39 protein-coding genes (2 of these 39 only partly in view) are annotated in these 57,671 nt (G+C 44.6%); 19 read left to right on the forward strand and 20 right to left on the reverse strand.

The genetic code is table 11. From position 1 onward, the window contains the following. Nucleotides 1-352: the 3' portion of an FG-GAP repeat domain-containing protein gene (locus tag LDX50_RS28845; protein ID WP_225699774.1), read on the forward strand. The gene continues 1,154 nt to the left of window position 1, outside the view; only the last 352 of its 1,506 coding nucleotides appear in the window; its start codon lies beyond the left edge, outside the window; it ends in the stop codon at nucleotides 350-352. Here LDX50_RS28845 and LDX50_RS28850 read toward each other — a convergent pair. The 7 genes from LDX50_RS28850 to LDX50_RS28880 form a co-directional block, all read right to left on the reverse strand. Then, complete coding sequence (locus LDX50_RS28850; protein ID WP_225699775.1) at nucleotides 349-1,857, reverse strand: FG-GAP repeat domain-containing protein; 1,509 nt, start codon at nucleotides 1,855-1,857, stop codon at nucleotides 349-351. The two genes, LDX50_RS28845 and LDX50_RS28850, sit on opposite strands and share 4 nt — an antisense overlap. 2 nt (nucleotides 1,858-1,859) lie before the next feature. Next, on the reverse strand, nucleotides 1,860-5,360 hold the full coding sequence (locus LDX50_RS28855) for a VCBS repeat-containing protein (protein ID WP_225699776.1): 3,501 nt from the start codon (nucleotides 5,358-5,360) through the stop codon (nucleotides 1,860-1,862). A gap of 122 nt (nucleotides 5,361-5,482) precedes the next feature. Next, on the reverse strand, nucleotides 5,483-7,285 hold the full coding sequence (locus tag LDX50_RS28860; RefSeq protein ID WP_225699777.1) for a RagB/SusD family nutrient uptake outer membrane protein: 1,803 nt from the start codon (nucleotides 7,283-7,285) through the stop codon (nucleotides 5,483-5,485). Between the two features lie 19 nt (nucleotides 7,286-7,304). Beyond that, complete coding sequence (locus LDX50_RS28865; RefSeq protein ID WP_225699778.1) at nucleotides 7,305-10,523, reverse strand: SusC/RagA family TonB-linked outer membrane protein; 3,219 nt, start codon at nucleotides 10,521-10,523, stop codon at nucleotides 7,305-7,307. A 416-nt stretch (nucleotides 10,524-10,939) separates the two neighbouring features. Then, nucleotides 10,940-12,340, reverse strand: a complete 1,401-nt coding sequence (locus tag LDX50_RS28870; protein ID WP_225699779.1) for an ADP-ribosylglycohydrolase family protein — start codon at nucleotides 12,338-12,340, stop codon at nucleotides 10,940-10,942. A gap of 95 nt (nucleotides 12,341-12,435) precedes the next feature. Then, nucleotides 12,436-13,530: an acyltransferase family protein gene (locus LDX50_RS28875; protein WP_225699780.1), complete on the reverse strand. Its 1,095-nt coding sequence runs from the start codon at nucleotides 13,528-13,530 to the stop codon at nucleotides 12,436-12,438. 1 nt (nucleotide 13,531) lies between these two features. Further along, entirely contained in the window at nucleotides 13,532-14,116 is a 585-nt protein-coding gene (locus LDX50_RS28880; RefSeq protein ID WP_225699781.1) for an ankyrin repeat domain-containing protein, read from the reverse strand. A gap of 214 nt (nucleotides 14,117-14,330) precedes the next feature. On the opposite strand from LDX50_RS28880, the gene LDX50_RS28885 reads away from it, so the two are divergent. Beyond that, nucleotides 14,331-16,391 (forward strand): helix-turn-helix domain-containing protein, encoded by a 2,061-nt coding sequence (locus LDX50_RS28885; RefSeq protein ID WP_225699782.1) that lies wholly within the window; start codon nucleotides 14,331-14,333, stop codon nucleotides 16,389-16,391. Here LDX50_RS28885 and LDX50_RS28890 read toward each other — a convergent pair. Beyond that, nucleotides 16,388-17,032 carry an outer membrane beta-barrel protein gene (locus LDX50_RS28890; protein WP_225699783.1) on the reverse strand — a complete coding sequence of 215 codons (645 nt, stop codon included), beginning with the start codon at nucleotides 17,030-17,032 and terminating at the stop codon, nucleotides 16,388-16,390. The two genes, LDX50_RS28885 and LDX50_RS28890, sit on opposite strands and share 4 nt — an antisense overlap. Before the next feature lie 128 nt (nucleotides 17,033-17,160). Between LDX50_RS28890 and LDX50_RS28895 the strand changes: the two genes are divergently transcribed. Next, entirely contained in the window at nucleotides 17,161-19,524 is a 2,364-nt protein-coding gene (locus LDX50_RS28895) for a S9 family peptidase (RefSeq protein ID WP_225699784.1), read from the forward strand. A 164-nt stretch (nucleotides 19,525-19,688) separates the two neighbouring features. Continuing rightward, nucleotides 19,689-19,937, forward strand: a complete 249-nt coding sequence (locus LDX50_RS28900) for a hypothetical protein (RefSeq protein WP_225699785.1) — start codon at nucleotides 19,689-19,691, stop codon at nucleotides 19,935-19,937. Between the two features lie 10 nt (nucleotides 19,938-19,947). Here the strand turns inward: LDX50_RS28900 and LDX50_RS28905 are convergent, their stop codons facing one another. The 3 genes from LDX50_RS28905 to LDX50_RS28915 form a co-directional block, all read right to left on the reverse strand. After that, complete coding sequence (locus tag LDX50_RS28905; RefSeq protein ID WP_225699786.1) at nucleotides 19,948-23,127, reverse strand: AsmA family protein; 3,180 nt, start codon at nucleotides 23,125-23,127, stop codon at nucleotides 19,948-19,950. A 127-nt stretch (nucleotides 23,128-23,254) separates the two neighbouring features. Continuing rightward, complete coding sequence (locus tag LDX50_RS28910; protein WP_225699787.1) at nucleotides 23,255-24,004, reverse strand: CPBP family intramembrane glutamic endopeptidase; 750 nt, start codon at nucleotides 24,002-24,004, stop codon at nucleotides 23,255-23,257. A 160-nt stretch (nucleotides 24,005-24,164) separates the two neighbouring features. Beyond that, entirely contained in the window at nucleotides 24,165-25,304 is a 1,140-nt protein-coding gene (locus tag LDX50_RS28915; protein ID WP_225699788.1) for a hypothetical protein, read from the reverse strand. Nucleotides 25,305-25,492: 188 nt separating this feature from the next. On the opposite strand from LDX50_RS28915, the gene LDX50_RS28920 reads away from it, so the two are divergent. From LDX50_RS28920 to LDX50_RS28955, 8 genes are all read left to right on the forward strand, one after another. Continuing rightward, on the forward strand, nucleotides 25,493-28,732 hold the full coding sequence (locus LDX50_RS28920) for a SusC/RagA family TonB-linked outer membrane protein (protein ID WP_225699789.1): 3,240 nt from the start codon (nucleotides 25,493-25,495) through the stop codon (nucleotides 28,730-28,732). Nucleotides 28,733-28,752: 20 nt separating this feature from the next. Further along, nucleotides 28,753-30,174, forward strand: a complete 1,422-nt coding sequence (locus tag LDX50_RS28925; protein ID WP_225699790.1) for a SusD/RagB family nutrient-binding outer membrane lipoprotein — start codon at nucleotides 28,753-28,755, stop codon at nucleotides 30,172-30,174. Between the two features lie 11 nt (nucleotides 30,175-30,185). Beyond that, nucleotides 30,186-30,965, forward strand: a complete 780-nt coding sequence (locus tag LDX50_RS28930; RefSeq protein WP_225699791.1) for an SGNH/GDSL hydrolase family protein — start codon at nucleotides 30,186-30,188, stop codon at nucleotides 30,963-30,965. Then, a complete protein-coding gene (locus tag LDX50_RS28935) occupies nucleotides 30,958-32,436 on the forward strand; it encodes an SLC13 family permease (RefSeq protein ID WP_338030011.1) in 1,479 nt (492 codons plus the stop codon). The genes LDX50_RS28930 and LDX50_RS28935 overlap by 8 nt, the downstream gene beginning before the upstream one ends. A 38-nt stretch (nucleotides 32,437-32,474) precedes the next feature. After that, on the forward strand, nucleotides 32,475-34,256 hold the full coding sequence (locus tag LDX50_RS28940; protein ID WP_225699792.1) for an Ig-like domain-containing protein: 1,782 nt from the start codon (nucleotides 32,475-32,477) through the stop codon (nucleotides 34,254-34,256). A 42-nt stretch (nucleotides 34,257-34,298) separates the two neighbouring features. Continuing rightward, nucleotides 34,299-35,672, forward strand: coding sequence for an Ig-like domain-containing protein (locus LDX50_RS28945; RefSeq protein ID WP_225699793.1), 1,374 nt, complete (start codon nucleotides 34,299-34,301; stop codon nucleotides 35,670-35,672). 9 nt (nucleotides 35,673-35,681) lie between these two features. Further along, nucleotides 35,682-36,737, forward strand: coding sequence for a tartrate dehydrogenase (locus tag LDX50_RS28950; protein WP_225699794.1), 1,056 nt, complete (start codon nucleotides 35,682-35,684; stop codon nucleotides 36,735-36,737). A 109-nt stretch (nucleotides 36,738-36,846) separates the two neighbouring features. Beyond that, the gene (locus LDX50_RS28955; RefSeq protein WP_225699795.1) at nucleotides 36,847-38,307 is read left to right on the forward strand and encodes a flavin-containing monooxygenase; all 1,461 of its coding nucleotides are present in this window, start codon (nucleotides 36,847-36,849) and stop codon (nucleotides 38,305-38,307) included. A gap of 8 nt (nucleotides 38,308-38,315) precedes the next feature. Here the strand turns inward: LDX50_RS28955 and LDX50_RS28960 are convergent, their stop codons facing one another. Continuing rightward, nucleotides 38,316-38,801, reverse strand: coding sequence for a CIA30 family protein (locus LDX50_RS28960; protein ID WP_225699796.1), 486 nt, complete (start codon nucleotides 38,799-38,801; stop codon nucleotides 38,316-38,318). A 267-nt stretch (nucleotides 38,802-39,068) separates the two neighbouring features. On the opposite strand from LDX50_RS28960, the gene pta reads away from it, so the two are divergent. Both pta and LDX50_RS28970 read left to right on the forward strand, forming a co-directional pair. After that, complete coding sequence (pta, locus tag LDX50_RS28965) at nucleotides 39,069-41,168, forward strand: phosphate acetyltransferase (protein ID WP_225699797.1); 2,100 nt, start codon at nucleotides 39,069-39,071, stop codon at nucleotides 41,166-41,168. Between the two features lie 13 nt (nucleotides 41,169-41,181). Continuing rightward, nucleotides 41,182-42,390: an acetate/propionate family kinase gene (locus LDX50_RS28970; protein WP_225699798.1), complete on the forward strand. Its 1,209-nt coding sequence runs from the start codon at nucleotides 41,182-41,184 to the stop codon at nucleotides 42,388-42,390. A gap of 19 nt (nucleotides 42,391-42,409) precedes the next feature. Here the strand turns inward: LDX50_RS28970 and LDX50_RS28975 are convergent, their stop codons facing one another. The 5 genes from LDX50_RS28975 to LDX50_RS28995 form a co-directional block, all read right to left on the reverse strand. Further along, a complete protein-coding gene (locus LDX50_RS28975; protein ID WP_225699799.1) occupies nucleotides 42,410-44,629 on the reverse strand; it encodes a DUF5916 domain-containing protein in 2,220 nt (739 codons plus the stop codon). A 201-nt stretch (nucleotides 44,630-44,830) separates the two neighbouring features. Further along, nucleotides 44,831-45,589, reverse strand: a complete 759-nt coding sequence (locus LDX50_RS28980) for a LytR/AlgR family response regulator transcription factor (protein ID WP_225699800.1) — start codon at nucleotides 45,587-45,589, stop codon at nucleotides 44,831-44,833. Continuing rightward, entirely contained in the window at nucleotides 45,570-46,628 is a 1,059-nt protein-coding gene (locus tag LDX50_RS28985; protein WP_225699801.1) for a sensor histidine kinase, read from the reverse strand. Before LDX50_RS28985 ends, LDX50_RS28980 begins: the two co-directional genes overlap by 20 nt. 41 nt (nucleotides 46,629-46,669) lie before the next feature. After that, nucleotides 46,670-47,332: a CPBP family intramembrane glutamic endopeptidase gene (locus LDX50_RS28990; protein ID WP_225699802.1), complete on the reverse strand. Its 663-nt coding sequence runs from the start codon at nucleotides 47,330-47,332 to the stop codon at nucleotides 46,670-46,672. A gap of 1 nt (nucleotide 47,333) precedes the next feature. Continuing rightward, complete coding sequence (locus LDX50_RS28995) at nucleotides 47,334-48,203, reverse strand: CPBP family intramembrane glutamic endopeptidase (RefSeq protein WP_225699803.1); 870 nt, start codon at nucleotides 48,201-48,203, stop codon at nucleotides 47,334-47,336. 309 nt (nucleotides 48,204-48,512) lie between these two features. Between LDX50_RS28995 and LDX50_RS29000 the strand changes: the two genes are divergently transcribed. After that, nucleotides 48,513-48,893 carry a hypothetical protein gene (locus LDX50_RS29000; RefSeq protein ID WP_225699804.1) on the forward strand — a complete coding sequence of 127 codons (381 nt, stop codon included), beginning with the start codon at nucleotides 48,513-48,515 and terminating at the stop codon, nucleotides 48,891-48,893. A gap of 49 nt (nucleotides 48,894-48,942) precedes the next feature. On the opposite strand, the gene LDX50_RS29005 is transcribed toward LDX50_RS29000, so the two are convergent. Both LDX50_RS29005 and LDX50_RS29010 read right to left on the reverse strand, forming a co-directional pair. Further along, on the reverse strand, nucleotides 48,943-49,512 hold the full coding sequence (locus tag LDX50_RS29005) for a class I SAM-dependent methyltransferase (RefSeq protein WP_225699805.1): 570 nt from the start codon (nucleotides 49,510-49,512) through the stop codon (nucleotides 48,943-48,945). 94 nt (nucleotides 49,513-49,606) lie between these two features. Continuing rightward, nucleotides 49,607-50,089: a hypothetical protein gene (locus LDX50_RS29010; protein ID WP_225699806.1), complete on the reverse strand. Its 483-nt coding sequence runs from the start codon at nucleotides 50,087-50,089 to the stop codon at nucleotides 49,607-49,609. 290 nt (nucleotides 50,090-50,379) lie between these two features. Between LDX50_RS29010 and LDX50_RS29015 the strand changes: the two genes are divergently transcribed. Then, the gene (locus tag LDX50_RS29015) at nucleotides 50,380-52,254 is read left to right on the forward strand and encodes a hypothetical protein (protein ID WP_225699807.1); all 1,875 of its coding nucleotides are present in this window, start codon (nucleotides 50,380-50,382) and stop codon (nucleotides 52,252-52,254) included. On the opposite strand, the gene greB is transcribed toward LDX50_RS29015, so the two are convergent. Then, on the reverse strand, nucleotides 52,245-52,718 hold the full coding sequence (gene greB, locus LDX50_RS29020; RefSeq protein WP_225699808.1) for a transcription elongation factor GreB: 474 nt from the start codon (nucleotides 52,716-52,718) through the stop codon (nucleotides 52,245-52,247). The genes LDX50_RS29015 and greB overlap by 10 nt on opposite strands. 220 nt (nucleotides 52,719-52,938) lie before the next feature. On the opposite strand from greB, the gene LDX50_RS29025 reads away from it, so the two are divergent. The 3 genes from LDX50_RS29025 to LDX50_RS29035 all read left to right on the forward strand — a co-directional run. Then, nucleotides 52,939-55,557: a LuxR C-terminal-related transcriptional regulator gene (locus LDX50_RS29025; protein ID WP_225699809.1), complete on the forward strand. Its 2,619-nt coding sequence runs from the start codon at nucleotides 52,939-52,941 to the stop codon at nucleotides 55,555-55,557. Nucleotides 55,558-56,086: 529 nt separating this feature from the next. Further along, nucleotides 56,087-56,329, forward strand: coding sequence for a hypothetical protein (locus tag LDX50_RS29030; protein ID WP_225699810.1), 243 nt, complete (start codon nucleotides 56,087-56,089; stop codon nucleotides 56,327-56,329). Nucleotides 56,330-56,371: 42 nt separating this feature from the next. Further along, nucleotides 56,372-57,671, forward strand: the 5' portion of a protein-coding gene (locus LDX50_RS29035) for an amidohydrolase family protein (protein ID WP_225699811.1). Its footprint extends 374 nt past the window's final position; the window shows 1,300 of its 1,674 coding nt (coding positions 1-1,300); its start codon is at nucleotides 56,372-56,374; the stop codon falls past the right edge of the window.

Below are 57,671 nucleotides of genomic sequence, written 5' to 3' on the forward strand. Positions count from 1 at the left end.
TGTATTTCCAATTCACGGTCCGTTCAGCACTATGGCTGATGACTATGACGGGGATGGTGATATGGATCTTGCCGTGATATCCTATTTTCCGGATTATACCAATACACCCGACGAAAGTTTTTTAATTCTTGAGAACAAGGGTAATCTGTCTTTTGTAGCCTCATCGATATCGGTTTCAACTCAAGGCAAGTGGCTTACGGCAGACCGGGGTGATTTTGATCATGACGGTGATATCGATATTTTATTGGGTAATGGCCCCTTTATGCAATCGACCGTTCCGTCGGGTCTTGCACGAAGCTGGCAACAGGATCCGGCTGATGTAATGCTGCTGGAAAATCTTTTAATTGACTAGTGCCGGGCTGTCTGGTTTTCCAGCACCATGATATAGTTTTTGCTCTTTCGCCACTCCGTTAGCACTTCTTTATCGATGCCTTCATTTGTAAGTGTGAATGATCCGATCACTACATCGGTATCGCCATCCTGGTCAAAATCGCCAGAATCCATAACCATCCAACGTCCTTTATCGGCACCGGCTATCCGATAGGGCTCGAAGTTAAAATCTCCCGTATTATCCAGGTAGATTATACTCCGTTTCAACCCTTCACCATTCTCAGGGAAAAATGAAGCTGCGATCAAATCCATGTCACCATCCTGGTCAAAGTCGCTCGCCCGAACCTTGGAAGCGCCATACATGGGAAAGAAATAGGTTTCACTGAAGTTGAATGCGCCGTCATTGAGATAAATATGAATGCCATGATAGGGCTTCAGTGTGATGCTGTGATCACCGTTATCGCCATTACTAAGTACGATATCCAGATCGTTGTCGCCGTCCATGTCAAGGATCTCTATATCATTACTTCCAAAAAGCGGATGGAAACGGAGAATCCGCTTTTCCTCAAAAACACCGCCCTCGTTATAAAAAAGGCTAATCCCTTCATCACCTTGTGCAAAAAGTGCAATTATATCCAGATCCTGATCATTGTCAAGGTCCAACAGAAATGATCTTGTAGCACCCGGTGCATTTTTAATTAGCTGAGCTTCATAGCCTGTTCCCGCATTTTTATACCAGGACAGGTCACCTACATAATTCCCAAAGTTACAGATCAACAGATCCTCAAGTCCGTCGTTATCGATATCACCCACGTCGAAATGAACCGGTCTGGGCAGATCGGAGAACAGTAATTCAGGTGTACTGAGGGTAGATGGGTTTGTCCTGGCCACAGCCCCAATAGTTCTGTCATTCGGATAGAGATCGCCAATGCTCAGTGCCAGCAACGTCTCGTCTGAAATGGTATTTATATCTACCACCGGTCGCGGGAAGTTTGTGAATTGGTTTATTTCAAGAGATGAATTCAGTTGTATCAGATGACCTGACCAGTCGGCAAGGTACAGGATGCCGTTCTTATCGAATTTAGTCATAGAAATAAATGGCGAACCGCCGATGCTGATTTCCGGAAAGGTGGTTTTGAAAATCCTGGTGCTTTCGGGATAATTACGTTCAGGCAGATCAAATGAGTCCGGCGCATTTGATATAAAGAAATTCTCAATCTTAGCCCACAATGAATCAGTAATCACCGGTTCTTCCGGAAAAACACCCTCATATGTGATCCTGTGAATTTCGTCGAGCTTCATTTGCGCAAAGGGATCAATATCTGCTGCTTCTATCCCGAGCCTGAGACCCATATGAGGTAAGACGTTGGACCATTCCTTTTTCGGCAATAGTTCAGGGCCGGGATAAACATGGCATGTGCTACATTGTGCCTTTGCAAGCTGTTCTGCTGAAACAGCACGGCGTTCCGGTGGATTTCCACAGGAGATCATAAGACCAAGTCCAAGCAATAAAAGAGTTTCCCTCATCCTCATTTGAGATCGATCGTCCTCCGGTTCCCGGTAAAATCGACCAATTCAACGCTGCTTACGTTCTCGCTAACAGATAGTTTTCGGGTAGACTGCGAAAGGAATCCCTGGCCATACGTCAATTCCACCAATTGCTTGTGACCATCGGCATAGGTTAAGATAGCTTTGAAGTCAGCCGGCCCAACGTTTATATGTTTTATACGCTGGTTAGTCACAGAATATGCCTCTACAGGGCCTCTGTTCTGTGAAGCAAGGTAGACATCATATCCTTCAGCACCTGCCAGCCGAACTAGGGCCTTGGCGTCTCCGCGGACCATAAATCCGGAATTGAGAACAGACTGAGGGGCAAAGCCACCCTGACCATCGCCAAGCAGAACCAGTCCGATCATCGCATCATACTGCCCCATATTCACTTCGTTGCCATAGTCATTGCCGACCATCATGACATCCAGTTTGTCATCATTATTAAAATCGCCCACGCTTATGCCATTCACCGGGGCTACCTGTGCTTCAAGCGGCAATTGCTTCACCGAGAACCGACCATTGCCCAAGTTCTCTATGTAGCTGGTATGCAGATAATCCACAGACAATACAACAGCTCCATCCATTTCTTCGGGGGTGAGCAGTTGATCGATACGTGTTCTTCCATATTCCTGATAGGAGGAGAATCTTGATCGGAAGATCGGGCTTTGGCCACTCAGTTGCTGCCATGATTGAATAGGGAATGGCTGCATGGTGCCGTCCTCTGCCTTAAAGTAGCAGGACATGATGGCGTCAAGATCACCATTGGAATCGAAGTCTTTAGCAATAACTTTAAGGGGAGTTTCGGGCGTTGCGCAATAGAAATTGTTGATTCCAACATTTCCTGCGATGTAATCCGTATCTCCGTCACCGTCAAAGTCACCAGCAGCAATACTATTCCAAAGGCCGGTTTTATTGAGGTCAGGCGTAGCAACAAGGTTAAAAGTCCCGTTATTATTTTCAAAAATAGTTATAGGCATATATTCTCCGACTGCGATGAGATCAACGTCATCATCCCCGTCAAAGTCGCTCCAGATTGCGTCGGTAATCATTCCGGCTTCAGAAATTTCTTTGCCTATGCTGGCGGTGACATCTTTGAATGTGCCATTTCCCTGATTCTGGAGTATCGTACTATTAGGAGAAAGTGGAAATGATCCAACAATTACACGTCCGCCGACAAAAAGATCGATATCGCCATCGGCATCATAATCTGCGCCCCTTACACAGCTCGAGCTTATTCTGAGGTCTGGCAATGCTTCCGGCTTGTAGGCAAGGTTTCCCTTGCCATCATTAATATAGAGGCGATCACGCATTTGTACACTTCCCTCAGGAAATTCGAATCCGCCGCTCACTACATAGATGTCATTATCTCCATCACCATCGGCATCAAAAATGAGCGCACCCATATCTTCCTGATCCTTCTGTTCATTCAGTCCACCGGCAATCTGTTTGAATGTTCCGTCTTTTTGCTGAACGAAAATACTTCCGTCATAACCGGTTGAACCGCCGGTGAAATAGTCATCAAGGCCGTCTCCATTCAAATCTCCCACTGCCAGGGCAGGACCGAACTGACTGAATTTATGAGGTATACTGGGCTGTACGTTATAATCAATATAGTCAGACTCCTCATGAACATAGTCAATATTGAGGGAGCTGTTCACTCGGCTCAACAGTGTTTCTTTGTCGGTTCCAGGGGCTCCCTGCATGTTTTGCCCGGCATCTTCAATATTCAATTGAAGAACCTGATCAGCCGGTACATTGGTTAATGTGGTAATTCTTTGATTTGGCCAAATTACCGTAAGTGTTTCAATGACTGCGGTAGTACCAAGGCCAAAATGCAGTATATCTTCAACAGTTGAAATATAACCGCGATAGACATTCTGCTCGCTGTATTGCTGCTTGTTTCCATCATACGTTATGGTCACTTTAGCGCCGAATGCGGAAGGATTTTCCTTGCTTCCGTTGAGTTTAACCCTTAGGTAGTGATTATCAGAAGGCTCTCCATGGTATAGGGTATTCTCGTAAATGAAGGCCGGATCGTTAATGTTATTCACGATATAATCCAGGTCGCCATCATTATCAAGATCTGCGTACGCGGCTCCATTGGAGAATGACGGCTGGGTGAAGCCCCATTTTGCCGAAACATCTGAGAAGGTGAGGTCACCGTTATTCTGAAAAGCGTAATTCGGTATTTTTACCGAGGGTATTTCTTTCAGCAGGTCTTCGGTGCTGGTAAATCCACTCGTTTCCATTCTGAAGTTAATGAAATCCAGGTCAGTTATATCGCGTGGATATCCGTTGGTAACGACCAGATCTTTGAAGCCGTCGTTATCAAAATCGGCAAACAATGGAGACCAGCTCCATTCAGTCTGGTGCACACCGGCAATCTGGCCGATTTCGCTGAAAGTCATGTTGCCGTTATTAACCTGAAGCATATTTCGGACGTACTGATGGGTATATCCGTATTTGAAGTCGTTGATATAAACGATATATCCATTGGGGATGATTACTGTCTTTTTTCTGAGGTTTGATTCAGGAAGCATGTCCAGGGTGATGATATCGACATGTCCGTCGTTGTTAATGTCCGCCGCATCGTTACCCATTGAAAACCTGGACTGGTGATGAATGGCTGAGTCAATCATTTCGGTGAACTTGCCGTTTTTATTGACATACAGAAGGTCGTTCGTAATAAAATCGTTACCAACATATACATCCACGGTACCGTCTTTGTTGAAATCGACGGTTGAGATTCCCAGAGCGAATCCTTCACTTGTGATCCCGGCTTCTGTTGATACTTCGGTAAAAGTCCCATCACCGTTATTCCGGAAAAGCTGATCGTTGATAGGAGAGGACCCATCATTCACTTTTGTTTTATAGACTGAGGGAATACCCTCAATTTTGGAGTTAGATATAACCAGGACATCAAGGTCTCCATCCTGGTCATAATCAAAGAAAGATGCGTGTGTACTGTGATTGTCAACATCCAGTCCGAATGACCCGGCCTCATCCTTGAAAACGGGAATGCCGTCTTCATTTACGCCCTGGTTGATGAAGAACATATTCGTGCGTTCCTTCGGGTCTGCGGAAATCGATGAGCTCACATAAATGTCGAGGAGTCCGTCTCCATTAATATCCACTACGGATGACCCATAGCTCCATTTACCAGGGGCGCCAATTCCCGCTACTTCGGTAACATCCCGGAATTTCATATTGCCCTGATTCAGGTATAATCTGTTCTCAACCATATTTCCTGTAAAAAACAGGTCGGTGAATCCATTATTATCAAAATCACCTACGGATACCCCGCCACCATTATACAGGTAGTAAATATCGAGGATATTATAGTTGCGATCCTCTTTAATGAAATTGTTGAAGGTTACACCGGTGTCCTCTGGTTTCAGAAGTTCAAAAAGGTGTTCTTCCTTTTTCTGGCAGCTTAGAATCAGCTGTGCTGCCATCACTAAAATCAATACTCTTTTCATCCCACAAAATGCGCTTGTTAATACAATGATCGTAACCGGAACAAGTTACAAACTCATGCTGTAAAAATAGAAGAGACTGCCATAAAATGACAGTCTCTTCATTGTTAACATTTAAGATTTAATTAGTAACCAGGATTCTGGCTGATATTCTCTACGCCATTTACAGTGCTTTGCGCAATTACTGATTGTGGAATAGGATTATAGAGGTTACGAGCTTCAAACGTAGATCCGGCGATATGCGGACGTTTGGCACCTTCAGTTTGATAATAATTGTTCATATAAGATATGATATCAAAAGGAAGTGCACTATTGCTTGAATTCTCGTGCCATCTAACCAGGTCAAAGAAACGATGACCTTCCTGTGCAAGTTCTATTTTACGCTCAAATCGGATTGCTTTTAACGCGTCCGCCTGTGATGCGAATGAAGGATAGAGACCTACGCTGTAGTTCGCTGCAGGAGAATTTCCATTCATAACAAACCCATCAGGGTTAGCTGCTCTGGCGCGAACCTCGTTAACAAGGTCAAGTGCTTCGGAGAGCTTACCGAGTTCTGCTTTTACTTCAGCTGCCAATAGCAGTACGTCTGCATAACGCACGATTTGTACGTTCTTAGCAGTAGAGGTAAAGCCCCAGTCAATTACACCTGCCAGCTGTGCATCAAATTCCGCAAGGGTAGGTACGGTTTTAACCGGGTTGTAAGGTCCACCGTTGGTAAGCTGTCGAACGTATCCATTTGATCCACTTCCAGGGTTGATACCCCAGTCAAGGAAAGGAATTCCACGACGACCAATTGTCCAGTCGATACGTGCATCAAGCGGACCCTGCTCAGGAGTGAACGGATCAGTTGAAGCAACTCCTTCGTCGGTAACGATATCAGAGTCATTGTAAGTATCGAGAAGTGGTAAGCCACTGCCATCAACCTTGAAGCTGTTAGCAAGGTTTTGCGAAGGCTGGTAGAAACCACAGCAGTTGGTAGGAGCACTGGAGCCGTGAGGCTGGTTCAGTGTGTTCTCATAGTTACCGTTACTGATCGAACCATCTCCGAAAGCTGCTTCATATCCAAACATTGATTCGGTATTTCCGTTCTCCATATCGGCACGGAAGTTATCGTAGAAGCGAGGCATCAATGCAAGACGTTCACCAGTGGAAGTAGTTCCCGCACCGACAATATCGTCGAGAATAGGCTCAGCCTGTGACCACTTACCCTGAAACATATAAGCCTTGGCTAACAATGCACCAGCAGCATACTTATTAATACGACCGGGGTTCGGCATTGGACCATCCAGGTTGTTGTAAGCAAACAAAAGATCTGCTTCGATCTCAGCCCAGATAAATGGTTCGCCCGGTGCAGGGTTTTTAACTTCTGCATAAGCGACATCAATACCAACAGTCTCATCAACGTAAGGAACGCGACCGAAAACCTTCACACCTTCAAAATGGTAGAATCCACGAAGTGCGCGGGCTTCTGCCTCTACGCGAACCTTCTGTGCGTCGGTCATGTCACTTGCAAGACTGATGTTTCGAATTGCTGCATTTGCTTTACCAACACCATCATAAATAGCGCCCCATTTGTTATTCAAAACAGGGTTACTTGGTAAAACTTCAGAGCGTTCGATCGCATTAAGGTCAACACCATCATTTGGTTCCGTTCCTTTGTACGAATCTTCAGAACGGATACCGCCCCATACCCAGTTGGAAGCACCACCGTTTTGGTTAAAACGGTTATTGCCCCAACTTTCAAACCAGGAGCCATCCAGTGCGGAGTAGGCTGCAATCAGCATACCTTCAACACCTTTGGCATTCTGCAGCGAAGGCTCTGAATACGAACCAGGAGGTTCGGGCTCAAGGAATTCCTCGCTACACGAAATAATAATCAACATTAGCAATGATACCATGCTAACTATCAGAATTCTATATTCCTTCATAATATTCATATTTTATACTTTACAATGATATGTTTACCCCGATAAGATACTGAGCCAGTGACGGGAATCCACCTCGGTCAACACCCATCAGCAGGTCATCACCACCCTGGATATTGATATCCGGATCAGCTCCTGAGTAATCGGTGATTGTGAAGAAGTTCTGTGCCTGGAAGTAAATTCTGGCATTAGAAATTCCTGCTCTCGACAGTAACGAGTTACTGAAGTTATATCCCAACTGAACAGTTCGTCCGCGTAGGAATGAACCATCCTCAACGTAGAAGGAGTTAGATGTACTGGTTGTAAGCGGTGTGTAACCGTTTTCTGCACCAGGAGCGAGACGAGGGTGAGTTGCACCACTGTTGTCCTGACCTGGTCTCCAGTCATTATTGATTACTCGATCAGAAACTCCGCCTACGAATACGCGCATGTCAGTAAAGTACTTAACGTTGTTAAACAACTCGTTACCTTTGTTCCAGATGATAAAGATGTTGAAATCAAAGTTTCTCCATCTCATATCAAGGTTCAAACTAGTTACGAAATCAGGGTGAGGGCTACCTAACCAAGTCTGGTCGTTGCCATCAATGACTCCGTTGCCATCCTGATCAACATATTTCCAGCTACCGATAACGGCACCATCCTGATCAAGTTCGTCAAGTTCACTCTGATCATCGAAGAATCTGTCATCAGGATCGATCTCATATCCCCAGAAAGAAGATACAGGTTGGCCTGATTTTGTACGAACGATATCAGAAAGACGGTCACCATTTCTCGAGAGGAATGTCTCAGGGTTACCATCGATATCAGTTACCTCGTTCTTATAGTGCGAGAAAATCAACGTCGCATCGTAAGAGAAGTCACCATATCGGTTCCTGTTAGTTAACGCGATATCGATACCTTTGTTTACCATTTGACCAAGGTTGATCGCAGGCTGGAATACCTGAGGCTCGATTCCGGTAGGAACTCGGCTTACAAGCAGGTCATTTGTATTGTTCTTATACCAGTCGATTGACAGCTCAAGTTTACCTGTCAGGAATGTCGCATCCAAACCAATGTTGGTAGTTTCAGAGAATTCCCAAACAGTTTCAAGGCTACCTGAACGATAAGGAGTGTAACCTACCACACCAGAATTGTTGGTACGGTTGATATCATAGAACGATGTACCGATGTTCGATCCGAAGAGGGTGAACTGGTTTCCTGCGTTTACGTTATCGATGCTACCCATCTGACCCCAACCTCCACGAAGTTTCAGGTCATCAATCCAGTCGATACCGCTCATGAAGCTTTCTTCAGAGATTCTCCAACCAACACCGAATGCAGGGAATGTACCGAAACGGTTCTCCTTGGCAATTTTCGATGTACCATCACGACGGATAGTAGCATTGAAAAGGTATTTGTCGTTGTAGGTATAATCCACACGTCCGAATACTGAGTAAAGCGATTCTCTGATAGGCTCATAGCTGTATGCATTCGGCGTAGGGAACTGAGCAGTGTTCAGGTTAATAAATACCGGATCATCAAAGTCGAATGTGTTAGTTGCAACACCCAGACCGTAACCTGAGAACTGGATTGCTTCCATACCGACAAGTGCCTTAAAGCTGTGCTTTTCAGCAAATGTCTTCGCATATGTAGCAGTGTTGGTCCAGGTCCATGATACGTTATTATTATTGTTCACTCCATAAGAAGTAATACTTCTGTTTTCAGAGTTTTCGTATGATCTGTAGTTATAATCTTCGTTGAAGAAGTTTGCGTAGTCAACACCAAAAGATGTTCGAATTGCAAGTCCTGCAATCGGTTCAACTTCAGCAAATGCGTTACCGAAGATTCTCCAGTTCTTACGAATGTCATCCGCATCCCTTGCGAGTACCGCTACAGGGTTTGAGGCGTTACCTGACTGACCAACCGAGTTTCCACCGAATCCTCCTCCAATATCACGGGCAGGAATATAAGGTACGAAACGGTAAGCCCATCCCCAGGGACCACCTTCACCGCGTGATCTGTTACCAGTGCTTTCCTCATTGATCACCTGAAGGTTCTCTCCAACTCTTAACCATTTTGTTGGTTTGAATGAAGTATTCAGACGTGCTGAATAACGCTTGTAGCCGGTGTTTTCAAAAGCACCGTCCTGGCTGAAATAGTTAAAGCTCAGTGAGTAAGTAGCATTCTCAGTTCCGCCAGTTGTTGTGATCTGGTGATTCTGAATAGGACCATTGCGAAGCATTTCGTCAAACCAGTCAGTACCACGGCTGGTTTCCATGATCTGATACGCTGCACCAAAATCAGAAATATCATAAAGAGCAGGATCAGCACGCGGATCGGAGGCAGAAACACCACCTTTAAAACCAGGGCTGGAAACAATTCTGTCAGGAATTGTAGCACTGCTCATTTGTCCGAATACCGGGTGAATATAATCAGGAGTATTAGTACGCTGGAGATAATCAAGGTATTGCTCAGTATTGATTACATCCAGGTAGCTACGCTCAGGAACCTTTGTAGTTCCATAGTAACCATCATATGAAATTTGCATTTTACCTGATTTGCCGCTTTTGGTTGTAATAATAATTACACCCTGAGCAGCACGGGCACCGTAGATTGATGCGGCAGTCGCATCTTTCAGTACCTGCATTGATTCAATATCCGAAGGGTTAACTGTGCCAGGATCTTTTGTAGGTACACCGTCAATAATGTATAACGGGTTACTGTTACCAAAAGATGTAAATCCACGAATACGCACTTTCGCGCCTTCACCTGGAGCACCGTCACCACTAACTGTCACACCGGCAGCACGACCTTGAAGCTGCTGTGAGAGGTTAGCTGAAGGCGTAGTTAACGCGGCCTTCGTATCGATCACGCCAACCGATCCAATAATATCGGCCTTCCGTTCAGAAGTATATCCCGTTACTACAACCTCCTGTAGCTGCTGGACATCTGTCGCGAGCGAAACGTTAATTGTTGTCTGATTCCCTACTGGAATCTCTTGAGTCACATATCCAACGAATGAGAACACCAACACGTCATTTGAACTCGCGTTGATGGAGTAGTTTCCGAAGGCATCAGTAACCGTTCCAGCGGTCGTACCCTGGATAATTACGTTCACCCCCGGAATGGGGTCGTTGTTTTCATCTGTGATTTGTCCACTTACTGTCTGCTGCCCGTAGGCCATCGATACAGTAAGCAACAGTCCCGCCAACAGGGCAAACCAATTTTTGGGACTCGGTAATTTAGATAGAGCTTTCTTCATATTGATTGTGTTAGATTTGGTTTAGGCACTAATTACTTGTACATAATCATTTACCGAATTAAAAAGCAAAATATTAGAATAATACGACTTTCAAAAGCAATAAATTTAATTTTTGCCAATTTAGAATAATTTAAAACGTTTGCGCTAACGATATTTCAGATAATCCCCGAATAGATCAACTTAATTGGTTTACCCCGGTTAAGCAATAAAATTCTGTGAATCAGCCATTTCGGTTGTTTTAACGCACTTTTATGAAAATTGACTTTTTAGTAGCAAGTTGATAAATCACAGAGGATATAGCCTTAACTATATGATATTCAGCGTGTTGTGATTTTTGCATAGAAATGGATGATAATTTTTCATTTTTTGCCGATATCTGGCTTAAAATAATTTTAATCTCAAAAAAATAAATTTCATCAAATTGGGATATACCAGCAATTTTTTTCCAAATCCACACCTCCGTCAAGCTCCTCCTGCACAACCCGGTCCACTATGAACACACCCATTTGCGCCATATTTTCAAAAGTGTCAATGCCATTTTTGAAATTTCCACGCGTTCTGTGAATGTTGAATTGGTTAGAAAAGTTTTGTTCGAAGACCGACTCCAAACCCTTTTTGCCATAGATAAAACCCAGCAGGCCTCCCCAGGTAGCCGTCGGATTATCTGAATCCCACCCAGCTAAAGTCCCAATTTTTATTGTTTCCTTAATATCCCCTTCACCGTAAAAGAGACTTATGAGACTTGCCCCGAAATTTATTCCTGCGCCGAAGCAGCCATGGCATACAGGTTCCCTGGCCGGAAGGGTATATCCGTCTGCATTTTTAACCTGGTATCTCTCGTATAAAGAATCTCTGGCCGCTTCCCAGGGAATGCCAGCATCGTAAAGCTCCTTCACATAAGAATACATCTTACTGGCATAGCTGTCGGGCGGCAGCTGCTCACTTGCCCGGTCTGCCATACTGAAGAGCTGGTTTTTCAGTGGTTTGGTTGAATCAATTACCGGAGCAAGTGAATACATCACTACATAGAATTCTGCGATCCATGCCGCATCCTTTCGAGCGGTGGTCCGGATAGGCAGATGAGCAAGTTCCACTGCGGCGGCAGGATTGCCTGGCGCTAAGAATCCGAATATTTCCGTGGTCAGCTGCGCATCGATCATTTCGAAGTTCGGGTTGTTCTGTGGATCACTCGTGGCAGGAGGGAGCATTCCCTGTTTCATCAGATCGAAAGCAGTTTGATTTGATACCCAAAGGTAATTTTCAGACCCACCGGTTTCGTTGACAAACGGAGAGTTTTCATCAGAATATATATGTGTAAGCCAGCCATTCCTGATTTGTTCTGGTGAAAGTTTGGTCACCTTGTTATAATAGGTGATATATTGATACATATATTCAATATCAGTGTCGTCATCCGCACCCCACACATCTCCGGGCCCTTCAAAATAAAAATCGATGGTTGGTGACAGGGAATCCAAATTGCTCTGCGGCCAGATGTTCGGCTCGTCCTTTCCCCCCCAGTTACTTCGCGTATAGAAGCCAGCTCCCAGTCCGTCTATTCCATCACCACCAATTTTGTCCATTTCGGTGATAAGCCCGGTCCAGTTGGCAATACATGCTCCCAGCCAGAACCCCTGGAGTTTGTCAAGGTAGACAGTCCTGTCAATAATAAGATCCGTAGGACCGGGATTGTAGTCCTTATATAAAAGGAGTGAATCGGCTGCAGCCAGTTTCCCGGACTCCTCTTTGTTTTCCGAGCAGGATAGCAGGATTATGGCACCGAGAAGTAATGATAAGAGATAAGAAAGCCTTGGTTTCATGGTTGAATGTTTTCAAGACCCAAGGAAATAAGAGTTGACCAGAATTCAAAATAGCTTGAACAGGCCAACTCTTTAAGGGGTATTGGCGATTGCGTCTATGATTCGGCAATCACAACGGTATTTTGATGGGATGAGCCCAGCTTCTTATTTTTTAGTCCGAAAAGAGGGCGCAGAAATCTTACGCGCCTAATCACGAACTCATACAAAAGGAAACACCCGGTTAATACGAATAAATTCAGTAGAATGAATTTAACCGAGGCCGGAATTCCCAGTGTAAACAATATTGATGAGCCCAGGTAAAGAAAGAACATGTGAATAATATAGACCGGGTAGGCAGCCTCACTCAGGTATTGCAGTGCCTTTCCTGGTTTATTCAGGTGCCGGTGACCAAAGCCGAATACCGTGAATATCCACAGGTTTGATTCAACAGACATCATAAAATCGGGGCTGCGCAGTTCAAAGACGATCACTCTAACAAGGTAAAATGTTAGTGCAAGGCCGAGCAACACCCATCGCCATGTTGTAACCGTATTCCAGAACGCCAGGCCGCTGTACACCACGCAATACCCGGTGAAGAATGCTATTGCCCCCAGAACCCACCCATGAAGTGTGAGTGCATAGAGTTCGAAGCTTTCCGGCCTTATCAGTTCCGCCTCCAGGATAAACGGTACCATGATCACCAGCAATCCAAGGGGATTTTTCAGGAGTTTGTTAAGACCTCGTTCAAATGCCCCGTTACGGTGATTTTTGAGGTAAAAGAATACGGGGCTCAGCACCATGACATAGACAAATATGTTTCCGAGGAACCACAGATGTGACGGATGAAAGATATATTTCAGATCCTGGTGATAATAGTCCTGCCAGATAAGTATGTGCAGGGGTACAATGGCCGCCATTCCAAACAGAAACGGCACCAAAATACGACGGGATCGCTCCATAATAAGTTCTTTCCAACCCCTTCTCCGGATTGCAAACGATACGCCCATTCCTGACACGAAAAACAGCAGGGGTATCCGCCAGACGTTGAGCATCGACATCGGAATCCAGAGGGACTCCAGCGGCTGATCATTCTGAATGAAGCCGATGAAAATCCCCCAGGGCTGAAAACCAATGGTAATATGGTATATCAGCAGGAGCCCGATCGCAATTACCCGCAGCCAGTCGATATCAAATCTTCTTTGCGAAGTCATCTTACCTGGAATTTTTAATCATCTCAGCGATCTCAGGTCTTGTTTTTTCCAGGTAGGAATAGTCGAGTTTCAGTCCCATGGGGCCCAGGTCACGGCTCATCTGATCATAGATGGGTTTTACGCTTTCAAATGGAGCCATGACACTCTCGAGGGCGGTAGAGCCATAATTATTCTTTGCAGTTATATCGGCACCATTTTTCAGCAGCATTTCCACAATCTCTTTTCTGCAGAAAAAAGAAGCCGTATGAAGAGGAGTCGATCCGTCCGCACTTTTAATATTCACGTCTGCACCTGCATTGATCAGCAACCCGGCAACCTCCGGCTTGTTGAATAGCGAGGCGATCGTAAGTGGTGATGATCCGTAAGCATCTTTGGCGTTAAGATCTGATTTAACATTAATGTGCGCCTGAATGGCTTCTGTGTTACCCATGAATGCGGCTTCGTGGATGCTCATGGTCGGTGCCTTGTCATCAGCCGAAGGCGATTTTTGCTGACTTTTTGTATCGCATGAAAGAAGCGATACGAACATGGTGAGGGCAATTGCCAGTACACCAAAATTGATTGATTGTGTTTTTAACCTTTTCATAATTGTGTTTTTAATTTTGTTATGTTACAAAGGTAGGTGAACGGTGTGCCGCAGCGTTAACAGCCATGATACAAGGTTTGTGAACCATGATTCAATCCTTGAAACTATGCTTCGGGACTATAAACTATGACGCAAACCCACTCGAAAACCTTTGCTGATGCGATAAAATTGACGATCATTACATTTACTTCAGAACAAAGCAGAATCAGGTAATATGACCAGCTTCCTTCATCCAGAAAGCGAATTTCTTCGCAAGATCATCGGGATCATTGAGGAGAATATTTCCAATGAGGAGTTTGGTGTTTCTGAATTGGCGGAAAAGACCAATATGAGCCGTTCAAATCTGCTGCGAAAGGTAAAGAAGCTTTCCGGTTTGTCGGTGAGTGTATTTATCCGCCAGGTGCGATTGTACAATGCACGGGAGATGCTGAAGGATGATTCGGTCACTGTCTCAGAAATTGCCTATCGCGTTGGTTTCAACAGCACTTCCTACTTTACCAAGTGCTTCAGGGAGGAATTCGGGTATACACCCGGAGAGGGAAAGAAAGTTGTTGAAGAGAAATTTGATAAGCCCGCTAAACGTGAAAATTCAGTACGAAAGATGGGGATTGTCGCCGCCTTCATTTTAGTTGCTGTAATAGCCGTAATCTACATTTATAAGTTTACAGACCGAGGAGAACCTAAGGTTTCATATCCTGAAAAGACCATTGCTGTACTACCTTTTAAAAACGACAGCAGTGATAGTACGAACATATATTTTGTGAATGGACTGATGGAAGCCATTCTTGACAATCTCCAGAAAATTGAGGATATGGAGGTGACCAGTCGTACAAGCGTTGAAAAATATCGCGGACAGACCAGGACGATTCCTGAATTGTCAAAAGAGCTTGATGTGAACTATTTTGTGGAAGGGAGCGGCCAGAAAATTGGGAACCGGATTCTGCTTACCATCCAGCTTATCGACGCGCGAAAAGACAAACATATCTGGTCGAAGCGGTATGAGCGTGAATTGGAGGATATTTTTAGCCTCCAGGCTGAGGTGGCCAGAAATATTGCATTTGAAATAGAAGCTGTCATCACTCCGGTTGAGGAGCAGCGTCTTGAAAAAATACCAACCGATAATATGGTTGCTTACGATTATTATTTAAAAGGGCTTGAATATACCAAAGCAGAGACCAGCGAAGGCCTGGAAAAAGCCCTTAAAAATTTCAGATTGGCCATCGAGGGAGATGGAAGATTCGCCCAGGCGTATGCATACGTGGCCATCTGTTATTACTACATGGATATCTTTCAGGCTGATAAACAATATGGTCTTGAGATCAATGAAAATGCCGACAAGGCCTTGCTTTATGATTCCGAGGCCCCGGAAAGTCTGATTGCGAAAGCCCTGTTCTATATGCAGGATGAGCAATTTGAACTGGCTGTTGAGTATTTTGAAAAAGTATTGGAGATTAGTCCGAATTCAGGCTGGGTACATAATTTCTTGTCGGACATTTACGCCTCTTATATACCAAATACCGAAGAATATATGTCGCATGCGATTCAGGGAATCCGGGCCGCGATTGGGGAACAGGATTCGGCAACGGCAAGCATCACATATCTGCATCTCAGCAATGCGCTGGCACAGACCGGCTTTCTGAAAGAGGCTAAAACATACGTAAAAAAGTCACTTGATTATAATCCGGATAACAGCTATGCGGTTTATCTGTCCATCTACATAGACCTTGGTGAGACACTGGATTATGAAGCGGGCAAAAAGGCATTATTGGCGTTGCTCGATGAATATCCTGACCGAGTGGATATCCTGCAGGAAGCAGGGAAGTTATATTACTTTACAAAAGATTATGAAGAATCCTGGAAGTACTATGCGAGGTTTATAGCCCTTAGAGAACGTTACAATCTTGACATATATCAGCCCGAGGACTTAAAAATAGGTTTTGTCCTGGAGAATCTTGGAAGAAAGGATGAAGCCCAAAAGTATTATGACAGCTTCCTGGAATTTGCCAGGAATGACGACTCGATCTACAGGAATTTGAGCATGGGTGCCTACTATGCTGTGACGGGCGACGTGGAGCAGGGAATGGCTAACATGAAAAAGATGACCGACGAGGAGAATTATATCTACTGGCTGGTATTGTTCCTTGATGATGATCCCATTTTATCCATGCTTTCAGGTCATCCGGATTATCAAAGTACCGTTGAGTCCATCAAATCCAATTTCTGGCAGGAACATGATAAAATGCGGAAAAAATTGGAAGCTGAAGGTGTAATTTAATTCAGTCGCCCAACCAATGAAGCGTTGATTGAGAAGATCTGCATTGAGTAGTCCATTCCCTCAATAAGATTTGAAATCCCCCTGGTATAAGCTGCTCTTGCCAGCATGGCGATATTCCTTGAAATCCCATATTCCAGGCCGAGTCCGACAGAACCACTCAGCACATATGCATTGGCAGGAGAGCTGTCTTCGATCGTTGTGAGCTCCTGTTGGAGGGCAAACTGGTTAATTAGGCCGGCTTCGGCAAACGGTTTTAAACGAGATGCAAGGAGGTAAAATCTCAGGCCAACAGGAATTTCAAGGAATGAGAGGGAAATTGGCTCCGGCTGGGGAGGTACAATGAAGTCACACACCTCACAATAAAAAGTGCCCGTGAAATCTCGGTTTGAATAAGTAAGACCCGTAAATGCGTAAATCTTATTTTTTAGCGAATAATCCATGGTTATCCCGATAGAAAAATTTGTTTTGTTGAAATCGGGATTATACCCGGTATAACTTCCGGTCGGAATGCGCTTACTCCCTCCAACATTCTGATCCCAGCCAAAAACAGTACCAATGCGTACAGATTTACCGGTTTCCTGTCCGAATGAATATGTGAAAATCAGGATTGTAACAAGGAGAGTTAGGATTGAATATTTCATACTCCCATGACAGGCAAAGTATTCAAATGGTTGGAAACGGGTAAGAGTTCTCTAAATGTTTTGAACGGTTTTTATCCCTCAGTTCTGGTCGTTAAATTCACGATTCGCTGAGCTCAAAAACATCTGTAATGAAAATATTCTATACGCTTATCCTTTGTTTAGTACCACTACTTGGATTTACTCAAAGTAACCGATCCTCGCTGACCATTGACCAGATCATGCAGGGCGAAGATTTTGTTGGATATCTGCCGGAACGGATACGCTGGTCGGACGACAGCAAATTTATACTATTCAGCTGGAATCCCGATAACGACACACTCCGGTCGACCTACAAGGCTGATATAGCATCCGGAAACATCACAAAATTAACATTTGACGAGGTTCGGTATGAGCCGGGAAATGGGGATTATACCCGTGATTTTCAATGGAAAGTTTATCAGAATTCCGGTGATCTTTTCATTTCCGGCATTACAGATAAAAAGACCATCCGAATTACAAATACTAATACTGCCGAATATTCCCCTGAATTTTCGGGGGATGAGCGGTCAGTTCTTTTCAGACAAGGGGATAATTTCTTTAAGTGGTCGCGAAACGAAGGCACGGTTACTCAGTTGACTGATTTCCGTTCTGGCACAAAGCGTGAAGAAAAGAAATCGGAGCAGGATACCTGGCTTGAAGAAGACCAGTTGCAACTGTTTGATGTACTTGAGAAGCGCAAGAATCAGTCCGACGCCCGCACTTTTCGCAATGAACAATCCCGGTTTGATCGTCCAGAGACGATCTATACAGGTCGTAAACAGCTTCGGGGGATGGCTATGTCTCCAGACCTGCGTTATGTTATGTACAGGCTGTCGGTTCCGGCAGAAGGGAAGAGAACGGTGGTTCCCGATTTCGTAACACAGTCGGGGTACACGAATGACCTGAATGCACGGGAAAAAGTTGGTGGTGATCAGGATACGTATGAATCATGGATACTGGATCTTCAGACCGATTCGACCTATCAAATCAGTACGGATAGCCTCCGGGGAATCTATGACAAGCCGTCGTATCTGAAAGAATATGCATCATCTGATAGTTCATATAGTGATAAATATAATACTGCTCGCCAGGTAGTTATTGGACTTCCTGTTTTTTCTGATGATGGAAAAGCGGTTGTAAACATCACTTCTGAGGATAACAAGGATCGGTGGATCGCACTTGTTGATATGCCTACCGGTAATTTGACAATAATTGACCACCAGCATGATGAGGCATGGATTGGGGGTCCGCAAATTGGCTGGTTTGCCAACGGCACAATAGAATGGATTGATAATGAAACGATTTGGTTCAAGTCTGAAAAGACAGGATACGCACATGTTTATTCTGCAAATGTGAATACCGGGGAGATCATTGCTTTAACCAGCGGTAAATTTGAGGTATTGGAAGCGCAGCTGTCAAGGGATAAGAAGACTTTCTACATGATAACGAATGAGGTGAGTCCGCATGAACATCATTTTTACCATATGTCATCCAAAGGGGGCAAAAGAAAGCAGATTACCTCGCTTAAAGGTGGTCATGAGGTTACGGTTTCGCCGGACGAAAAGTATCTGGCGGTTCGTTATTCGTATTCCAACAAGCCCTGGGAACTTTATGTGATGCCGAATAAAGCCGGGGGTAAAATGACACAGCTCACCAGGTCGACGACCGACAGCTTTGCAGGGTATGACTGGCAGGATCCGGAAATCATTCGTTTTACGGCAAGGGACGGTGTTGATGTGCCTGCAACGCTGTATAAACCGGCAGCGGACAAGAAAAATGGAGCTGCCGTTATTTTTGTTCACGGCGCTGGTTATTTACAGAATGTTCACTATTGGTGGCCTTCTTATTATCGCGAATATATGTTTCATAATTATCTCACCGATAACGGTTACACTGTATTGGCCATTGACTTCAGGGCAAGTGCGGGCTATGGAAGGGATTGGCGTACGGCCATTTACCGGCACATGGGAGGGAAGGACCTTGAAGATCAGGTTGATGGCGCAAAATACCTGGTGGAAGAATTAGGAATTGATCCTGGGCGTATTGGGCTGTACGGCGGCTCGTATGGTGGATTTATTACGTTGATGGCGATGTTCAAGAATCCGGAAACCTTTAAAGCGGGCGCAGCACTGCGATCGGTGACCGACTGGGCCCATTATAATCACGGATACACCTCGAATATTCTCAATACACCTGTACAGGACAGCATCGCCTATGCCCGGAGCTCACCCATTTATTTTGCTGATGGGTTGGAAGGCAACCTGTTAATGTTGCATGGCATGGTGGATACCAATGTGCATTTCCAGGATATTATTCGTCTCTCGCAACGATTGATCGAATTGAAAAAGGAGAACTGGGAACTCGCTGTTTTCCCCATGGAAGGCCATGGGTTCGTGGAGCCTTCCAGCTGGTCTGATGAATACAGGAGGATTTATAAGTTGTTTGAGGAAACGATAGGAGCAGATAATAGGTAATAGGCTGTAGGGAATAGGGAATAGGGAATAGGGAATAGGGAATAGGGAGTAGGGAATAGGGAATAGGGAATAGGTTCTATCGGCGTTGTAGACAGAGAAATTCCGGAATAGCGGAAACATCATGGACTATTTGCTTGTTTTCTATACAAAGACAAAATTCAATTATGACCCAGGAAGAAGTTGATAAAGCGATAAGTGAAATTCCGGTTGGTTCGAAGCTGCAACTGATCAAGAGCAACGGTGATATCATAGAAGTGGTGCTCGCCAGTCATGATACAAGTGCATCTGAAAAACAGGAGTATGGAAGTGTGGTAGTCCCGGCATTGCCCTCGGCATTAATCGTACAAGGGGGAAGGTGGGGTACATACCGACTTGAAATACAGGACATTATAAAGATCGCAAGAATTGGATAACGGCCTCCGATTACTTTGAGCCAAGGGCATTTTTCCGATCCTTACCCAGCGATATCCGGTATTCATCCGGAGTTCCTTCAATTTTAATGTTGACAAACCGGGTTCGTTTATTTTCATCCCGGTATTCAATCTCATCCACCTGACCGCTGTTATCCTGGTCTTTTTTTCCAAACAGCTTTTGGAAGCCTGCCTGTGTAACGACCTTTATCGGAATCCGCAGATAATATTCCATAGTAAGGTCGGTATTCTGTTGTCCTGAAATTTCAAAATATCCCAGTGTCGAATTGATATTCATCGACGGTATCGATAGCTGCCCATCCTTCAGATCAATGGTGTTACGCAGTGTGTCGAAGCGCACATGGTCGAGATTTTTATCGACAAAGTAATCTGAGAGCCCATCGAAGGCAGAATAATTATTCAGGCTTCCGTTGTGGACAGCAAGGTCCATATGAATTTCAGAATCATCAATAATGGGAACCATATCGGCATGCATATGCACCTTTCCTGATATTTTTCCAGAAAGCTTTCCGTGCAGGTTTTCCGATACAAGGTGGTCCTGACCAAAATTTTCGAATTTAAACAGCAACTGATCCAGGTCGATATTGCTGGCAGAAACTTCCGGGCTAAAATAGATGGAGGAAGGGTCTGATCCGTTAAAATAGCCCTTCAGGCCAATTTCTCCACCGGCGGTTTTCATGGCAAGTGTATCAATGAACACAAAATGGTTTTTTTGCATCTTTCCATCCAGGTTGAAATCCGTAAAACGCAGACGGTGGTAATTCATCTGATCGATATTAAATTCAAATGATAGATTGGAAAATGGCAATTCAAAAATATTGAAGCCCGCCTCGTGATCTTCCGGTTTCATTTCCTTACCGGCTGGCGGTGGGTTCCATGCAAAAAGCTGGTCAAAATCCAGCCGTTTGCTGCTCAGTGAAAACTCATGGGGAATCGAATCTGACAGGAAATTATAGGTGAGGTTTGCCGTGAAATCAGAATTTCCAAGACGGCCCCTGACATTGGTTGCTTCAAGACGGGTGCTGTCAATGACAAACCTGCCTGCAAATTGCTCAAAACGCATATTGTGCACTTTCATGCCTGCGTCCAGACGGTCGATTGTAATATCTGAACGCAGCAGTTTTTCCTTGAATTCAAGTGCGGCAGTACCATGCAGTTTCAGGTCACGAAACTCCTCATGGCGATAATCTTCCGGCACATAATTCTCACCGCGATAGGAGAAGAGATCATCCAGTTGCAGCAGATCCGAATCAAGGGTGAAGTCAAGCACGGTCTCGCCTTCGGGCTTATCCATAAACCAGAGATCATAGTGTTGCAGGGTTCCGTTAAAATGAAAGTCACTTTCATCGATCATACCGGTAAAATCAATAACCTTAAAATCTTTCGGATTGATGAGCACGTCGGCGTGAAAATCATGAAGTTTATGCGGGTAATGAGTGAACCGGGCATTCAGTTGTTCAATGAAAAATTCTCCGACCGGGAGAAATTCTGATTCGGTTATAGCACGCGCGCTGCTGTTCAGTTTCAAACGTAGTGAAAGGTCCTTAATCTGCTCTTCCATTCCCGTTGAGTCGGTTGCCTGGGTAATCTTTTCAAGATCTAGGAGAGTTGACTTAATATCCAATACTGCTTCGACAGGAATATCCGTATGGTGCAAAATGGCCGGGAGATCGGAAACTACTGCTTTTACGGATAGATCTGAATTGCCTACTTTCAAATCAAACTGGTCGATCTCGGCCCGATGACCATCCATGATGGCATGGATATTCACATCCCGAACAGGAAGTGAATAGGCCGTACTGTTGAAGTTTAAATTTCTGACTTTCAGTTCGGTAAAATAGGACTCATTAAGTTTTTCTATGCTTTTTTCAGGCTGACTGATATCGATAATATCATGAAAATTCATTTGCAGGGAAATACTGCCCGTAACATCCTGCAGGTTATTGATATCCAGGAAGTCGGCAAGGAAGTCAAGGTCGAAATTACATGTGACCTGCATATCGATCTCCGGTGAATCAAAATTCGTAACAACTACATTTCCTTTGAATTCACCAGTCTCAGGCCTTGCTGAAAAGTCCTGGATTGAAAGCTTCATTGTTGATGGGTCACGCTTTTCACCGTTGGTAAAGTGACCCCTGAAGAACAGGTCATTAACTTCTTTGCCGGCATTGGTATTCTGAACAAAAGCCTCCTCGCACCCGAAGTCGACATTGATAAAGGGTGAGTGACCATTGATGGAAGGTCCCTTCACACTTGCGTTGAAATAAATCCTCCCGCCGTTATCATACCTGTTGAATAATGGAACCAACTCGGGTGGCGTAAAGGCCAGGAACAGATCAAAATTTGGTTTGTTTCCATCGAAACGAAGATCCAGAAACATATCATTATCGACATCTACAGAACCTTCCATTAAGAACAGCGCTTTTTCAATGAGTACACTGGACTTGCTGATCTTCAGTAAGCTGCTTTCATAGTGATAGGAAAGCCTGGTCTGAAGTTCCACATGTTTATCATGTAGAATGGAGGTGTCATTAGCAAGGATCAGATTGAAGAGAAACTTGCTGCTTAAGGAGATGTCAAGAGAATCACCTGTTGTTCGGAAACCGGACTTGGCACTTTCAATAAAAGCCTCCACAAGGATTCCATTTTCCTCATTGAATTTGAGCAGATCGATATTCTTCAGTTCTACAGTATTGAGGGACAAATGAACATCTTCACTATCATCGGTTGATCCGTCGGGTTCGGGTGAGAGGGCATTTACAATATTGAATGAACCATCGATATGCTGAACAAGACTGATAAATCCCTGGTCAAAGGTTAATTTCCGAATTTCCGTCTCACGGCTAAGGATGTCGGAAATGCTGAATCCAACGTATACGTCGGCGACTTCGAGCAAAATTTCACTGCCCGCTTCCTTGGTCTCAAAAATCCGGACATCTTCCAGGTCGACTGAGATATAGGGAAACTGCCGGAATGGTGAGATATGACTTCCGGAAATTTCGATTCGTCCGTGGAAGTCGTGGTTTAGTTGTTCCACCAGCTGGGAAACAAACTTATCCTGCTGGAAATAGAGCACACCGGTCACACCGGAAAGGATGACTGAAAATACAGTCAGCAGGATTCCCAGTGTACGAAGCAGTCGCTTAGCAGGTATAGGTAACATAGCGTTCATAAATACGCATTTTTACCCGTATGAAACCGGCCATGTAAGTGATTGAGTGAAATTGATTGGGTTTGATGCGGTTTTCTGAATTACCTGTTTCCAACTTCCCGGTTTTTGGGGCTATCCGGAAGTTTCGTCAATTGCTGGCAAGGTACAATTGAACCAGTAAAATTGTATCTAAATACGCATGTGCGAGAACAAGGATCCAAAGCCTTTTCTTGAGCCAGATGTAGCATATGCCCATGGCCAGGCCCATGAATCCGGTCTGCACCATTCCCATGGGGCCCCATTGGTAATGTATGAGTCCGAATATAACAGCACTCAGTATTACAGCTATGATCGTGGCTGATTTTGATTTTTTGCCGATTTCGGAAATCCTGTTAATCAGGAATGCCCTGTAAATTACCTCTTCTCCGAATGAAGAGGATAGGTAAACTCCTGCCAGCGTTACAAGGAGCATCGGGAAATTGTCTTTCAGGTAATTATATCCGGTAAAATTGGCTGCTTCCGGGATGCCGGTGATATTGGCCATAATAACGCTGCCCAACAGAAAGCCGGCGGCGCCTAAAAGGGCTACAAGCAGGGATAGCATGATTATCTTTAGTCCCTGTTTCCATGATACCGGTTTAAACGTAAGGCCAAAATCCTTCCAGCTTTCCCCGCGAAGTTTAAGACCTGCCCAGATGTAGAGTATCATCAACACATTGGCCATTCCCACTACCAATGCTACCGACAGGGGATCGTCTCCGGCGAGTGGCCCCATTGTATTCAATATAGCGAAAGCGATTGCGAACAGAAGTAATATTTCTGTTAATTGAACGAATGGATTTGTTCGTAAAAGTTTGCCCAATTCACTCCGGGGAACCTGGTTATCTGGTGTATTCATGACAATAACTTTAAGTTATTTGGGGCCATCCTTGCACTCATGAATAAGGTACTATGGTCTTATTTACCCTCCATAGTAAGTTACGTATTTAATCACATAGTTGTTTAACTTAAAAGCCCAGTGGGGAATGGGTGTATCAGACCATTCGTATTATAACATCTCATGGATTGATTGAAACACATTTTTCCTTAATGAACTGATCGATCAGCACATATGTCTTTATATAGTTGATGGAAAAACGTTCCGCTGTGGTCATTTCACAATTAAAGGTCATTTCATTTCCTTCTGAAATGGAGTGAAAGTCTGCCGCCGGAACTACAGAAGGGTCGCAGGAGCTCGGTTTGGAATAATCCTTCAGTGGATCCTGCACAATCAGTGTAATCTCCTGCCGTAATTTTTCCAAGAGTTTCAGATCATCAATTTCATCTGCCAGTTCAATCTGTGGTACAAATTCCAGGTCACGGCCAATGTCCTGTCCACTCCGGTATATCCTGGTTGAATCGATGGTAAAGTCATTGGTATAGAATGAATGAATCGTAGCGATTTTCACAAAGTTTTCATCTTCAGCAAAATTCATTTGCTGATATGTATCCAGTGGATCTCCGTTCTCATGAATAAAAACGCCGATTGAACGCTCGAGTTTATCATACCAAATCTCATGAAGTTGATATTCATACGCCTCCAGATTCTTTCCTTCCGGGTTATTTCTCGGATTACAACGGGCGTACATGATGGCTGATTTGGCTAAATAATGAAATCCGCTCCTCTCTCTGAGGAAGGGAAGCTTGTATTCACTTTCAAGTTCCCATTTTCCCTGATACCGGTAACAGGCATAGTCGCAATCGTCCGGCAACTCCCTTAAACCTTTATATGGATTGATGTAATTCGATTCGAAGCTCCATGTAAGCATATCGAATTTTGAATTAACAGCCGATTGGCTGGTTTCATTCTTTTTAATCCCGGAAAACAGGTACTGAAACGCAAACGCAAGCAGGGTGCTTATCGCAATAATTGAAATTATTATCAGTCCCCATCTTGGTTTTGTACGTGATTGTTTAAAATCTTCAACCTTCTTTTCAAGATCGATTATGGATAGGATTCTATCAGCATTTTGATTCGCCCGTTGATACTCCCCTTCAGTGGCTTTGTCATTGATTAACCTGGAAAATTGGGCGTCACTATATCCCAGCTCCCGGCTGATGACAGAATTCGGTGCTTTGTCAAATTTTTTATGGTCTTTGTCAAAGTGCCCGTACAGTTTTTCCAACTTGCTGATTAACTCCTGATTAAGCTCCTTCATATTATCATTCCAGCAAAAAATGGTGTTTTGAAAACGTTAAAATTCGATAAAATTCAATAAAACACGATATAATTCAATAAAACTAAATTTCCAAAAATTTAAAATTATATACTTGGTTGGTTGAAATAAGTATGATTTCTCTCATGCTCCGTACTTATTCGATGTATCTCTCTCTAACCATGTTACTTATGAAAAGAATAAAACTCCTCTTTTTTCTTCTACTGTTCCTGAACAGCATTGTGGTCTTCGGCCAGCAGTCAATTAGCGGGAAAGTTGTTGACAACAACAATGCGGCATTACCAGGTGTCACTGTTCTGGAAGTGGGTACAACAAACGGTACAGTTACTGATGTGAATGGTAACTATACTCTTACTCTCACAAAATCGAATGCTTCGGTTTCCTTTAATTATTTAGGCTTTGTCGGAGTAACCATGGAGGTGGGTAACAAAACTGAAATTAACGTCACGATGGAAGAGGACATTACCCAGCTAAGTGAGGTAGTGGTTACAGCCCTCGGCTTTGAGGCCAACAATGATCGTCTGGCCTATGCCAATTCGGTGGTTTCAGAGGACGCCATAGTTAAGTCAGGGGAATCCACGATCATAAACTCACTTCAGGGTAAAGCCTCAGGTGTGAGGATATCCAGGAACTCCGGTGATCCGGGTGCAGGAGCCTACATTCAGATCAGGGGAATTTCTACCATTGACAGGGATGCTCAGCCATTGATCGTCGTGGATGGTATTCCTTTGAGTAACGATTCACGCGGAGCACAGGAAACCTATGCCGCCCAATCACGATTAAATGACATAAATCCGAATGACATTGAAAGTGTGAACGTGCTGAAGGGAGCTTCAGCCGCCGCGTTATGGGGTACACGCGCGCTGGGTGGAGTGATATATATTAAAACCAAGAGTGGAAATTATAACCAGAAATTACAGGTAAAGTATCGCGCTTCCTATTCCATTGATCAGATCAACAGAAGGTATCCTATGCAAAGTTCATTCGGACAGGGTGACAACGGTGTGTATAATGCACGCGCCAGAGATTCATGGGGAGATAAGATTGCCGACAGGTCAGGAGGACCGGATGAGTTTGATACCTCCGGCCAATTTTACATTGATCAGGATGGGAACACCTATTATCCCATCATTTCAAAGAATTCACGTGAAACGTATAATGATCAGAATTTTGACAAGATTTTCCAGAACGGACACTTTCTTGAGAATAACATCAGCGTTAATGGCGGTAACGCGCAAAGTACGTTTTTTGCCAGCTTCAGTGATTTCAACCAGGAAGGGATTGTCAGAAATAATTCCGACTACCGCAGGACCACTGCGCGGGTAAATGTCACGCACAATTTGACCGACAAAATACAGATTAAGTCCAACACCACATACGGAAAGACAGTTTCAAACAGGATTCGACGTGGAGCTTCCTCTTCCGGACTTATGCTGGGATTACTCAGGAATGCACCTGATTTCGATATAACAGGATACCGGGGTGACTATTATGCTTCGGGGACGTCTGCTCCCGTTCCGAACAGACAACGCTCTTACAGGGAGCCTCTCGGAGCTGATGGTACACCAACATACAACAACCCTTTGTGGGCCATCAATGAACAGGAGAATATAGTGGATGTCAACCGTTTTGTGACATCCCTGGAACTAACCATTTCTCCCACATCATGGCTTGACCTGATAGGACGCGTGGGAGTTGATACGTATACTGAATCAACACAAAATTTTGTAACGCCCGGTTCTGCTTCAACAGATTTGATTACCGGATTATTCGAGCGAAATCTTGCGAGAAACACCATTTTTAACATGGACTACATTGCCAAGGCATCTACCAAGTTCAATGATAATTTTAGCGGTTCTTTTTTGCTTGGATTTAATTATAACAATCGTGAATTACTGACTGAAGGCGCAGAAATTACGAATTTTCTCGTTTTCACAGATGTGGCGAGCGGTTTGAGAGACATCGATAACGCGCTGCCTGAAAACAGGGATGTTACAAGTACCTTTGGAGAGGAACGCACAGTTGGTATTTACTCTTCGGCTGACTTTTCTGCTTATGACATGTTTTATTTAAACGGAACGCTGCGTGCAGAATATGCGTCTACCTTTGGAGATAATTCAGACAAGCCCTTCTTCTTTCCATCCGTTTCGCTGGCATGGCAGTTCTCACAGCTTGAGGCATTGAAAAACAATCGGGTATTTTCGTTTGGTAAATTTCGCGTGTCCTATGGAGAAGTGGGAGTTCAGCCACGGAGGTACAATACTACAAATACATTTATTTCACCAACATTCAGTGATAACCTTGGAGGCCAGTTAGACGGAGGCTTGTTTGGAAACGGCGCTTTCATCCCATCTTCCAGACGCGGAAGTGCCTCATTAAAGCCAGAACGAAAGAAGGAGTTTGAGGCAGGTGTGGATTTAAGATTTCTGGAAAATAAACTATCTCTGAGTGCAACGGCATTCTGGAACCGGACTGAGGATATTTTGCTTGATTTTCCAATTGCCAATTCGAGAGGTGTGACCGCCCTGTATACGAATGGTGCTGAAATGGAAAATAAAGGATTGGAAATTGATCTTAATTACAAAGTCCTGAATACCAAAGACTGGAAATGGGACATTGGGGTGATCTATTCTGATGTAAAGAATAAGGTAACGAAACTTGATTCAACACTCAACATTGACCTCGGTGGATTGGCATCAGCCAGTGCCAGGGCCCTGGAAGGATATCCGTTAGGAGTATTGGTAGGCGGAAGAATATTACGCGATGATCAGGGCAATATTGTCTATGATCAAAATGGTTTTCCGGAACAGGATTTAACAAACGGCGTAATTGCAGACCCTAACCCTGATTGGCAGGGGTCGGTTTACAGTACCATATCCTACAAAAACTTCTCATTGTCGGTGCTGTTCGAAACTCTCCAGGGTGCTGATATCTATGCAGGAACCAAGGCAGTTATGCTTGATTTGGGCACATGGGGCCCATCGGCGAGGGAAACAACAGCCTCACAAAATCTCCTGGATTTTAACGGAAACCTAATTCCTGCCGGAACGACATTCAGGGGATCTGTAGAGAACTTCGGTGCGGGTCCCGTAGCAGCGACTGAAGCCTGGTACAATGCTGATGGTGGATTCTTTGGAGGCGGTAACGATGAGCTATTCGTTGAGGACGGTTCGTGGACCCGCCTGAGGGAGATATCACTTTCATACACCGCCCGACCGGATTGGCTGACAAAAATTGGAATCACCAATGCTCAATTATCCTTTACGGGCCGAAACCTCATCTTGTGGACGGAATTTGAAGGCAATGATCCTGATACGAACCTCCAGGGTGTGAGTGTTGCACGCGGAATTGATTATTTCAATAATCCCGGTACCAAATCCTATGTTTTCACACTTGAGCTTACCTTTTAATTAGTAAAATGAAATTGACCATGAAAAAGATACTATTCATTTTCGGACTTTTGTGCATTCTGACTTCATGTGCCGATCTGGTAGATGACCTGAATCAGGATCCAAATAACCCTACCACAGCTCCATACTCACTCATTCTTACGGGTGCTGAGCTTGGGAATGTCGTTTTACAAACAGGGGAAGCGACGCGTAAAGCGGGAATATTTGCCGGACAGTATACAGGCTTAGACCGGAATCATTTGCTTTATACCACGTATAATGTTTCAGCGAGTAACTTCAATGCAGAATGGAATAATGTATATGTGGATGCGGTTATAAATACACGCGTTGCGGAACAGACTGCCATCGAAGCAGGAATTGAGGGCGTAACGATAGGTATATTACAGACAGTAAGAGCGATGGCATTTGGTACAGCAACCTCTTTTTGGGGTGACATTCCTTTTGATGAAGCAGGCATACCCGAAATTGAAAGTCCGGCATTTGAAAGCCAGGAAACGGTGTACAATAAAATTCAGTCGCTACTGGATGAGGCTATTGTGAATCTTGCATCGGGAACCGGTGTTCCGGCACTTGGATCTGACATCCACTTTGACGGAGACCCTGCCGCGTGGACAGAAGTAGCCTATTCACTTAAGGCACGATATTACCTGCAGGCAAAAGATTATGCCGCCGCATATGCCGCAGCGCAGAATGGAATTTCACGGCCGGCAAACAGCTTACTTTCTCCTCATGGAACTTCTGCCTCCGATGCGAATCTCACATATCAGTTCTTTGAAATCGCTGTGAGAGGTGCAGACCTTGTGACTTCCGACTTTATGGCCAGTCTGGTTGATTCCGACGGGGTAAGGAGTCCGGACTTTACGAATTACCGGGGTAATGCGAAAACGGATGAAACAGCCCGGTATGATTATCTCTTTCGGGTAAACGGAACAGGCATTCAGCCAAATACGGTAAATGGTCTTGGTGCGGCGGATGAGCCGGGAGCAATGATTACCTACCAGGAGAATTTATTGATCCTTGCTGAAGCAGGTTTCAGAACCGCTGGTTTTAGTACCGGCCTGAACCATCTGAATGAATTCCGGGCATATATGGCGTCCGGAGGTTATATGAGGAATCCAAACACAGCGGACCTCAGATACGATGCTTATGAATCAAATGATTTTGAGAGTGGCAATATTGAAAATCCTGATGGAATCTCACCTGAGGATGCGCTTCTGAGAGAAATCCTGGAAGAGCGGTACGTAACACTTTTCGGGACGCTGGAAAGCTTCAGCGATACCAGAAGGACATACACAGAATCAACTGTGAGAGTGCCGGTGCAGCCTAATTCAGGTTCGGAATTACCACAGCGTCTTCTGTATCCACAATCAGAAATCGATCGGAACCCCAGAACGCCCAGTCCGATCCCGGGATTCTTTGAGCCTACCCCAGTGAATCAGTAATAATGATGTACATGAACAAACGTCGTATTTACCTTTTGGGCATTACATTTGTCTGCCTGTTGTTGTCTGCAAATTTCGCTTTTTCACAGGCGGAGGAAGGGCATCCGATCCGGGTACTTTTTGTAGGCAACAGCTTTACCTACTATTATAACCTGCCCCAGGTGGTTTCTGCAATGGCCAAAACACAGGGTTTGGAGATTATTACCAGGCAATCCACAGTAGGAGGATCTAATCTTGAAGAGCACTGGAAAGAGCAGAAAGGCACGCGGACAAGAAGATTGCTGGACAGCCTGGAATGGGACTATGTTGTTCTCAATAATCACAGCAGGAGTACAATCGATACGCCGGATGAATTTTCGGAATACGGAAAGAAATTCGTTGATCTGATCCGCTCTAAAGGAGCCGAACCTGTATTTATGCAGACGTGGGGTTATAAATCAAATCCACTGATGATCCGGACCATTATCCCAAAATATGCCGAGTTGTCAGCGCAGACAGGAAGCTATCTTGTTCCCGGAGGCGAACTTTTCATGGAGGCACGCAAGTGGCGCCCTGATTTGGAAATGTTTCAGGATGATAAGCATCCTTCACCAAATGGAACCTACATGCTTGGCCTGGCTTTCTACAAGTTCTTTACGGGAAGGTCCACCGAAGCAATTCCGCCAAGGCTGACCACATTGGATCAGGATGGTGAGAAAACCTATTTAATGTTCATGACACCGGAGGATGCCGATTTCCTTCAACAGTTGGTGGATGATTTTGAATTTAACACACTGAAATCAGGTGAGTAAGCTAAGGAAACCATTTTATATCCTGCTGGGGCCGCTGGTCTTTATGCTCCTTGAATTTATCGGACCGCCCGAAAGCATGTCCGTTGGGGCATTCCACGTGCTCGCCACTACCGCATGGATGGCCATTTGGTGGATCACCGAAGCGATTCCTATTGCAGTGACAGCATTGTTGCCAATTATCCTGTTTCCAATCACCGGTGCGCTGGATATCAGTACTACAACTGCCAGTTTTGGGCATAAATATGTCTTTCTGTACCTGGGAGGGTTTATACTGGCCATCACCATTGAAAAATGGAATCTGCATAAGCGAATAGCCCTACACATCATTAACCTGATTGGTTCGAATGTCAAGACCATTATACTGGGGTTCATGCTGGCCACGGCTTTCATGTCTATGTGGATTTCCAATACGGCTACAAGTGTAATGATGCTGCCCATCGGGATGGCAGTGATCTCACAGTTCAAAGCGAAAGCCGGGGATCATAAAAATGATGTGAAGTCATTCAGCAAGGGATTGATGCTGGCTATCGCCTATAGCGCATCAATAGGCGGGTTTGCAACGCTTATTGGTACACCACCCAATTTGGTGTTGGCGGGAATCCTGGAGGAAACCTATGGTGTGAAAATAACCTTTCTGGAATGGTTCAAATTTGGACTGCCACTGGCGACTATTCTATTGTTTGTAAGCTGGAAATACTTGACATCGAAGGCATTTAAATTTGAACTGAAACAATTTCCTGGCGGACGGGATCATATTCGGGAATTACTGAAAGATCTCGGGAAAATAAGCTTTGAGGAAAAATCAGTTTTGTGGGTGTTTATACTCACTGCCATTGCCTGGATATGCCGCTCCTTGCTTGAAAAAATCATTCCGGGCATTGATGATACGGTAATTGCGATTATTGCAGGCATCCTATTATTCGTTTTGCCCGCAAGTGATAAATCAAAGCGACTGATTTACTGGAAGGAATGTAAATCATTGCCATGGGATATTATTTTACTGTTTGGCGGGGGCCTGGCTTTGGCAAAAGGATTTTCCGAAACAGGACTTGCTGAATGGATTGCGTTGCAATTGACCACTATGCAAGGTCTTTCGATTATCCTGATGATACTTGTACTGGTGGCTTCCGTAAACTTTTTAACGGAAATCACCTCGAACCTTGCTACGACAGCCATGCTGCTGCCGGTGCTGGCCCCGATGGCCCTGGCATTCGACATTCATCCATTCATGATCATGGTACCTGTAACCATATCGGCTTCTTGTGCCTTTATGCTTCCGGTGGCCACACCGCCGAATGCAGTCGTATTTGGCTCAGGTTATCTTCATATTCCGGATATGGTGCGCACGGGAATATGGATGAATTTTATTTCGATCCTTCTGATCACCGCATTTACATATTTCTTATTCCCTATCATTTGGAATATCGACCCGAATGGATTTCCGGAATTATTTAATAAAGTTACCCAGTAATGACCCACAAAGAATCTCACATATTAAATCGAAGAACAATGAAAAATTCTATGATTTCGCTCCAAAGAACCGTGTTCGGAATAGTGTGGATATTTTTAATCCTCATCGCTTCCTGTAATAAGGATGACGAGGGTTTCGCTATTACCAACGACCTGAGAGTTTTAAAAGTTGACATCAACGGCAACAGGGCAGAATCCGGGGTTACAGATCTCTCGGTATTGTCAACCCTGGATCTTACCTTTTCCCATGGATTGAATAAATCTTCTTTCGAAGGTGGGCTACAGGTTTCCCCCAATGTGGCATATAATATATCCTACGATGGAACTGGCTCCATTGTCACTTTGACACCGGATGTGCGATTTGATTATGACACAGAATACACAATTACACTACCAGCCGGTAATTACGGGGCGAATGGAGAAAAATCGGTAGAAGATATCTCATTTGTGTTTAAAACGTCTCCTTTTCAGGCACCAAGAATTACCCTTACGCCAGACAGAGACAGCTTCTTTGAGGGTGAAACAGTGACTGTTACTGCCAACATAGCAGATATCATTTTCGATGATGTCACATTCGACCTGGTTTTCGGTGGAAGCGCAGAAGAAGGATCCGATTTTACCGTCAGTGAGAGTTCCATCACTATTCCGGCAGGAGAGACTTCCGCCACATTTACCGTAACAGCAAACGGTGCTGATGGGATTGAAGGGCAGGAGGATATTGAGATAACCCTTACTAATGTAGTTAATGCGACCAACAACCCGGAAGTTAAGGTAACATTGATCCTTGGTGATACCCCTCCAAAACTCGAATTGAAGGGGGTGATGGAACTGGATAACTATATCGACGGAGCCGGCGGCCGCGTGAGGGCAATTCACCTCCGGGTTCTGGAAGATATACCTGATTTAAGTATTTTTCACATACAGATTGCATCAAACGGCGCAGCTCCGGATCCAACTGATATCGATTTCGCATTTCCGGCGAACTCAGCCGTCGCGGGCGAAAACCTCTTCGTAGTACGTGATGAGGATGCAGCACTGGCAGCCGCCTATTTCGGAAGCTGTTACAGTGACTTCACGGAATTCCAGACTCCGGGCATGACACATAATGGCGATGATGCGATCCTCCTGTACGAGAATGGAGTCGCCATCGAATCATATGGAGAGCCGGGCGTTGACGGAACAGGGGAATATTGGGAGTATACTGATTCATGGTCGTACAAGATTGGCGGGAAATGGGAATATGCCGGTGTGGCATGCGTGGAGAATGCTGTCGGAGAAGCTACCAATGAGACCTCATTGTGTCAATATCCCTTCTGTTCACCAATTCAATTGCAGGGTGTTTCTTCCCTGCTTTGGGATGGATCAGGCACCAACGGTGGAAAGTTTGTACACGTTCGGGTAAACAGGGATATTCCGGATCTAAGCAGATATGGCCTGGGAGTAGCCAATAATGGCGGTGGAACGGATGGCATTGAGTTTACGTTTCCGTCGGTTTCGGCAAGTGAAGGAGACCACATTTTGGTGGCGCGTGAGCCAGAAACGATTGCCGGATACTTTGGCGGTTGTTATAATGGATTTGCCAATGTATTCCAGTCAGATGCAATGAGCCAGAATGGTGATGATGCCATAGAACTGTTCGATGGAATGGACGTGATTGAGACCTACGGTGATGCCAATGTGGATGGTACTGGTCAACCCTGGGATTATGCCAATACATGGGCTTATAAGGTTGGAAAATGGATAAATGCGCCTTTAGATTGCGGTGCTGGTTCCACATCAACTCAGGGCTCTTCGTGTACTTATTTATTCTGTACCGAATAGGGTACAGAATATTAGGTTAGATTTGGGAAAATTCATCTGAAGATGTCGCATTCAAAAATATCCAATTGGGGAAGCCATTTACTTCTGCTTGCAGGAGTGGTGGCTTTCTTTTTAACAGGATGCGGTTCTTCAGACCCAGACCCCCAAAGGAATATTTCATTGCTGTCTGCGTCGATTAACGGAGGAAATCTCGTTTCCGGGATGATTAATATTCCGATTGAAATGGAGGTTGATCTTGTGTTTTCAAATGGGCTGAATCAGAATGCCTTTGAATCACAATTGTCCCTAAGCGGGGGTGGTCAGCCTTCATACGACGTAGTTTTGAGCAACGGGGGCACTAAAGCGACCATCACTGCTGATCTGAACTATGATTCCGAATATACGCTTACCATCGGTACCGGTGTGATAGGCACAGGAGGGGAGCGTCTGGCGAATTCCCTGAACTACCAGTTTACGACTGCCGCTGATGATGTTATAAGGTCAATGGCGCCATGTATATCGGATTGTTTGCAGTCGGTTGAGTTAAACGGCAGTGAGGGACCCGGTACATTTGAGTTTTATGGCAACTATCCTCTCTATGAGCAAAACGCTGTCTGGGAGAATCTCACGCAAGCAGTTATCGTTGTTCATGGGGCAAGTCATAATGCAGATGACTACTATTCCTATCTGTCCAATTCTCTGCGCTCGGAGTCGCTTGATGAATCAACGGTATTGATTTCGCCTTATTTCAGAAATACATCAACAGGATCGGATGAGGATTTTTATTGGTCCGGGGTAAATTACCGGGATGGAGATGAATCGTCCAATTCCAATAAGATCAGTTCATTTAAGGTGCTTGATGAACTGATCAGTCAGCTGGCAGATAAAGATCATTTTCCTGTACTTCAAAAGATTATCATAACAGGACAATCTTCGGGGGGACGGTTCATTCATTTATACGCACCGTCCAATGTTTCTGAAAATAACCATCCTGATATCTCCTTTGAGTATATCGTAAGCGAAAGTCAGTATTTCTACTACCCGGACGGGCGGCGGATTGACGAAATATCAAATCAGTTATACATGCCCTCATCCTGTGTGGGATATGATATCTGGCCGTTTGGTTACAACGTTGTTCCTCCATACCTGGCGGCTACAGATCAGGCCACCTTTAATGACCAATTTACAAACCGATCCATCCATTATTTACTTGGATCGGGTACAGGATCTGACCCTTCGTTTAACACGGCCGATTGCGGCGCCACCTTATTAGGCTCTTCGCGTTATCAAAGGGGGGAGAATATGTTCCGTTATATGGAACTTGCCTATCCGGAGACGCATAATCATAAAAAAACAGTGGTGCCGGGAGTGGCTCATAACGGATCACAAATTTATCAATCCACGGAGTTTAAGAATCTCCTGAGACAACTCCTTTAGAACGTTACTATGAAATATAAACTGGCTGTAATTCCCGGTGACGGTATAGGGAACGAAGTTATTCCGGCTTCATTAGAGGTGTTAAATTCATTAAGTGCCAAGTGCGGCTTTGAACTGGAATATCAGCATTTCGACTATTCATGCGAGTACTACAGAAAGACAGGTAAAATGATGCCTGAGGATGGTATCGATCGTCTGGGCCAATCTGATGCCATTTTCCTGGGTGCCGTGGGATATCCGGGTGTTCCAGATCATATTTCTCTCTGGGGTCTGCTTATTCCCATAAGAAGAGCGTTTCATCAATATGTGAATATTCGCCCCGTGCGCCTGCTCAAAGGGATCGAATCTCCATTGCGAAGTCCGGGTGAGATTGATTTTATAATTGTCAGGGAAAATAATGAAGGGGAATACTCAAACGTCGGAGGAAGAATTCATGAAGGAACACCCTTTGAAACGGTTGTTCAGGAAAGCATCTTTACCAGGATGGGGGTGGATCGCGTCATGAACTATGCGTTTACGCTTGCTGAGAAAAGGCGAAAAAAAATAGCCAGTGCAACCAAATCAAATGGCATCATACATACCATGACATATTGGGATGAAAGGTTCGAGGCCCTGAGCATGAATTTTCCTGAAATCGAAAAATCCAAGTTTCACATCGACATTCTTTGCGCTCAGTTCGTACAGCACCCGGATTGGTTTGATGTAGTTGTGGCCAGCAATCTTTTTGGTGATATTCTGTCCGACCTAGGTCCTGCGGTAGTCGGTGGCCTTGGTATTGCACCAGGTGCCAATATTAATCCGGAGAAAGAGTTCCCGAGCATGTTTGAACCAGTTCATGGGAGCGCTCCGGACATTGCCGGAAAAAATACAGCCAATCCAATCGCCGCATTTTGGACTGCCCAAATGATGCTGGAGCATTTGGGTGAAAAAGAGGCAGCCGATATGCTGATGGGAACTATTGAATCCCTGACAGCCGAAGGGAAAGTATTGACCCGCGATCTCGGAGGGACTGCATCTACATCAGATGTTACAAAGGAAATCCTACGACTGATTTCAAAACAGTAAACCCCCGCATTGAAGGAACATTTCATCTGATGGAAGAAATTCCTATGGAATGTAGCGGGTAAATTCTATCTTATCAGGGAACTAACCGGTGTTTAGCCCATTTGCCAAAATGAAGACCCCTGTATTTGACGTTTTAATTATCGGCGCCGGAATTTCCGGCATCGGAACCGCCTACTGGCTTCAGAAGAAATGTCCTGGTCGAACGTATGCAATACTCGAATCCAGACCGGTACTGGGAGGTACCTGGTCATTATTCAATTACCCGGGCATCCGGTCCGATTCCGATATGTTCACCTTCGGGTATCGGTTTAAGCCCTGGAGTGATCCTGAATCTATCTCAAGTGGTGATAAAATTCTGAACTACCTGCAGAATACGGTAACGGAAAATAATATCAACGAGCATATCCTGTTTAATCACAGGATGGTCAGTGCGGACTGGTCTGATGAATCCCGGACATGGGTGCTGACGGTAGAAACCCCCGAAGGAACCGAAGAGATGGAATGTAATTTTTTAAGCATCTGTACGGGTTATTACGATTATAAGGAAGCACACCGGCCACATTTTAAAGGGGAAGAAACGTTTCAGGGCAATATTGTTATTCCGCAATTCTGGCCGAAAGACCTGGATTATACCGGGAAAAGAGTCGCTGTCATCGGTAGCGGTGCGACGGCCGTAACCCTCATGCCATCCCTGGTGGAAGGAGGGGCGGCACATGTCACCATGATCCAACGGTCACCCACCTACATCATGAATCTTCCGAACAGGAATGGCATCTTTGTATTGTCGAGAAAGGTATTACCTGATTCATGGGCATATCGCATTACACGTGGGATCAATATCACGATGCAAATGATCTCATTCGGACTTTCGAAAGCCTTTCCCGGCTGGATGAAATCACAAATCATGAAGGGAGCTGCCAAACAGCTTCCCCCATCATATCCGGTTGAGAAACATTTTAATCCAACTTATAACCCATGGGATCAGCGCCTCTGTGTCGTGCCGGATGGCGACTTATTCGAGGTGATCAACGAGGGTAAGGCCGATGTGGTCACAAACACAATATCTCACTTCAATGAATCAGGCGTTGTGATGGATTCAGGAGAAATGATAGACGCCGATGTGATCGTTCTTGCAACTGGCTTGAAAATTCAGTTACTCGGTGGTGCAAACCTTAGCATTAACCAAAAGCCAGTAAGCGTCAGTGAATCAATGATGTATAAAGGTATGATGGTAAGTGATATCCCGAATCTAATCTATACATTCGGGTATACCAATGCGTCGTGGACATTGAAGGCAGACCTTACGGCCAATTACCTGTGCAAGCTTCTGAATTATATGGATCGGAAGGGGTTTACGGTGGTGATACCTGAACGGCAGGATGCTGCTTCGGGTGAAAATTTTCTAAACCTGTCATCGGGCTATATTCAGCGCGGTAAAAACGAATTGCCGAAACAGGGGAAGAAACGACCCTGGCGTGTTTATCAGAATTACCTGGTCGATATGCTTAGCACTCGATTCGGACGCGTTGCGGATCGCGTCCTGAAGTTTGACGGCACCCACAGCCTATAATTTATTCCCTATTTGAATTGAATGTAGTCGATTTCTGCCTGGAACGGACCTTCCTTTTTATCATTGGTCATGATCCCGAATCGAATGATGCGTTTGAGCACCTGCTGTGATATGATGTTTCCGGTAGGTCGGCCTACCCTGTATTCTTTGAAGGAATCAAGCCGGAAGGTTTCAGTTTTCCATTCCATCTCTGTGGCCGGAAGCACCATTTTGTAGTTGGGTAAATACCACTGCTGATGGTGATCCATGGAGAAATTAAGCGACTGTCCCTCACATCGATAGCGGATTGTGACCTCGGTGAATCCGGTCAGATCCATTTCAGCATACTGACTTCTTACCGATGCAAACCCACCATTGTTTTCAAACGAAACGGATCCCCGAAAAACAAGTACGTCCTCGCTGTAACTCGCAGTACCGGATGATCTTCCGCCCATTACTGTATCGTTTACCGAATACCAGGAAGTATCTTTTGACTTACCAAAATCAATCAGCATAGGCTGTAAAAGTAATAAAAGGGTAATAACTATCGGGTACATAGTAATTTAACAACAAACAATGGTTTTAGTTGCCTGGGTGGGCGCATCAACCGACTGAGTAAAAAACCACGTTGGTTAAAATCGCCAGGATCAACCTGGCTGTTTCAAGATTCATGATCCATATATGATTGAGTTATGAGAATAGTCATATGAATATGAGTGTCAAGCGCTGGTTTTTCGCAGACACGTTGTTTAATTTGGCGTGATTCAAAATCAGCTCTGAAAATGGCCAATTCAATCTATATAACAACAGCAGAACCCCACTGCGGCAAGTCGTTGATTTGTCTGGGTATCATGGATAACGTGCTCAGAAGAACCAAGCGGGTTTCCTTCTTTCGCCCAATCATCACCAGCAATGATCCCGATAAAAAAGACAAAAATATTGAGCTCATATTAAGTCACTTTCAATTGGATCAATCCTATGATGATGCCTATGCATTTCATCAGAAGGAGGCCCAGGAACTGATTTCTGCCGGACAGACGAATGAGCTGCTGGATAGAATTATTCAGAAGTACAAACACCTTGAGACGAAAAGTGATTTCATCCTGTGTGAAGGGACCGACTTCATCAAGGAAAGCAGCGCATTTGAATTTGGCATTAACATTCAGGTTGCTAAAAACCTGGGGAGCCCGGTGCTGGTAATCGGAAGGGGCGACCTGGGCAGATCCCCGGAAGAAGCTTTAACGCCGGTAAGGCTCGCCATCGAAAGTTTTCATGAGCAGGATTATGATGTGATGGGTGCGATCATAAACCGGACGGATCCTGAAAAAACTGACCAGCTGCTGGAGGCCATGAACCGTCAGTGGCCATCGGATAAATTACTGCGGGCGGTTATCCCGTCGGTCGATCTGCTCAAAAGCCCGACGGTCAGTGAAGTAGTCAATCATCTCAATGCCAAGGTATTGTATGGAAAGGACCAACTGAATAACCAGGTGTACCGGTATTCAATTGCCGCGATGCAATTACAGAATTACCTGACTAAGCTTACTGAAAACTGCCTCATCATTACTCCTGGCGACAGGGGGGAGATTATCCTGGGTACATTGCAGGCTCATCAATCGAAGAACTATCCCCAGATTGCTGCCATTGTGCTTTCAACGGGATTGGATCCGGATCCTGCAATTTCAAAATTGCTGGATGGTATTCCTGATATCATCCCTATTCTTTCTGTGGAATCAAATACGTATGATACCGCCACTGCTCTGAATCAGATTCATGCGTACATCACACCTAACAACATGGCTAAAATTCATGCAAGCCTGCGGCTGTTTGACGAGTATGTGGATATGGAGCAGCTTGAAAGCCGGACCAGCCGGATCGTTTCCAGGGGAATGACCCCCAGGATGTTTCAATATATCCTCACACAAAAAGCGAGGTCGGCAAAGAAACACATCGTACTACCTGAAGGGGAAGATGAACGGATCTTAAAAGCCGCTGAAATCCTGGTTGAACAGGGCATCGTTAATTTGACATTATTAGGTCTCCGGGAAGAAATCGAAAAGAAAATCCTGATGCTGGGGCTGAATCTTACCAGTGAGAATATCAACATCATTGAGCCTGAACAACACAGGAAATTTGATGATTATGTGGATACCTTCTACAACCTCAGAAAGGAAAAGGGCATTACAAGGGATATGGCAAAGGATGCGATGATGGATGTGTCATACTTTGGCACCATGATGGTTTACCAGGGAGATGCTGATGGCATGGTGTCCGGGGCGGTTCATACCACACAGCATACAATCCGGCCCGCCTTGCAGTTTGTGAAAACCAAACCCGGATATGCCATTGTATCTTCGCTCTTTTTTATGTGTCTTGAAGATCGTGTGTTGGCGTATGCCGACTGCGCCATCAACCCGAACCCAAATGCTGCAGAGTTAGCTGAAATTGCGATTGCTACTGCACATACCGCCCGCGCTTTTGGAATTGAACCACGTGTTGCGATGTTATCTTATTCATCCGGAAAATCAGGGCAGGGAGCGGATGTTGAAAAAGTACGGGAGGCTACAGAAATTGTACAGTCGAAAAATCCTGATTTCAAGATTGAAGGACCGCTTCAGTACGATGCGGCGGTTGATTTGGAAGTGGGCGAGAAGAAGGTACCCGGCTCCGAAGTGGCAGGTAAAGCCACTGTGCTCATATTCCCGGATCTGAACACAGGAAATAACACCTACAAAGCGGTTCAGCGCGAAACCGGGGCTGTAGCAATTGGTCCTGTATTGCAAGGCTTGAACAAGCCTGTGAATGATCTTAGCAGGGGTTGTACAGTAACAGACATCGTGAATACAGTGATCATAACAGCCATCCAGGCGCAAAGCAATTAATTCTACGTTACGAATGAAAATTTTGGTACTTAATGCGGGCAGCTCATCCATCAAATACCAGCTCTTTGAAATGCCTGGGCAATCGGTTTTGTTATCAGGTGCTGTTGAGAAAATCGGAGAAGAGAAGAGCCTGATCCAGCATAAAATATTCCGCAAAGACGGAAGTGTTGAAACTCAGCAAATTCAAGATGTTATCCCGGATCATTTGGCGAGCCTCAGGAGAATTGTGAACCTGCTTCTCGACCCTGAATGGGGTTCAATAAAGAGTGCCGATGACATTACCGCTGTGGGTCACCGGGTTGTGCATGGCGGAGAAAAGTTTTCCAGACCGGTCATCGTTACCGATGCGGTGATGGATGAATTGCGCAAACTATCCTTTTTGGCGCCACTTCATAATCCCGCGAATATCAAGGGTATAGAAGTAGCTTCTGAAATTTTCACCCATTCAATCCAAGTAGCTGTCTTTGATACTGCATTTCACCAAACGATGCCGGATTATGCCTACCGCTTTGCTATTCCGGAGCGTTTTTACAGGGACAACGGCTTGCGAGCCTATGGATTTCATGGGACTTCCCATCAATTTGTCACGAAAGAAGCTGCCCGATACCTGTCGGCAGATCTGGACCAGTTCAATGCCATTTCCATACATTTGGGTAACGGATGCAGTATTACTGCCATCAAAGACGGCGTTAGCGTAGATACCTCAATGGGCTTAACTCCACTTGGCGGACTGATCATGGGGACAAGGAGCGGGGACATAGATCCTTCGCTGATCATTTTTATGGCCAAACACCTGGATATGAGTATTGATCAAATCGATCAGCTGTTGAATAAGGAAAGCGGACTAAAGGGACTTACAGGTGATAACGACCTCAGAAACATTATTCAGCGCTACGATGAAGGGGAATCGGGTGCCCGGCTTGCCATTTCGATGTATGTCTACCGTATCCGTCAGTACATTGGGGCATATATGGCCACCATTGGCCGGGTAGATGCCCTGATTTTTACGGCAGGTGTGGGTGAAAACAGTGCGTTCATCCGTGAAAAGGTATGTGAGGGGCTGGAGAGCCTTGGAATTATACAGACCAAGGAATTAAATGAGGGCAATCACAGCGGGATACGAAATATTGAGTCCCCGGAAAGTAACGTTAAGATTTTGGTAGTGCCTACCAATGAAGAATTGGAAATCGCCATTCAGACTTTGCCATTTATTGAGGCATAACAATCAGAATAATAGGTTATTACAGGTTAAACCAGTAGGAAAGCTTGATGACCAGTGCTCGTGATTTGGGCCGGGTAAAATCGACGAATCTTCCATCTACGGCAGCGAAATAGTTGTCGGTATAAACAATGAAAAGGTCTGAAACGGGCTTGAATCGCCATTGCAGACGGGAGTTGATGTTTACATTATTTATCTGCTCATTGTATTGAATGAATGTTGTCCAGAATAGACTTTTTGTAAAGGTGATATCAAAACGAGGTCCCACGAGTAGCAGGTTTGCATCATTGTACGGATCGGGGAGCCGGATCCGGTTATAGGTTACATTCATCGATACGTTACCTTGCTTTCCAAAACGGTAGGTAAGGGTTCCGTTCACGTTGAATCGGCTGCCGTTAAAATATGCGCCCGAACGGGTTGATATGTCGAAGAAGAAGTTTTTACGCTGATCTGATGAATACGATGCAATGACCATGTTGTAGGAATAATCAGTATCCGCAGGCAGTTCTTCTCCACCTGTTCCGGAAGGATCGAAAGATGAGAAAAGGTAGACAAATTCCCTGCGGAGGCGCACTCTCAGGTTGGATGTATTTCTGAAGTTGATCCGGTATAAGACGTTTACATCCCAGTCGGTAGTTCCGTATTGCTGATTCCAGGTGATATCATAATCCAGTCCCGGCGCATGTGATTGGATAGGTCCGGAGGAAGGATAGAAATTATGGTAAACGGTAGCACGGCTTCGCATGAAATCGGTTCGGCGCACAAAACCGACCTCCGGATTAAAATTGGCGCCTACGGCAAAGAAATCTGTATTTGCCTCCCATCGGAATGTTGTATAGTTCGCGCCCAGTCCGTATGAATAAGCGCTGTCCGGACTATCCGGCTCGAAAGAACGATGATAGTACGCTTTACCGCTCCAGGTATTATCGGGCGTGGCCAGGTTCAGATCCAGTCCGGCGGTACGGTTCCACTGATCAGGGCCTAAATTAAATTCGGCTCCAAGGGAGTCCCTGAATGCCTGTTTGTTAACAAATATTCCGGAGATATTAGATCGTTGTCCGATTCTGTGCTGAACGGAGGCTACAGAATAATTGACAGATGGCAGGCCGATGGATTCATCCTTTGCGGCCTGAATGCTCATGAGTCCAACCCGCCATTTATTGTTGATGTTTCCACTCATGCGGGCCCCTCCGTACAGCCTGTTCTGAACGTTGGAACCGGTAGATGTATCACGGGTTACCCCGATTCGTCTTGAAAAGAACGGACGCGTACCCCCCGTACCAAAATCAGAAAACAAATCGTCATTTTCCTGGAAGAACTGCCGGCGCTCCGGAAAGAATATTTCAAAGCGGTCCAGGTTTGTCACCTGCTGATCAGCCTCTACCTGGGAGAAGTCGGGATTTACGGTAAGATCCAGGTTTAATGAAGAGCTGATCGCCACTTTGGCATCACCTCCGAAATCAAATTCCTGTCGTGGAGATGTTTCATTTTCAAAATCACGGACAGTCCGGAAAGATGTGAAGGGGATGAGTGATATATTTTTACCCGGACTTTCTAGTGGCCGATCCCAGCGCAGTTCCCGGTTATACGCCAGGTTTAGAATACTGAAGTTCCGTGGAATCGGTGACCATGTGGAACGTTCGGCATATTCACTGTCGATCCGGTAAAAGTTCATCAGCCATGATTCCATGCCTTCCTTGAAACGAAGTGTTTTAAATGGGATAGCAATTTCAGCCATCCAGTAATCGTCATAGATTTTTGCGGCAGCATACCATTTGTTATCCCAGGTAAGTGAAAGGCTTTCCTCGCCGTTACCTCCATTTGATATCAGTCCTTCCCGCTGTACTCCCTCCGGGTTTACGCCAAACAGGAAGGCATTGGTTTTGTCTTTATACGTATCCAGCAGGATGCTGAAACTGTCGAATGCCGAACCCCTGAAATCGCGTCGAAGCGAAGGTACTATATATTCCCTTGGGCCGAGATTGTGCATTATTGCGAGAACATACAGGTTCTGATCGTCGTACGTCACCCGAACCTCAGTTTGCGCATTTGCCAGGGAAGAGTCGTAGGGAAAATTTTGCATGAAATCAGTTGCAACGTCTGCATACACCCAAACTTCCTCATTCATGATACCGTCAATTACCATCGGCTCGGATGTAGGTCTTATATTTAATCCCTGGGCGTACGGCGTCACCGAGAACAGACTCAGCAAAATTGTCTTACAGATTAAATAATATTTCATTGTCGGTTAACGGGAACACCTATCAGTTGATTCGTACCGCAAAGTTTGCCAATTGTTTCTTCGTTTAACGTAAACGGTGTTACAACATGTTCCGTTTTTTTACCAAAGGGTTTCTGGTGGGGCAAACGGTAGTGAGAATGGGAAGGAGAATGAGAATGAGAATGAGAATGAAAATGGGAATGAGAATGAGAATGAGTGTAACTACCCTTCCAGCCACTTTCTGAATTCAGCAGTTCTTGAAGCACTGGTGACAAGGGGCTTCGGCTGACCGGTGACAAAAATTGCCAGGCGATCATTGAAATACGGTTCTATCTTGTCGATGTAATTGATATTTACCACATTACTGCGATTGATCAACTGGAATTTGTCGGGGTTCATCTGATCAACAATATCCTGCAAACTGCCGGTAAGAATAAGTGATTTTCCATTGGCCTTAAATGCATGTAACACCCCGTTCTGCATGATCAGACACGCAATATCATCTGTTTTCAGCAGGTAAATCCCTTGTCCGACCCGTACCGAAAAGCGTTGTTTATAGGGCTCCTGGACGGTTAGTTTCAGCTTGTCGAGTAGAACTCTCAGATCGGCTGACTGGGATGCATTGGTAAGGTTACGATACTTACTGATGGCTTGTTGCAGCGCTTCGGATTCAATAGGTTTCAGCAGGTAGGCGATTCCACTGGCTTCAAAGGCCTTCATGGTAAACTGGTGGTAGGCCGTAGTGAAAATGACGGGGGTCGTTAAATTCAACTGAAACAATGCATTGAAGACATTTCCATCCAGAAGCTCAATATCAGAAAAGATCAGGTCGGGTTGGTTTTCGCTTGATTCAAACCAGCTGAGAATAGCTGAATTACTGTCAAGCACATCAAGTATTTGAGCCTTCGGATCAAGTGATAAAATCAGGTTCTTCAGCTGTTTGGCTGCCGGTATTTCGTCCTCAATGATCAATATCCTCATCCCGAAGTTGTTTAATAAGCGGTAATTTAACCTTAAATGTAGCATTGTCATTCTCAATCACAATGCTGCGGCCTGTAATCAGTTGATATTGCTGATTCAGGTTCTTCAGTCCAATTCCTTCCCTTGACCTGTCAGTGTCCAGCTTTGGTACTATTGCGTTACGGATGACCAGGTAATCAGAATCAGCATTCAGTGAAATAACCAGTGGCTTCTTTTTATTGCCGGCGTTGTGCTTTATTACATTTTCGGTAATGACTTGAAGGGACATGGGTACAACCAGGTAATCATTGGGGTTCAGATCCGATAAGTCAATTTCCAGTACATAGGAATTTCCAAACCGAAAGGAGAGTAATTCCACGTAGTCCCTTAGAAACCCAAGTTCTTCCGAAAGATTACTTAGTTCTTTATCGGCATAATCGGTCGCATGCCTGAAGATGGCAGATAATTTACGTGTAAACCGGATCGCTTTTTCCTGATCCGATGGGATGAGGGACGTGAGGGTATTCAGGTTGTTAAACAGAAAATGTGGGTCCATCTGCTGTTGCAGGATCTTCAGATCCTTTTCCGTCCGAACCTTTTCGAGCATCAGAATATTCTCCGTAAGCCGCTTCGAGTTCCTGAAATAAGATACGGCGATGGCCGCGTTTCCGACAATCAGATGAAGAAAAAGGAAGATCATGGATTGATTAATCAGGAAGTTTACAGATTGTTGATAAGCATCGTTTGACGCCATGACCTGTATACCCATAACTATCAAAATGAAGATCAAAAAGCTCAGGAAAATATTGATAAGGTACTGATTATTAATCTTTTGAAAATTGAATCTGGCCAAAATCCTCTCACTTATCCTGACGCATCCTATGGATAGCAGGCTTATGATAAAAAGAAAGAATAGGGCCTCACCATGTATGACAACCCTAAGATCATCTGACTTCTGTTCCACCAGGTGCTGTATGAAGTAATAGTAGAAGAAGTCAAATATGACTAAGGGAAGTACCCACCAAAAGTTTGACAATCCGTATTTTTCAGGCTTTTTCATTTACAGATATCGCATAATGATAAATTTATTCAAATTAATCACTATTGAGCCTGATAAGCTGAAATGATCGATAACACATCGGGCACTGCATGAGCGGCCATGACCACCAGGAGATTCCTTCCGGATAGCACATAAAATACGCCGAGGATAATACCGATCACCCCGGCAGAAACCATGCCCTGCACGCCGGAATGCAGGATCGCGAAGCATAGCGCCTGGAGGATGATTGCCATGATTGTGCCAATGGGTTTGCTTCCGGCCAGTGCGTTGATATTATTCAGTAAAAATCCCCTAAATAACAATTCCTCCCCGATAGCGGCGGTTCCAATGCCGATTACTATGAGCCGGAAGAGCATTTCCGGAAGGGAAAGAGGCGAGCCATCCCCAATTTGATTAGCCCCATGGGGGAAGAGCGGCTGGATAACGAAGTTGAAAATTACGCCGATCGTAACCACACACGCGATGAAGTATCCGATGGCCTTCCACCAGTTGGCGGGTCTTTTGAGCCCCACATCTTTCCAGCCAATACCTCTTCTGCTGAAGAACCAGGTGATCAGCACAAGGCAAATCACCTCTGCCACCTGGCTTGAGTACTTAATGGAGGCAAAGAACAATTCGTTGACTGTAAAAACTAATGCAATAATCAGAATTTCAAATAGATAAGTTTGTCTACTTGTAGTGATGGTTTCAGTTACAGGCATCATTTTATACGGCTGTTTGAGTTGAAACCGATTGATTTCTTCGATTTAAATAGGACCTGATTGCCATGTAAACGATGATCAGAACATAGCAGCTGATGGCGGTGATTTGAATTGCTGTGGTGTTGGTGACTTCTGATATTTGGATCAGGCTGGCATCGGTAGGACTGAACAGCTTATTGATATAAACGAACAGGCAATGGAAGCCCACACCCATCCAGACAGATCCGGAGAAAATTCGTAGGAAGATGGTAAAGCAGCCAAAGATGAACATAGTGATCATATAGCCGGCCTGAATCGAGTCGGCGCCGCCGACGTTGATCGTCATTCCTAGTAGATAATGCTGAATGTTTACAACCACCACGGGCCACAGCACAAAAACAATTACAGTTAGCAGTGCGGAAGTCCATTTTCCCAGACGGGTGCGGAGCACTCCATAAAGCAGTCCGCGTACCAACAGTTCCTCCGGGATGGCTTCATGGAGCAGTACGGCAAAGAACCCGATCAATAATGGTTGAATGAAATTGACATCAGCGTGGAAGATTATTTCTGCCCAGCCCATCCATTGAACAATAGTAAGAATAACGATGATAGGGATCACCAGCAAGCCTGCACCTTTCAGGAACTGCCGAATTGAAGTAGAACCATTGGATAGTCCAAGGTCAAATGACAATCCGCCATATTTGCGAATGAAGAGTACACCAGGGATGACAAGCCCGGTAAAGATCAGGCCCTGGATTAGAAACTGCATCTGGCCTTCGACCAAACCAGCATCGGCCAGCGACTGTCCGGCCCATCCGGGAATAATTCCAAGCAGGTAGATCATTCCGATCACGCTGATCAGGGTTTTTGTAAAGGTTTTGTTGTTTGTTTTCATGGCATTTTGAGTTAAATGAGTCAATGACAATGCTCAAATATGCCGGTTAGAAGGGTAGGAGGACAGGGGAATCACCTGAACCCGGGGAAATTCTGATTGAACAAGGGGGAAAACGGGTTGAGAATCAGAATGAGAATGAGAATGAGAAAGGGAATGAGAAGGAGAATGGGAATGAGAATGAGAAAGGGAATGAGAATAGGAAAGAGAAAATTGATTATCAGGTGATTAACATAAATTTATTTTCAGATCCACTTGAAGAAATAAGGTCGGGTATGTAAATTATCCTGCTCAAATTTAAACCGCACTACTATGAAAATAATCAGACTTTTTATGCTTCCGGCCTTGATAATAGCCTTTTCCATGACGAATGTATATTCACAGACCGGGGGGTTGGAGAAAACCGAAATTCTCAAAGCAATGAACAGCTTTGAAGGGCTCGATATCGGGGCAGACAAGCAGGAGAAGATCAAGGAAACGAATAAGGGTATCGTGGACAACATTTTTGATATTGCAAATGGGAATGACAGTGCGGATGAGAAGATGATCAAATTCAAGGATCTGCAGAAAAAAAATTCCAGCGTGTTCGAGGATATCCTGGGTGTGGATACCTTTAAGCAGTATAAAAAGAATGTGAAAAAGAAGCTGAAGCCCTATAAGCGCAAGGCTAAGCTGGTGGGATTTTTGATATAATTTAATAGATCAATCTCAGGGCACTCGGGTACTTTCAGTTTCTGGAATATCAAACATTCGATTTTTCAACTACAATCATTCGATAGTTTGTCTCGGAAGTATGCCGGCCATTTTTATACACATAACAGAACTTCTGGTCGACGAGGGTCTTCTGCCGCTCAATGGAGTTAATTGCTTCAATGAGAATTTTAACTTTGTTCCCCGTGTCCTGAATACAGAAAACAATCAGGCAGCCGGACCTGGCTTTTGAAATGATATTTTGGACCAGTCCGACTTCCCGTGCCCGGTCTGATTTGGTGAAATGGAACATGCTGTCAAGAAGAATAAAGTCAAATGGCTCAAGGTCGTTAAACTCATAAATATTACCTACCAGGCCTGTTAAACTAAGGTTTTCTTCCACAGCAATCCTGTTCATCTGGTCAACACCGACTGTAGAATGGTCAATTCCCGTAACTGTAAAGCCTATTCTCGCAAGCGCAATCGCATCACGTCCTTGTCCGCAACCAAGATCCAACACTCGGCCCCTCCGGGTCAACTGATCAAAGAACTTAATCAACTCAGGATACGGATGGCCGAAAAGGTTTTCTGTCTTGTAATGTTTGTCGTAGGATATTGTCATTTCTGATATTGGCGTACACCAATCGTGTACTCATATTATCAACGCACATAATAGGATTACGAAAATAATGTCTGTGCCTATCATTCTTATCACCTCATGATCGCTCAAAGATGAAATGAACAGAGCATGATTCGAAATTTCCGTCGTTGTTGAAGTCATATTCCCCGGTATCGCTTCCACCGTTCAGTGTAAGAGTATTTCCATCGTATGTATGGCCGTAGGTATCCCAATCACCCGGATAGTCATCCCATATAATTGCAAAGTAATAGGTTCCCTGCCACTTCTCCCAGATCATTTCTCCGCTAACCGTATAGGCATCACGATCCACCGGATCCAGCGTGAGGATAAAGCGTCCGCTTGATTGTACGGTCATTTCTGCAGATCCACCATCCTGTACAATATCAACAGAGGTGGCGTTAACGCTGAACTGGGCTTTCGTGGCATCCCAGGAACCGGCAAGCTCGCTGATTGCGAACGGACCGTTCTTAGTTAATTCGTCTTCGTCCTCATCCGAATTACAAGCGAAAGTGAACGAAATCAATGAGATTAAAATGAAGAAATTTAATAACCGTTTCATGACACTAAAATTTAAAGGGACGTGACAATTATTTTTTTTAATCGTCTTATAGAATATAATAAAATGGCGCATCATTTGCCATGACGTTGGTCAGGATGAGAGGCAGTTGCAGTTCAAAATTATCTCCAGATTCCAGTATTGGCAGAGGGTAAGTAAGGCGCAGCCAATCTTGCGAGAAGCACAATTCAACCTGATCTTATGCGCGGCCTGAAGCTGTTTTTTCTTAACTTAACTGTCCGGATGTTTGACCGAAGATTATTTTTTATCAACCCTATTTCAATTCAGCAGTTATGGTTAGATCGTTAATTTGTCTTGTTCTCATTGTATTCACATTGCCAGGTGTGGTTTCAGCATGGGTTTACCCGGAGCACAGGCAAATCACGGCAATGGCTATACAGCAACTAAGTCCGGATCAGAAAAGGATTCTTGAGTCGATCTGGGCACAGGTGCGGATAGGGCATGAGAACCGGCTTTCGGTTTTCCTTGTAAATCCCGAGTATGGGCTAGACACGGAGGTTCTTGACCTGGCTTCCTGGCCTGCGATTGCCGGGGATCATAGTTGTTCTCCGGTGCAAATGATGGATATTATCCTTCTGAGTGACTGGATTTTGAAAGTGGACCATATTGCAGAAAGACTACGCATTGATCTGGCAAAGGCCAAACGACCGGATCAGACTGTCAATGCAATCCGTAATTCTGACATCAGGCTGCAACGGGCAGATCTGGATTACGCTACCAGGGCAGGTACAAATAATGTTCACTTTCTTCTTGAAAGAAATTCCGTTAATGAAGGTCTTGATCAATACTTTATGCGCAGCCTGCAGGAGGGAGCCCCGCTGAATGCCATCGGAGCATACGCATATTACCATACGAAGGCGTTGGAAACTCTGGCGCTTTCAAAAAGGACGGATCTTTCGCAGGAGCAAAAATCGGCTTTTCTTTTGGCGGCTTTGGCTAACGAAGCATTCGCAATTCACTTTATAGAGGATGTCTATGCGGCAGGACATGTGGTCGGCTCCTGGGGATCCCTGGCCGAACGTAAAGGAACGCATGATCATTACAACGAAGCCGGCCTGGAGGCTGAAACCTGGAGTAACCGGGGCCTTGTACTCACGGGAGATGCGTATATGCGTCCGGAGGATGCCGCGGTAGTTGCAAAGGCGGTTCAGACAAGCCTGGAACAATTTTGCTCTGCCATGGTGAGCGAAACAGGTGATACACTTCAGCCATCAAATGTTTCGGAAATTTCGCCTGATACCTTCGATGTTTGTGCAAATGACAATATGCCGAAAACCGAATTTGACATGGAGTTACTCAATGCAGTACTCATGGGTACTCCAAAGCCCGGGCTTTCTGAAGGCCTGGGTCAATTGGAACGGTTTCGTGCCGAGCTAGGTCCGTTTATTGGCGCTTCATCATCAGTGGAGACCAGTTCATTGAACGGAGGATTTGGCGTTGATCAGAATGAAAAGGCTTTAATCGGAAGTATTGAAGCAAACCTGGTATTCGGACTGGGACTTGATGGGGTTATGAACAAGGCAGGGGACGGCCTGGCGTTCATCCAGTTTGGATGGCGGCAGGATTCACCGACCACCAGCCAGTTTACAGATCCCAACAGATCGGTGACAAGAAGTTCTGTTACATCGACCATTCCGGGAAGGTCTGCCTACAACGTGCGGGTGCGTTTGCCCTTCTGGCTTATACCCGGTGATCTGATCCTGGTTGCACCGATTCTTTCGTGGGCTTCACCCAAAACACTTCAACGCATGGCGGTCACCGCCGGCAATGGCGGATTGATTCCATGGCAATCAGGCATTTCAACACCCATTGGACGCTTTCAATTTGTCCTGGGCAGGGAGGTTGGTGTCTCTTTTTATGGAATCGGCCGCATAGATGAGTCACTGGTTATTCCCAACAGTAACTTCAGCAGCACATCCTTCGTGACCTACAGATCCACAAAATGGGATTTTCCATTTTTAGAGTACCAGCCAACAAGAACCTTCTCCAATACCCAAAGCGCTATATTGAAATTCCAGTTTTCAATTGGCGTGGATATTCCCTCAAAGGTCAAAACGATAACTTCAGAATCTGCTGAAGATATTGTTTTGAAAAACGTCTGGTATCTGGCTATCCGTTTGGGATTTCAATGGAGGCGTTATTTCTGATACTCAATTTTATTAATTCGCCATTTGAATTCACCTGCGGTGGTTTTTACAACCACTTCATCCCCAACTTCTTTTTTTAACAGGGCCTGCGCCATGGGGGAGTCCATGGAAATATAGTCTTTCATACCTATGAGTTCTTCATAGCCCACGATACGAAGGTGTTTTTTAAGGCCCTTATCATTTTCAATTTCCACCCAGGCGCCAAACATTACCTTGCCTTCCTGGTGCGGATGGTATTCCACGACCTTAAAATCATCGATACATTTACGCAGATACAGAATGCGCCTGTCAATTTCGCGGAGGCGTTTTTTGTTGTAGTGGTAATCCGCATTTTCAGATCGGTCACCCAGGCTGGCAGCCCAGGAAACCTTTTTCGTGGTTTCAACGCGCTCTACTTTCCAGAGATGGTTTAGTTCATCCTTCAGCTTTTGCATCCCTTCCGGGGTGATCATGGGTGTTCTCATGGTGTGAAATTCAATGCATATGGACAATAATGCAAGGGAAATGAAAATTGATGAGTTATACAAGTGTTTGGGAAAGGCAAAGGTATCATTCGACAACCATTGTAAAAATCTGTTGTTGAGAATTTTATATGCTGAAAGTTGCGAATGACTATAAGGTGATTAATAGAAAGGCAATAGGATTTATAAAACTTTTACTAATTTCAATGTTACTTAAGTCACAATGCTTCAAACTCGATTAAATAGACCCAGACTCTCTTCCGATCTCCTTCAGCGACCGCATCTTGTTGAACGACTAAAAAGGAGTAGTCATTTACCGCTAATATTAGTCTCGGCACCTGCTGGCTATGGTAAGAGTGTATTAATTAGTCAATGGCTGGAGCAGGAGAATGATTACGCATGGCTCTCACTCGATGAAAGCATGAATGATCCATCTACTTTCCTATCTTATTTTACTTATACGCTAAGTGAAGTAGGTGGCGCCGAATTAAATGGCTTTAAGAATTGGGAGCGGGAGAACTATTTACTTTCATGGGAAGCTGTTATTGACAGAATAGTGAATGAGCTTAATGGGTTAACAAAACCCATTCGGCTGATTATGGATGACTATCACCTGATCAGAAATCAGGAAATCCAGACGTTGATGGATGCGATCATCAATGAAGACATCAAGATGTTTCGTTTAGTAATCATTACGCGCAGGGATCCGCCTTTTCGATTGCGTGGTTTACGGCTCTATCATAAAATGCTTGATCTCAGAGCCCAAGACCTTAAGTTTGACCAAAATAATATTCGAGATTTTTTAAGAAAGGAGCGAATCGAATCCTTCTCTGATGACCAACTTAATGAACTGATTTTACGAACGGAAGGATGGATTTTGGCTATTCGGATCATACTAGTGGCCGGATCTTTTCCGAGTCCACAGGCACACGAGGAAAAATCCTTTACGCTGTCCACCAATTTGGATAGCCTGATGGGTCACATTAGTGATAAATTAGATCCTGTGTTTTTTAAGCAATTGCAACTCTCTTCGCTTTGCGATCAATACAGTGAGGAGCTCCTCGAATCTATATTTTCACATGTCTTTAAAGAATCAGGGAGCGCATCTGTTTTCCTGACTAAATTGAAGGAATTAAATTTTTTTATAGTTCCGACAAGCGATGACGGAACCTGGTATCGATTCCACCACCTAATTGGTGACATATTAAAGAAGCAACTGGAAAGAAATGAACCGACTATAATCAACCCACTATATATTAAAATAAGTGAATGGTTTTTAAATAAGAATCTTGTTGAAGAAGCCATCCATTATGCGATCAAAGCAAAAAACTATGAATTTGCCTGCGAGCAGATCACAAAACATAGGGCTAGCATATTGGATCAGGGCCATTGGTGGATTGTACAACGCTGGCTTGATAAGATTCCCCGGCATATTCGCAAATCTAATGTTGATATGTTACTGACGGAATTACTGGTTTGTGAAGAGACCTGGGGCCTAGAGGATTTTTCGTCGATCCTGGAAACACTAAAGTCTGTTGGCATTGAGAATTCAACTGACGAGAACGTTGCGCAATATCTGTACCATTTAGGGTATTTTTTAACGTATGTTAAACCTGACCCAAAAAAAGCGGTAGAATCGCTGGAGCGATCTAAAGCGTTGTACCATGATGAAAGTTATATGTTTGGCGGACGAAGGGAATTGATATTGGCCAGTAGCACGCAGATGATTGGCTTAACCACGCTGGCATTACAGTCTCTTGAAGAGATTGAAGAGAAATTTAATCCATCATCAAAAATGCATTTACGCGCCATACATGGCAAAGTGCTTGTTCACTTACTTTCTGGAAATTTTGAGTCGGCATATAATGACTCAAGGAAGATGCTGTTTTTTCTCCAGGATTCTGATTTAAGAATGGCAAAAGGATGGGTTTTGTATTTTCAGGGGAATGTTGCATTTCAATTTTACGATGATTATGAAGCTATACAAGCCTTAAAAGAAGCCCTGGCATTTGAGGGGTTGTTTAATTACCGGGCTTATTTTGATGCACTGGCAGGGTTAGTTCTCATTAACTCATTAAAAAATGACGAAAAGGCAACTGCTTCATTTCTTGAACAAATGAGCGAATTGGCTGCAAAACTGAAAGACATAAAATTCCAAAATTACTACCACTCAGTACAAGCAAGAGTCAACTGGCATAACGGACTGGGGGAAAAAGAATTGAGCTGGGCTAAAACCGATCGGGTGAAGCAGTATCCATCTTCCTATTTGTTTTTGATCGATGTACCTGAACTGACGAAGCTACGAATCCTGATAAGTCATGGTTCATATACTCGGGTTGAGGAAGCGATTTCTGTTCTCAAGGAAGTGGAAACCATGCTGGAAAGTGTTCATAACCAGTATCAGCGAATAGACGTTGTTTTACTTAAAGCGATGGCATTTTGGCGTCTTGGAAAGAAAAAGCGTGCCGCCAAATGTTTAGAGGAAGCGTTGATGCTGGCGGATAAAAAAGGTTTGATCAGGCCGGTCATGGAAGCATACAGAGTGATGCCTGAATTATTCAATGAAATTTCACGTAATGATGAGTATAACCGTATTTTATCCAGATTTGGTATAGACTCTCCACCGCAAAAGTCAGCGTATGTTCCTGCCATGAATGATACTATGTTAACAGCGCGTGAACAAGAAGTGGTTGAACTCATTGCTAAAGGCCTGCATAATAAAGAGGTTGCTGATCAACTTAATATTTCTACTGTAACCGTCAAGAGTCACCTGACCAATATTTATAAGAAACTTGGCGTTTCCAATCGCACCTCGATGATAAGAATTTTGCAGGAACATTAAGGCTATTTTAAAACCGCACAACTTAACAAAGAGGAAATTACTTATCGCGAGCTAAAATATAAAATGCTTCTTGATTTCGGGCGAATGATACAGTAGAAGTGGTCCACCGTAGTCTTGATAATTTTGATTACTTCTGTCTGCGCAATACCCGAAGTACCTGCTTAACAATTCATTTCGGAAAACTGTATCCATAGAGAAACTTTTATTGGAACGCCCGGGGCACGCTTGCAAATCCGGCGCGAGTATCTTTCCACTACGATTTTTAAAAAAACGCTACCCTGGCGATAATCAGAAAACACTGGGGAGTTCTATTCCTGGGAGAATCCGCCATATAATTCAATGGCTTATAATTCATATAGGTATTTAAGGATTTTTTAGAATCCAATTGGTAATCAGGTCATGAATCGATCCAGATTCATGCCGTAAAAATCCGACTTTTTTGCGACTTAAGTATGAGATGAAATACCATTGTTTGTCCTTACCTTGTTTGTAGTTATAAAGATTAATGTTCTGACGATCAGTAAGTTTAATGAATGCTAAAAATGCTGTATACCAGATCCGATTGGCGGGTAAGATTACCCCGATACTAATAAATTACATTGATGATATGCAGATTCGCCAGGAAATTGGGCAGGATACCATATCGTTGGTCGGGTGGTTGCCGGATCAGTCTGCTTTACTCGGATTGCTGAACGCATTAAATGATATCCACTATGAGATTCTCTCGGTTAATGCGGTAAACACGAATATCGATACCCACCTGCAAGAATAACTTTGTTGTCGGAAAAGCACCATTGAAAAAAGAATAAATCAATTGAAAGAAGCCAAAGCCTATAACATGAAAAAAATAGTTTTAACCCTCTTTATTTCTGCCCTTATTTTCAGCAGCTGTAATCAGACAAACACTGAAAAAGCGGCTGACCCCAATCAGGAATTTGACGTAGTCATCCTTAATGGACGTGTCATGGATCCAGAAACCAATTTTGACGGCATCAGAAATGTGGGTGTCAAAGATGGTAAAATAGCCATCATTACCGAAAGTGACATTAAAGGTAAAGAAACCATTGATGCTACCGGACATGTAGTGGCACCTGGTTTTATTGAAGGTCATCAACATGCTACAGATCAGTTTAGTCGCAAGGTTAATTTACGTGATGGCTTGACCACCCAGATGGATTTTGAATCTGGAGCGGGAGATATTCCAAAATGGTACGCTGATGCGGAGGGTAAAACCCAAAGCAATTACGGCATGGTAGTGCTTGCAACGCTTGCACGTGTATCTGTATTAGACGGTCCTGAAATTGCCGCACTTGGTAATGATATGGGTGGCTTATTCTCTCACACTGTGAAAGCAGCTGCGGTAAAAGCACAACAAGAAGGCCGCAAACCGGGTTGGTCATCAACTCTTCCTAACAAAGAAGAAATGACGCAGATTATGGCTTATGTTGATGAAGGACTTCGCCAAGGAGCATTGGGCGTAGGCGTTCCGGTCGGTTATATGACAGCAGGAGTTACGCAATACGAATTGTATAAATACCAGGAGTTGGCAGCAAAATACGGCCGTGTTACCAATGGACATGTTCGCTTTGCGGGTGTAAGGCCGCCAACAGAAGGGCAGTTGGGTGTTCAGGAAATGCTGGCCAATGCTTTGGTTTTGGACGCACCTTTCATGGCTTCACACCTAAACAGCAACATGGATTGGGAATACACTATTCCAATGATTAATGATGCAAGAGAAAACAGAGGTGCCAAGGTATGGGGTGAGGTGTATCCGTATGCTGCAGGTTCTACTATTGCTTCTGCAGATCTTCTAACTGAAGCTGGTATGGCGCAGATGGGGATTACCTATTCGAGTGTTTCCAATCTTGATGGCACCCGTTGGGATAAAGCGATGTACGAGGACGTGCGAAAGAATGATCCGGGCAGAGCGATTGTGATATACAACAACCCTCCTGAAGACATCGCTAAATGGTTGGCGCAGCCAGGAGTAGTCGTCGTCTCTGACGGTATGGCTATTCAAGATGAGAATCTGGAATATTATGATTGGGAGGAGCCTTATGAAGGCAAGTCAGTACATCCGCGCAGTGCAGGTACCCGGGCCAAGGTTCTGCGCA

The sequence above is a fragment of the Fulvivirga sedimenti genome (assembly GCF_020328055.1).

What these genes read in the sequence shown, in the direction of transcription:
- LDX50_RS29010 (WP_225699806.1), bottom strand. Translation starts at nt 50,089, where the DNA reads ATGAAACGGTTATTAAATTTCTTCATTTTAATCTCATTGATTTCGTTC.
- LDX50_RS28900 (WP_225699785.1), top strand. Translation starts at nt 19,689, where the DNA reads ATGACCCAGGAAGAAGTTGATAAAGCGATAAGTGAAATTCCGGTTGGT.
- LDX50_RS28995 (WP_225699803.1), bottom strand. Translation starts at nt 48,203, where the DNA reads ATGAAAACAAACAACAAAACCTTTACAAAAACCCTGATCAGCGTGATC.
- LDX50_RS28885 (WP_225699782.1), top strand. Translation starts at nt 14,331, where the DNA reads ATGACCAGCTTCCTTCATCCAGAAAGCGAATTTCTTCGCAAGATCATC.
- LDX50_RS28870 (WP_225699779.1), bottom strand. Translation starts at nt 12,340, where the DNA reads ATGAAACCAAGGCTTTCTTATCTCTTATCATTACTTCTCGGTGCCATA.
- LDX50_RS28855 (WP_225699776.1), bottom strand. Translation starts at nt 5,360, where the DNA reads ATGAAAAGAGTATTGATTTTAGTGATGGCAGCACAGCTGATTCTAAGC.
- LDX50_RS28860 (WP_225699777.1), bottom strand. Translation starts at nt 7,285, where the DNA reads ATGAAGGAATATAGAATTCTGATAGTTAGCATGGTATCATTGCTAATG.
- LDX50_RS28945 (WP_225699793.1), top strand. Translation starts at nt 34,299, where the DNA reads ATGTCGCATTCAAAAATATCCAATTGGGGAAGCCATTTACTTCTGCTT.
- LDX50_RS28865 (WP_225699778.1), bottom strand. Translation starts at nt 10,523, where the DNA reads ATGAAGAAAGCTCTATCTAAATTACCGAGTCCCAAAAATTGGTTTGCC.
- LDX50_RS28960 (WP_225699796.1), bottom strand. Translation starts at nt 38,801, where the DNA reads ATGCTGATTGATTTTGGTAAGTCAAAAGATACTTCCTGGTATTCGGTA.
- LDX50_RS28895 (WP_225699784.1), top strand. Translation starts at nt 17,161, where the DNA reads ATGAAAATATTCTATACGCTTATCCTTTGTTTAGTACCACTACTTGGA.
- LDX50_RS28910 (WP_225699787.1), bottom strand. Translation starts at nt 24,004, where the DNA reads ATGAATACACCAGATAACCAGGTTCCCCGGAGTGAATTGGGCAAACTT.
- pta (WP_225699797.1), top strand. Translation starts at nt 39,069, where the DNA reads ATGGCCAATTCAATCTATATAACAACAGCAGAACCCCACTGCGGCAAG.
- LDX50_RS28925 (WP_225699790.1), top strand. Translation starts at nt 28,753, where the DNA reads ATGAAAAAGATACTATTCATTTTCGGACTTTTGTGCATTCTGACTTCA.
- LDX50_RS28905 (WP_225699786.1), bottom strand. Translation starts at nt 23,127, where the DNA reads ATGAACGCTATGTTACCTATACCTGCTAAGCGACTGCTTCGTACACTG.
- LDX50_RS28915 (WP_225699788.1), bottom strand. Translation starts at nt 25,304, where the DNA reads ATGAAGGAGCTTAATCAGGAGTTAATCAGCAAGTTGGAAAAACTGTAC.
- LDX50_RS29025 (WP_225699809.1), top strand. Translation starts at nt 52,939, where the DNA reads ATGCTTCAAACTCGATTAAATAGACCCAGACTCTCTTCCGATCTCCTT.
- LDX50_RS28850 (WP_225699775.1), bottom strand. Translation starts at nt 1,857, where the DNA reads ATGAGGGAAACTCTTTTATTGCTTGGACTTGGTCTTATGATCTCCTGT.
- LDX50_RS28875 (WP_225699780.1), bottom strand. Translation starts at nt 13,530, where the DNA reads ATGACTTCGCAAAGAAGATTTGATATCGACTGGCTGCGGGTAATTGCG.
- LDX50_RS28940 (WP_225699792.1), top strand. Translation starts at nt 32,475, where the DNA reads ATGAAAAATTCTATGATTTCGCTCCAAAGAACCGTGTTCGGAATAGTG.
- LDX50_RS29005 (WP_225699805.1), bottom strand. Translation starts at nt 49,512, where the DNA reads ATGACAATATCCTACGACAAACATTACAAGACAGAAAACCTTTTCGGC.
- LDX50_RS28950 (WP_225699794.1), top strand. Translation starts at nt 35,682, where the DNA reads ATGAAATATAAACTGGCTGTAATTCCCGGTGACGGTATAGGGAACGAA.
- LDX50_RS28955 (WP_225699795.1), top strand. Translation starts at nt 36,847, where the DNA reads ATGAAGACCCCTGTATTTGACGTTTTAATTATCGGCGCCGGAATTTCC.
- LDX50_RS28970 (WP_225699798.1), top strand. Translation starts at nt 41,182, where the DNA reads ATGAAAATTTTGGTACTTAATGCGGGCAGCTCATCCATCAAATACCAG.
- greB (WP_225699808.1), bottom strand. Translation starts at nt 52,718, where the DNA reads ATGAGAACACCCATGATCACCCCGGAAGGGATGCAAAAGCTGAAGGAT.
- LDX50_RS28920 (WP_225699789.1), top strand. Translation starts at nt 25,493, where the DNA reads ATGAAAAGAATAAAACTCCTCTTTTTTCTTCTACTGTTCCTGAACAGC.
- LDX50_RS29015 (WP_225699807.1), top strand. Translation starts at nt 50,380, where the DNA reads ATGGTTAGATCGTTAATTTGTCTTGTTCTCATTGTATTCACATTGCCA.
- LDX50_RS28980 (WP_225699800.1), bottom strand. Translation starts at nt 45,589, where the DNA reads ATGAGGATATTGATCATTGAGGACGAAATACCGGCAGCCAAACAGCTG.
- LDX50_RS29030 (WP_225699810.1), top strand. Translation starts at nt 56,087, where the DNA reads ATGAATGCTAAAAATGCTGTATACCAGATCCGATTGGCGGGTAAGATT.
- LDX50_RS28930 (WP_225699791.1), top strand. Translation starts at nt 30,186, where the DNA reads ATGAACAAACGTCGTATTTACCTTTTGGGCATTACATTTGTCTGCCTG.
- LDX50_RS28985 (WP_225699801.1), bottom strand. Translation starts at nt 46,628, where the DNA reads ATGAAAAAGCCTGAAAAATACGGATTGTCAAACTTTTGGTGGGTACTT.
- LDX50_RS28975 (WP_225699799.1), bottom strand. Translation starts at nt 44,629, where the DNA reads ATGAAATATTATTTAATCTGTAAGACAATTTTGCTGAGTCTGTTCTCG.
- LDX50_RS28880 (WP_225699781.1), bottom strand. Translation starts at nt 14,116, where the DNA reads ATGAAAAGGTTAAAAACACAATCAATCAATTTTGGTGTACTGGCAATT.
- LDX50_RS28990 (WP_225699802.1), bottom strand. Translation starts at nt 47,332, where the DNA reads ATGATGCCTGTAACTGAAACCATCACTACAAGTAGACAAACTTATCTA.
- LDX50_RS29000 (WP_225699804.1), top strand. Translation starts at nt 48,513, where the DNA reads ATGAAAATAATCAGACTTTTTATGCTTCCGGCCTTGATAATAGCCTTT.
- LDX50_RS28890 (WP_225699783.1), bottom strand. Translation starts at nt 17,032, where the DNA reads ATGAAATATTCAATCCTAACTCTCCTTGTTACAATCCTGATTTTCACA.